This is a genomic window from Imperialibacter sp. EC-SDR9, from assembly GCF_902498805.1.
Taxonomy (GTDB): Bacteria; Bacteroidota; Bacteroidia; order Cytophagales; family Cyclobacteriaceae; genus Imperialibacter.
Genome location: NZ_LR701585.1, coordinates 1 through 57,025, shown reverse-complemented (window position 1 = coordinate 57,025; position 57,025 = coordinate 1). Strand labels below are relative to the sequence as shown.

Genomic DNA, 57,025 nt, shown 5'->3' with positions numbered 1-57,025 from the left:
TCCGGATGGGCTACCAACTGGAACACGGAGGCCTATTTCACTGATCATCCGTACCTGACCAAAGAGGCGGCAGAATACCTCAGGGAGTGCAGCGTAAAACTGGTGGGCATTGATAGCCACAACATCGACGACACCAGAGGAAAAACCCGGCCGGTGCATTACACATTGCTGGGTGCCGACATCCTGATTGTGGAGCACATGTGCAACCTTGATATGCTTCCCGCCGCTGGCTACACTTTCCACGCTGTGCCTCCGAAAATCAAAGGGATGGGGACGTTCCCGGTGCGGGCTTATGCCAAGGTGGGCAGATAAATGTCATGGGGCTGCACCGCCACTATTTTTTCTGAGCTGAGAACTTTCACTGACATACTGTTGTCAGCAGCTGTGGATACTTTTGGCAGCTAAAGACAACATTCAAATAATGGCCACTCCCCTCAAATACCTTTACTCAGAGAAGTTCTCCAACGACTTCACGGAGATCATAAGCCAGGTATTCCCTTCATTCCCAAAGGCTAAGTTCTTCGGTCTGATCCATGACGCAGCGTGGGACGGCAAAGAACTCAAACAAAGGATGAAACACATCACCTGGGCCTTGCACCAGGTTCTACACGGCGACTTCAAAGAGTCAGCTGCCACTATTGAAAGCGTGGTTCAAACTCTACTGCGCCGTCATCCAAACTCCATGTCGTTTGAATACATGTTCCTTGCTGACTACATCGAAACCTATGGCATCGACGACTTCGACACTTCAACACGGCTAATGGAGTTGGTAACTCAATTCGCCAGCTGCGAGTTTGCTGTGAGACCTTTTATCGTCAAATACGGTGATCCAATGATGGGGCAGATGCACGACTGGAGCCTGCATGAAGATCATCGGGTGAGGCGGCTGGCCAGCGAAGGCTGTCGACCACGACTGCCATGGGCCATGGGGCTGCCCGAACTGAAGAAAAATCCATCCGCCATCCTGCCTATCCTCGAAAATCTTAAAAATGACCCTTCTGAATTTGTGCGACGCAGTGTAGCCAACAACCTGAACGACATAGCAAAAGACAATCCTGAACTTGTGATTTCCATTGCTCATCGATGGAAAGGTAAAACCAGGGAGACCGACGCTATTGTGAAGCATGGGTGCCGGACACTACTAAAGGAGGGCAATGTGGCGGTGCTGGAGCTGTTCGGAATTTCAAGTCAGCCAGTTGTTGAGCTAAAGTCTTTTGAAGTCCATACATCAGCCGTTAATGTAGGCCAGCACCTCGAATTCTCATTTTCTCTCAGAAACATAACCGAGCAAGACCAGGCGCTGCGACTGGAATATGCCATCCATTATCTGCTGCAAAACGGCCAGCACTCTAAAAAAGTATTCAAAATAAGCGAACGGAAAATCGCTGGCAATGGTCAGCTTGATATAGAGAAAAAGCACAGCTTCCGACCCATTACAACCCGAACATTCTACCCCGGAAAACACAAAGTCTCGCTTATCGTGAACGGGCAGGAAAAAGGAGTTGGCGAGTTTGAGCTAATTGCTTGATAGGATGCGCTGTACCGGCATCCTCATTTTATTCCACTCCGTCCGGGGTCGGTCAACGCCTCGAGCGAACGAAGGTGCCGGTACGGCGAGCAGCCTTAAGTAAGAGCCGTCAGACACCGGTTAGCTATCCGGCGCAACATCTGGTATTTTGTTTTTCCCCTATTTTTTACTTCAAAAATGATCTTTTTTGAAATTCATACAAGTCATCAGTAGTGATTGTTATATCGTAGCCCTTCTTCGTCAGACTAGCCCTTAAGGCTTTGTCACCCCTCCATATTTTCACTCCCATAAAGTCTGCAAGGCTACGTATGGTGTGTCTTTGGGATCAATACCACTCACAATTTCTTCTGCCGTTATCCAATGCTGAAATGGAATCTCAGACTCCGAAATAAGTTGTACATTCTTTATAGTGCTGGCATAAATCCTTTCAATCTCATCAAAGGGCTTGTTAGTAATTTTCTCAATCTTTGAAAAATATTTTTTCACCTCGTATATCATATACTCCGGCGCCACGAACTCAATATGATTCACAGAATTTAGAAGGAGATAGCCAATTTTGCTGCTGGTATTCAAAATGGCGCTAAACACAATGTTAGCATCAACAATAACTTTCACTTGATAAACCTACCCCTGTTTTTTGCCCACCAGGTGGCATTCAATTCTTCAGCAAGCTTATCTGCGTCATCCTGTTTACCCTTTACATCGGATGTCATTTCCAAATACTCGATGTATTCGAGCAATCGTTCCATTGCGAACTTGTCGATATTGGGAGATATCTTCAGTAAGATTTCATTTGGAGTTCTTTCAATAATCATATTACCTCCCTTTTCCGTAAAGATACCATATTTTACGAACACACTTTAACACATTCTTCTCCGAAATTACTAGCGATATGTGAGAGGTCATACCGAGCCGTTGCATTTCTCTAAAAAGCCAGGATGGGGCTGCACCGCCATCCTGTTTTTATTACGCCCTTTCAGGGCTTGGATATAGGTATCGGTACGACCAATAGCCACCCAGCAAGAGCCGTCAGACACCGGTTGATTCGCCTTAATCCGCCGGCTGACCGCACCAGCGGTAATCCCACCAGCGATACCGACGCCTGGTCTTCTTCCTCCCGTCTTCCTCGCCCGCCGAAGCCTTAGCGCAGGCGGGCCACTACTTACTCCTCTACTGCTTACCAACTACTTCTTATTTTCCACTATCTTTATACCTACCTAATTACCAAAATTTACCATTCTTATGAAAAGACTTATCCTGCCAGCAATGGCATTTGGCCTGATTTTCGGCTGCGAACAGACTCCCGAGAAGGTGGCTGTGAAAACCTATTCCATCGAACAGTTCTACAAAAACATCAATGTGAGCGGCGGCAGCTTCTCGCCAGATGAATCGAAGATGCTTGTTTCCACCAATGAAACAGGTATTTATAATGCCTACGAAATCCCGGTCGATGGCAAAGGCGAGAAAAAGCAGCTGACCAACTCCACGGTCGATTCTTACTTCGCCGTTTCCTATTTCCCGAACGATGAGAGGCTGATATTTACCGCCGATCAGGGTGGCAATGAGAACAACCACATTTACCTGCAAACACCCGACGGCACGCAGAAAGACCTGACGCCCTACGACAGTGCCAAGAGCTCGTTTTACGGCTGGAGCCAGGACAAGCAAAGCATGTTCATTGCCTCCAACAAGCGGGACGCCAAATTCATGGACGTGTATGAGCGCACCATAGCGTCTCTGGATAGCGAGACCGGATTTGGTGAGGTGATCTACCAAAACAACGACGGCAGAGATGTAGCAGCCATTTCGCCTGACAAGAACTACTTCGCACTGACTGAGTCCATCACCAGCGCCGACTCCAAAATGTATCTCTACAACAAGGCAACAGGCGAAACCACCGACATCAGTGAGCACGAAGGCGATGTGCAATACAACCCACAGTTCTTCAGCCTCGATAACAAAGAGCTATATTACCTGACGGACGAAGGTGCTGAGTTTGTCTACCTGGTAAAAAGGGATCTCGCTACAGGGGCCACCGAAAAAGTATACGAAGACAAATGGGATGTATGGTACGCCTATGAGTCGCAGAGCGGCAAGTACAGGGTGATTGGCGTGAATGAAGACGCCTCTACCAAAGTGCATATTTTTGACATGACAACCGGCAAGGAAGTGACTCTTCCGGCCATTGAAGGAGGCAGCATTGCCTCAGTGAACATTTCGGACGGCGAAAAGCTGGCCCGCCTGACAGTGAGCACGTCGGCCTCACCCAGCAACATTTACGTGTACAACTTCGAAACCAATGCGCTCACCAAGCTCACCGACACGCTCAACCCAGAAATGGCGGCCAGCGACCTGGTAGAAGGCAAGGTGGTGCGTTTCAAGTCGTTTGACGGCACGGAGATTCCAGGCATTTATTACCAGCCTAAGAATGCTGCTCCAGGCGAGAAAGTCCCAGCGCTCGTGTGGGTGCACGGCGGCCCGGGCGGACAAACCAGACTGAGCTACTTCGCTCTCATCCAGTACCTGGTGAACCATGGCTATGCCATATTGGCGGTGAACAACCGGGGCAGCAGTGGCTATGGCAAAACATTCTACCACATGGACGACCAAAACCATGGCGACAAAGACCTGAAAGACTGCGTGGCAGGCAAATCCTACCTTGCATCTACCGGGGTGATCGATATGGACAAAGTGGGCATTATTGGCGGCTCCTACGGCGGCTATATGGTGATGGCAGCGCTGACCTTTGCGCCTGAGGAGTTCAATGTGGGTGTGAACCTGTTTGGTGTCACCAACTGGCTGCGCACACTGAAGTCGATCCCTCCATATTGGGAAAGCTTCCGCAAGTCGCTGTACGATGAAATGGGCGACCCTTACACCGCCGACTCAGTGAGGTTGTATGAAATCTCTCCTCTCTTCCACACCGAAAATGTAACCAAGCCTCTCATGGTGCTGCAAGGCGCCAACGATGTGCGGGTGCTGCCGGTAGAATCCGACGAAATAGTGGCGGGAGTGAAGGCCAATGGTGTGCCCGTGGAATACGTGGTATTCGACGACGAAGGCCATGGCTTCCGCAAAAAGGAAAACGAGATCAAAGGCTACGGCCAGGTGCTGGTGTTTTTGGATAAGTATTTGAAAGGGGAAGGCGAGCCTGTGGCGGAGAAGTGATAGGTTATTACAACCCTCAGAGTCTCCAGTGAGTCTCTGAGGGTAAATTTTACCAAAATGAAAAACCGGTTAAAAGCTTTTTGGACACTACTCGGGCTATCTATTCTTCAGTTGCAGTCCTTTGCTCAAACACCGAATTTTTCAGGAACCTGGGTGTTGAATTTAGCAAAAAGCCAACTTGAACATAAGCCCGATGGGCTTACTAGCAGCGTGTTTGTGATAAAGCAGGAAGGTGATAAATTCAGGCTAACCAGATACCACATATTTGGTGACAAGAAGAAAAAAATAAGTTTTAAAATGACTGCAGATGGCAAGACAAGGCCAGTCAAAATATTATTTAAGGGTAAATTAGAGAACAAGGAAAATAGCTTACTAGCGACGATTTGGGGAAAGAATTTTTCAAATATCGTGAACTACAAAAATGGAGCAAACCAACATGAATTCATTGCCGACGAGGTATTCACAGGATTGCCACAGAACCACCATAACATCTGGGTTTTTGATAGAGAATTGCAGGATTAACAATTCTCTGCTCTTCGACATGTTCCGAAGGGCACCGCTGAGCGGGAGGGCCGAAGGACAGATAAAAAACGATTTTAATCCCGACTCAACCTCCGCCAGCATTACAATATTCCTTTGCACATGTACATCAGACGATAATTAAAGGAATCGCCTTCTCTTTTTCCTATTAATTATTGAAACACTCTCATATGGAGAGGCTCTGAGGGAATTTCATATCAGAACGACCTGGGGGATAACGACTAATCTATTATCTTCTCTACGCCAACATAGTACAAGTCGAAACCTCCTCTGCCCCCCGGTCTATCCGAAGAAAATACGAGCAAGTTATTGTCGAATCCTCTGCTATAGGAAAGAATAACGGGTCGGTATTCATCAAACGCTGTATTTATATTTTCGCCAAAATTGACGGGTTCTGACCAGGAACTTCCATCATACAATGAATAATAAAGATCATACCCACCAAATCCTCCGGCCCTGTTGGAAGTGAAAACCATCGTGTTTCCGTTAACAAAAGGGCATTTATCGTCACCGTCAGAACTGACCGTTAGTTTCTCAGGAGTTGCTTCGTTTGTCCCCTGAAGTGTGTATACTAAGTCAGAGGTAAAATCTACGTCCATGGCGTAGATGTTGAACTTTCCGTCACGATCGGAACAGAAAAGGATTTGGCTTGATCGTGAGGGATCAACTCCACTCTCTGCTTCAATATTGAAGCTTTCGCCAAAGAATGTTGGATAAAGCTCGTTGAATTCAGTTTTTAACCAGGGAACACTTTGGGGTTTCGAGATGGAATGCGAATCAACGTTTTCTACATCCAGGGGGTCATAGTAGACGAAATTTATGTCAAAATTTCCAGTGCAATCATTGGCGTACATCAATAGATAGACATAACCGGCAGTCCCGGAGGTTTGTCTTTCAAACTGCATTGAATACGGCCCAAACTCATCACAGGAAGTATTGATGGCTTCCAGCAGATAGGGAGAGTGGTTATAGCCTTCAGTTGTAACCCCAATTCCCAACTCATGCTTCTCGTAATCCCATTCAACAAACATATTTTCTCCAACAATGTCAAAATCGAGGCCAGAGTTTCTTGTGGACGAAAAGTGTAAAAGGCGCTCATTGTATACCACTGGCAAGTCGGAGTTATAATCATCAGATGTGCTGTTAACTTCTTTAAAGTTAACTACCTCATCGGGGAAATGGCCCTCACTGTACCGGGGAGGTTTCTCACACGAGAATAGCAGGCTAATGACAACTGTAGCTGGCAAAAAAGATTTCATAATTAATCTATCAAATTGTTACTCCGATCAAAAAAGACTCCCATGCCGCAAGGGTCTCCCTTGTGGCTATCGACAGTCTGGCGTCCGCCAGCTCCGGGCTGATGGTCGAATTCGCTCTCTATTTTTTATTCAGTTTATATATCCTTACCGCCTCAAGATACTTCTCTCCGTTTTCTCCATCCAGGCCACCAACTGAATAGTCTCCCAGGCTTAAGAAAAGTGTTTCACAATCGTCGCAGTCATTAAGCGCTAATACTAGGGCTTTGTCGATGAACAGGTGCAGAATACCATTAGGAAGCCCTGACTTCAACTCCTTCAATTCTTCTTTCAACTCATTTGTCGTAAATTTTGGGAATGAATAAGCGCCAGCATTGATCTGCTTGATAAAACGATCATCAATGAAGAAATAAGAGTTCTTCGTTACCGGGACAAGATCATACTTCCAGCTTTTCGAAACAGGCAAATTTGCGAGCTCTGTCATTGAGATTCTTCCGTCTTTCAGTTCCACTTTTTGGGGCAATATCGACGGCTCATTTAGCTTCTCGTGATTCAAACAGTCTTGCACAAGCATTTCCGTTCCATAAATCACTTTATTTTCTACCGAGTCGATGGCGCCACATATAGATAATACTCTTCCGGCTTCAGTATATCTTAATATCGGCTTACTGCTTGCTCCCCCATACCCATTACAACCACATTCAAGCTTTACATCTTGGATTTTCGAGCTGTGCATGTATCCGGAAAGACCATAATTAGTCCAGACCTTGTACCAACTTGCTCCAGACGCATCAAATTCAAATATTTCTCCGTCATTAATCTGCCCAATAACTCCTGCCTGGCCACTTGGCTCACTTCGCACGTTCGTATAACCATCAGGATCGTTAATTTGACCTAGTCTTGCTTGAGCAAACAGATGGATTGGTAACAAAAGAAAAAGTATGGATGTGTATTTCATTTATTTTAAAAGTCACCCTGACTGCCCTCTTCTGGATGTTCTACAGGCCATGAAATAAGATAGGGAATTAGTTTGGAGAATTCCTTATGCCGGATTAGAAATCCGGTTCTATCCTGGCTTCGGGTTTTTCGCTCAGCGATGCCCTGCGGAACATCCCTAAGAGCATTCCGGTTTAAGCATTACTCCCTAGCGTCTTCATCAACTCCCTGGCAGCTGCGCCACCAGCACGATTGGCACCAATAGTTGAAGCGGAAGGCCCGTAGCCCACCAAATGAATCCTGGGCTCCTTCGCTACCATGGTGGCCAGGCTTCCCGCCATCACAATGCCATCACCCTCTTCCCTTGGCAGCACCGCCTCCAGGTGAGACAGGGCACCTTTGAAACCTGTATTCCAAAGGATGACTTCGGCTTTTTCTTCTCTTCCGTCGGTCCATTTCACACCGATTGGGGTGATCTCGCTAAACATGGGGAAACGTTTGAGCACACCCCGCTTTTTCATATCGATTACTGTCGGGGACATGGGTAGTCCGGTAACCGATACTACCGACAAAGGAGGTAGCCCATTCCGTACACGCTCTTCCACCATGGCAACAGCACGGTGGCCGGCCTCATCATCAAACGGCCCTTCTTTAAACTCAGGCGGACGCCTCGTTACCCAGGTGGTGGTGGTCACTTTCGAAATCTGATCCAGCAACTGAATGGCAGATATACCCCCGCCCACCACCACATGCTTTCCCTGGAAATACTCAGCCGTCTTAAAGTCTTTGGTATGCAGCTGCTCGCCTTTAAAAAGGTCTGCACCGGGATACTCCGGAAGGTAGGGGTTTTGCCAGGTACCTGTAGCATTCACAAGGCCCAGCGCCGAGAACAGCGCTGTAGAGGTATCGATATGAAGCCGATCGTTATGCCAGTATACCTTCTCTACCTTAATGGGGCGATATACCTGCAGACCAAATTTTTTTTCGTACAACTCATAGTAATGTGGCACCGCCACACTCGCCTTCACTTCGGTGGCGTTGGTTGCAATAGTGTCTTCAAAGGGCATTCCCGGCAGGTCGTGAATCCTGTTCACTGTGCTCAGGGTGAGTGAGGGCCAGCGAAACTGCCAGGCACCGCCGGGGCTGGGTGCTTCATCCAACACCACAAAATCACGGCCGACTTCCAGCCCACGCCTTTTCAAATGATAAGCCGTAGAAAGTCCCGCCTGCCCTGCTCCTATTACCGCAATGTTGGTTTTGTAGCGAATCCTGTTGGCCATCCAAAACCCCTCATTATCGCCAGCCCAGGCCTGGTGCTACGTGTTCCAGAATAGAAGAAAGCACATGCACATTGTAATCCACCCCAAGGGTATTCGGTATCGTCAGTAGCACAGTATCTGCCTCCTGAATGGCCTCGTCTTTCGCCAGCTCTTTGATCAACTGGTCGGGTTCGGCCGCATAGCTCCGCCCGAAGATGGCCTTCCTGTTACTTTCGATAAAGCCTATTTTATCTGTTCTGTTCGCCTCTTGCCCGAAATAATACTTGTCCTGCTGATTGACCAGGGCAAAGATGGACCGGCTCACCGAAATCCTTGGTTCTCGTTGGTGACCAGCTTCCTTCCATGCTTTCCTGTACAACCTGATCTGCTCAGCCTGCTGTATGTGAAATGGCTTGCCGCTTTCATCAAACTTCAAGGTGGAACTTTGGAGGTTCATGCCCATTTTCCCCGCCCACGCTGCCGTGGCGTCAGAACCAGATCCCCACCAAATGCGGTCACGCAATCCTGCCGAAAACGGTTCTAACCTCAGTAGGCCCGGAGGATTCGGAAACATAGGATAGGGATTAGGCTGCGCAAAGCCCACTCCTTTCAATTGTTCGAAAAATTGCAACCCTTTCTGGCGTCCCATGTCTGCGTCGGTTTCTCCTTCAGCAGGTTCATAACCAAAGTGTCGCCAGCCCTCAATCACTTGTTCCGGGGAACCCCTGCTGATGCCCAACTGCAGCCTGCCACCAGCAATCAAATCAGCCGCCCCGGCGTCTTCCACCATATACAGCGGGTTTTCGTAACGCATATCAATGACCCCGGTGCCAATCTCAATGCGGTCGGTTTTAGCACCAATTGCCGCCAGCAAAGGAAAAGGAGACGCCAACTGCTTCGCAAAATGGTGTACACGAAAATAAGCGCCATCTATTCCAATTTCCTCTGCCGCTACAGCCAGATCAATGGACTGAAGCAGGGTATCAGCGGCTGTTTTGGTGCTATAGGCAGGGTGATTATCCCAGTGTCCAAACGATAAGAACCCTATTTTTTTCATACTCCACAATGGGTTTGATGTAATGGTGATAAAGATAGTAAACGCCCTATTGCTATAAGCATGGTGTCACTACCCTTTCCTGTTAATTATCGGACAACGTTTTACGTTGACGATTGGTGCCATGGTTCAAGGTAATGGTGCCTACCTTTTTATTCCTTTCACATTTTGGCTTTATTTCCATCAGTGCGTAAGTTGCTTTCGGCATTAAACAACAGCATGGATGACTAAAAAACGGATATTTTTTACCGGGGGATCAGGGAAGGCCGGGAAGCACGTGATACCCTACCTCCTCAACCAGGGGCACAGAGTGATGAATGTAGACCCGGTGCCTTTGAACTACCCAGGGGTGGACAACCTGAAGGCTGACATTACCGATTCCGGACAAATGTTTAATGCCATGAGTTCATATGCCGGACTGGATGAGTTGGAGGCAGGCAACGGCGTACCAAAATTTGATGCCGTAGTGCATTTTGCAGCCGTTCCCAGGATCTTAATCAACCCCGACAATGAAACGTTTCGGGTCAACACCATAGGCACTTACAATGTGATTGAAGCGGCTGTGAAGCTTGGCATCAAGAAGATCATTATTGCTTCATCGGAAACCACCTATGGTGTATGTTTTTCAGATGGCAAAACCGACCCTCATGTGCTGCCTTTGGAGGAGGACTATGACGTCGACCCCATGGATAGCTATGGATTGTCGAAGGTGGTCAATGAAAAAACAGCCCGCAGCTTCCAGCGACGTTCAGGGTTTGATATTTATGCCCTTCGTATTGGCAATGTGATTGAGCCCCAGGAATACGCCGAACTGTTTCCGGGATATTTCAAAAATCCTGAAGTGCGCCGCCGGAATGCTTTCTGTTATATTGACGCCCGTGACCTGGGGCAGATCGTGGATTTATGTTTGAAAAAAGACGGCCTTGGTTATCAGGTTTTCAATGCCGGCAACGATCACAACGGCGCTATTATCCCCAGCAAGGAACTGGCTGAACAGTTTTTCCCGGGTGTGCCCCTTACCCGTGAATTGGGCGAGCATGAGGCATTGTTTTCCAACCGAAAAATCCGTGAGGTACTGGGCTTCAAAGAGCAGCACAACTGGCGGAAGTATGTGAAAGGGTAATGATGGGAAGTTCGGTAAGCCCGCTATAGTTCTGATACCCTGCCGCAAGTTTGACAAGGAGCATGGAGCGGGACTGCACACCGCCTCCCTTGATCCCACTCCGTTCGGAGATTTTCAACAAACGCAGGGCCGTTTATTCCCTTCTCATCAGTTTTCGCTTTCCCACCCCATATTGTTGGAGTCCAGATCGGCGTTGATTCTTCTTACCACAGCGTCAATTTCATTGGCTTGTTCGATCATTTTATCCACCAGTTCATCTGCCTGCATATCGGAGCCCATTTTGTAAACGGCAGCAAGACCCAGCAACCTTGCCACAGGCCCACGCAAATGATGGGCATTGATGTGGCCATACCTGATAAGCATTTCGTTTTGAGACTTAATTCTTGCCGTACGCTCAGTCACAATTTGCTCTAAATTTTGATTCAATGAACTAAGCTCTGACTGTGTCGCATGAAGCTCTTTGTTTTGCGCAGCGATCTCATCCGCCCTTCTCTGGAGTTCTAAATTAGTGTTTCGCAAGTGATAATGTATCCCATCGTAGCTGCCTTTTAATACAGCCGTAGCAAACGTAATAACGAAGTATAGAATAGAAAATGTGATACAGGCAGTAACCTTTTCCGACACATGATAGACAAACACAGTATTGAGGAGAATGAATGCTATCCCGTGCATAACCCACATGGTTCTTCCCTTCAGCATCACTGAGATAACAAAACCGACAATCATAACCACGGCCAGTGTGACAGAAGCATGGGGGGCAATAAGCCGTTGATAAGCCACTACAGTTAGCGTTATAGAGGTTAAAAGAAGCACAGCTTGCGTAGGGTATTTATCCCTCAACTTATAGGCAGCAATGCAGGCCAAAAGAATGACTAGTGAAACCACGGTGGGCAGCATCTTCTCCGGACGGAAAACAATACTGGACAAGAGAATAAAAGAGACCCCAAGAATACTTATCCTCAAAAGGGTGTTGAGAAAAAACTTCTCAATATTCCTTACTATCATTTAGCTGGTTGCTCAAAAAAAAATCGGTTCGATTTCAATTTAACAAAAGTTTGCTGAGGTAAAGTGGTCATTCAAACTAATTGGCCAGCAACTAATGAATTCCTTAACGAAATGCCTTTTTATCTATTCTCAGTCCAAATCATGCTGTCGTTCCGCAGGTGTCAAGACAATGAATTTTTGCTATTCGCTCTCTTTCCTTTATGCATCCAAAAAACCTTGTTTGCGGACACAGATACTCTCTCTACATAAAACATCGATAGACTTAGCTGGTAAACACCCGCCCATAGATGAATTACAAAGTCAAAAAAAGTACAAACAGTCTTACTTTTTCCCGTCGGCAGACGGGAACCTTGACGGTGGTTGGAGAGTCATTGAAACGAATAATTTCATCGCTAACTAATTGCCCCACAAGGGCAGCAAAGCAAGGGCACAACGGAGTGATAAAAAGCAATAGTTCCCTGCAAGTAACAGGCAGACTCCTGACACAGCCCAGCCTGGTCTTGCAGCTCTGGTTTTAACGCCGGCCGACCGACTGTCGATTTACATTTCCAGTTCTTTTGACTCCAGATCAGCATTGATCTTCTTAACAACTGCGTCAACCTCACTGGCCTGCTCTATCATTTTCTCCACAAGCGTATCAATCTTACCGCCAGACTCAAGCTTGTAAATGGCAGCAAGCCCCAGCAGTCGTGCCACAGGCCCCCTTAAATGATGTGCATTGGTATGGCTATAGGAAATCAGCATGTCGTTTTGCGCCTTAATTTTTGCCGTGCGCTCCCCCACCATCTGCTCCAGGTTTTTATTCAAAATACTGAGATCGTGCTGGGTCTTTTGAAGCTCTTCATTTTGTTGTGCTATCTCCGCTGCCTTTTTCTTCATCTCATCATTGGTATGTCGAAGGTGCTGGTGTATTCTATCGTAGTTGGCCTTTAACACACCGCTGGCATAGGCGATAATCAGGTATAAAATTGAGTAGGTGATGGCAGCCGTAACCGGATCTGATACGTGATAAAGAAATACGGTATTTAGCATCAATAGCGCAATTCCATGCATGGCCCACATGGTTCGCCCCTTTAGCATCACCGAAAAAATAAAGCCAATAATAATCACAGTAGCCAGGGTAATAGAAGGGCTTATTTGCATGAGCCGTTGGTAGCAAACCACTGCCAAAGTAATGGACGTTAGAATTACTACCGCAGATGTTGGGTGCTTCTCCCGAATCCGGTGCGCCACCAGGCAAGCGAGCAAAATAACCAGCGTAGTAATGACACCTACAGTGTCTTCCGGAAAAAAGAAAAAGTTAGCAGCGAGAATCAAAGCCACGCCTACAACGCATGCTTTTAAGAGCGTATTGAGAAAAAAAGGTTCTATGTTTCGGCCTTCCATTATCGTACCTATGCAGCTATTAGTTTCTTGCCAATTTTACAAAAGATTATTGGGCCAAGCTACCATTTTGTGTAGTTACGGGCACACAACCGTCGGCGGATTGACTCGTGATTTTAGCTGCTCCAACTTCTCAGAAAACACATACAAGAACGGGTTTATACGTCCTGCACCACAAAAATGGCATTGTGGTTTAGGTCATAGAAGCCAAATTCGTGTGTACCCCAGGGGGTGTTCATTCGCAATTTCTCTTTCGTGATGATTCCCCGCTTCTCAAACTCCTCGAAATAGGGCCTGATATCGGCAACAAAAATCTTCATAACAGAGCCGCCGGTAATAGGATCGTCCTCATTGCCATGATGGAACTGCAAATGGAACTCCAGGTTTTCTCTTCTCAACCCGGCGTATCCTTTATCACCAAAACAGTAACTAAACCCGGCGTACTTGTCATACCACTCTATGTCACGTTGTATGTCGAGCGAGGGAAGAACCGGGATGATACCTAAAGGTGAGGGTGTGGCAGCCATGGCTTTGTTTTGGATGTTCTACGATTTAATATACGCATTGCAACTGGTCATTTCAAGTGATTGTCTCACCGGATCACGGTGCACCAGCCTGCTCGAAGCCAGGGAATCAATTCCATGCACTGTTGAGATTACGAGGTAACTACAAAAAGTCCTATCTTCCCGTATGAAACACGGTCAATCACTATCGCTACTATTACTATGCCTTTTGTTTGTTGCTACCATGTGCAACCCGCCTGTAGCAGACGAGACAGCCAAAGAAAGCATACCCAATTCAGAAACCATAGCTCCGGAAGGGTTTAAGGCGCTGTTCAATGGTGTTGATTTAGAAGGCTGGTATACTGTGAGTGACGGAAATGGCCCCGACAGTCTGGAGATATTCCGTGCTGAAAATGGAACGATCCACGCTTACCCCAGCCAAAAGGATGGTTCACGTCAGTCATTTGCCGGGTTAGTAACCAAAGAAGAATACAGCAGCTATATTCTAACGTTTGACTTCAAATGGGGCGAGAAAAAGTTTGAGCCCAGGACTGGTAATGTAAAAGACGCTGGTGTTCTGTTTCATATTTTTGACGAAACTGACTTTTGGCCTTATGGCGTAGAATGTCAGATACAAGAAGGAGACCTTGGGGATTTATGGATCATTGGGGCGAGAGCCTCAGCCAGGGTGGATGCCTCTGAGCACTATGCCACCAACGGCGAACTCAAGACAAAGGGCGAAATTGAAAACAAATACCATCGCTTCTCCAGGTCCTTTTCATGGGAAGTGTCGGGCTGGAACAAGGTAGAAGTTGAGGTAAATGGCGACCATGCCACTTTCACCATTAATGGGAAAGTGGTCAATGAGGCCATTGATATGAAATATTGGGATGCTGAAAAAAATAGCTGGGAGCCGCTCACCAAAGGAAAAATCCTATTGCAGGCAGAAGGTGCCGAGATTTTTTACAGAAATGTGTTTATCAAGCAGCTTTAACTGAAAAATCACCACGAAGCAGGTAACCAAATTGATTCGAAGAACCGCATCTATCCTGCCACACAACAAAAAAGCGGGTGCATCGTGCAGCCGCTTTTCTTAAATACAATAACCAGCATATTCTATTCAATGATAAGCTTACCCTTCATAACCACGTGAATAGAGCAATAATAGTCAGCACCTTCACTCACCACCATACTCCAGCTCGCACCTGCAGGCAGCTTTGAAGACGACCACTTCTCTTCGTTTAGCTCGGTAATGTCGTGCTCCGTAATGTCCTGATTGATCCATGCTATTGTATCTCCTTTGTTTACCTTCAACTCTGCTGGTGAAAATTCCATTTGCCGTATAACGACGGTATGATAAGTGTCGGTATTCCTCAAGGCTGAATCTGTCTGGGTAGGATCAATGCTTTCGCCGATACTTTCATGACCTACCGCAGTTGGTGGCGGCTCCTTCTTTTCATCCGAACAACTATTCAGGACAGCGAGAGTCAACAAAAGAATCATCGTGCTTTTCATTTCACATTGGATCATTTACCAGCAACCATTTTTTGAACCATTTCTGCATGTGCCAGGTGGGTTTTCAGCGCAGGCACCACATTTTCCAAAAGCTTCTTCAATTCCGTGTTTTCTGTTTCAGGTATTAAGAGTCCCTCAACTGCCGCAATCACCGCCTTGTGATACGCCACTTCATTATTGATATAAGCCTTGTTAAAATCCTTGCCGGATTTTGACCGGAGCTCTTTCTTGGTACTCTCGGCATCCGACAATAGCTGCTTACTCACAGCGTTGTCCATCGGCGTTACTCCTAGTTTGGTGGCCAAAGCAACGGCTTGCTCTATCACAGCCCTATGATCATTCGCCATTGTCTCTGCAAACTTTAGAACATCCTTGTCTTTGGACTTTTCCTTTGCAATTTCGGCATATCCGATATCTATCTGATTAGCGGTAACTGCGGTATGCGCTACCTCAGGGTCTGACAGCTTCGGATTTTGTGCGCCCACCTGTCCTGTGCTGATAAATATGCATGCCAGGGCAATGCACCAATTTTGAACCTTTTTCATATTGTTTTAATGTTTTAGTTAACACTCTATTAGAGCATGGTATGGCAAAAGGGTTACAAACTTTATCGACCTCTCTATCTTAAGGCAGAGAGGAATTCTAGCTTCATACCCGCCTCCTGAAACCTCCCGGAATACATGACAGTCCTAGTGCTACTCTTGGTGTCTTCTACTCCCCTCGAGGCAACACACAAATGGGCGGCCTCAATGCAAACTGCCACGTCTTGCGTCTGCAAAGCCTCCCTCAAGCCCTCGCTAATCTCTCTGGTCAATCGCTCCTGCACCTGCGGCCGTCTGGAGTAATACTGCGTAAGCCGGTTGATTTTGGATAATCCAATCACTTTGGCAGCTGGGATATAAGCGACATGAACCTTCCCAATAATGGGGACAAAGTGGTGCTCACAATAAGAATACAGCGTAATGTCCTTCTCTACAAGCATTTCATTGTAGCCGTACGTATTCTCAAACAAACTAATAGATGGCTTGTTAATGGGGTTAAGCCCACTAAATACCTCCTTGACATACATTTTCGCTACCCGAACCGGAGTGGCTTTCAGGCTGTCATCGTTGACATCAAGTCCCAGTGTTTCCATTATTGATTTAAAGTGTCGGGCGATAATGACTACCTTTTCATCATCTCCCAGCCGCTTTTCATCGTTCAGACAAGGAGACAAATGCTTTATCTCCAGCAACTCAATTCTTTCCATCGCTCGTAGACTCCACCTAATTAGGCCTTCATGAATTCCCTTTGTTTGCAGAGAGAGGAAGATTGGAAAGCTGGGCAAAAGTGAAAGCCCCTACCGCCATGACCAAATCCCTAACAGCCACGTCGAGGTATGCCGCACTTGCCAGTAGGCTTATTGCAATTAACACGAGCCACGCACAAACGATATAGGCTCCTTTTTTGGGGCTAACAAAAACGAGAATTCCCGCTGCTATTTCAACTATCCCAACCAAAATCATAAAGGTGCTCTCACTAAATGGCAGCATCCCTGCCAATATCGGATTCAAATACTCGTTCCAGCTTGCTAAAAGATTAGTGAACTTGTCTGCACCGGCTACTATAGGTACTATACCATAAGTGAATTTCAAATAGGTTCGAATGTCTGACAGTTTCTTAATGATGATATCCATAACATTGTCTTTTTTGATGTTTGCCTGATTAGAGCATTTTAGGTGTGAAGGGTTACAACTATTTTTTCTAAAAAAAACTTTGTAACGTTTCCCGATCTTTATACTCTATACTGGTGTTTGATTATGTGAGGCAAAAACACCCGACATGTTTACTGATGAAGAAATTATCCATCGCATTCTCGATGGTGAAGACTACTTGTACGAAGCTTTAATCCGAAAATACAATCAACGACTGTATCGCATCAGTCGATCCATTGTGCACGATGAAGACGAAGTGGAGGATATTATGCAAACCGCCTACCTCAATGCATACCTTAATCTGGCGGGATTCAAAGGCAAATCCACTTTCGCCACATGGTTGACGAAAATTTTGATCAACGAAAGCCTGTTGCATAAAAAGCGGCAATCAAAACGTAGTCAGGTTTCACTGGAGAAGCTGGATAGTAACTACAATTACGAAACACCTTTAAGCAGTCTTATGAACAGTGAATTGAAAGCTGTACTGGAAGAATCGATTGCCAAACTCCCGGAAAAATATCGATTGGTTTTTGTGATGAGAGAACTAGAAGATATGAGCACCAACGAGACTATGGACGCCCTGGACTTGACAGAATCCAATGTGAAGGTCAGGCTCAACCGAGCCAAGGAAATGCTGAGGGATGTTTTAAGCGGTCACTACAAATCGTCAGACGTCTATGATTTTCATCTTAGCCGATGTGATAAAATAGTGAATCGTGTAATGGCGGAAATCTCGAGTGCCATTGATATTCGAGACCATAAACGAGACTAGCACAGAAAGGCAGTAGAACAAGCAGGGAGTACAAATTGGTTATTTAGGAGTTTAGAAGAAGACTTGTCGGGTGCACTTTGCGCACGACAGTTCAGAAAGAGCTCTCACCTGATCCCCACATACCCCTCCGCCGCCTGGAACAGCTTTTTGGAGTCATAGCCGATGCCATTTTTGAAAACAGTATTGAGCGATCTGATGGCAGAAATATCCTTGCTGATGTCGTTGTCCATAATCAACAGGTCGGCAATCTTTCCTGCTTCTAATGTACCAATAGAAGCTGCCTGCTCCAGGTAAGCGGCGCCATGAAGCGTACATATTTTAATGGCTTCTGGGATAGAAAAGCCCATTTCCACAAATAGCTCAAGTAGCCTCATGTTGGCGTAACCAGCCACAATTCTCCCGTCGTAAGTAGGGTCGGTGCCTGCTACTAATAAGCCACCTGCATCGTAAAAAGCCTTCTCCCACACCTTGGCCTTGTTGAACGCCAGGTAATCGAGCGAGTCCCTGCCCTGCTTGCTAGCCCAGCGTTTGTACACCTTTTCTTTAGCGTTAGGAAACAAAGCGTCGATGCCTCCTCCCGGCACTACTTCCCGGCCTGTGTAGGGCTCAAACACATTGATGGTCGAAGTCAAAGCTACTTTCTTGTTAACCAGGTGCGTTATCAGATCGGTCACTTCCTTTGAATCAGCCGGAATAGTCAATAAGGCCTTGCGCATTTCAAAAGGATCGCAAATATCAACTTGCTTGCCTTTCACAAAGTCGCTGCAGGAGAAAAATCCATGCTCAAGGTTATCGATCCCAATATCAGCGGCTTCCCTGTAGGTAATGGAACAGATATGACCAGTGACTTTCATATTTCTTGCATGAGCCGCTCTAACAATCGCTTTAAGGTCTTCCCGGGTTATGAAATTGTATACCTTAATGGAGGTGATCCCCATGTCGGCATAATAGTTAACCGCCCTGGCTGCACCTTCCGGAGACTCGATGGCACCGAGTTCAAATATCCCCACTCCTGCTCTGTCAATGTGTGGACTGGTCACATCCATTTTCGGGCCTGGTACTTCTCCACGCCCAATGGCCTTCTTGATATTGAGGTCGGCCTGCGGCATGATGCTTCCGGCCGTTCTCATGCTGGTAACACCACCGGCAAGGTAAAGCCTTGGGAAAGAGTAGCTCATTTGGTCCACCCCATAATTGGCATCTGGCGTTGTTTTCGGGTAAAACAGGTGCTCATGCAGCATGACCATTCCAGGCATGGCACTTTTGCCCTCCATATCGATGGCCGTCGCCCCTTTTGGCACGGGCAGGTCAACGCCTACTTTTTCAATTTTGTCGCCCACTATTAGGATATCCTGATTGGCCTTTGCGGCACTACCGGTGCCATCCACCAGGGTGAGGTTTTGCAGCATGTAGGTGCCTCTCTCGTGGGTTACAAAGGCTTTTGTTTGGTCTGTTAACCCTTCCTGCGCCAATGCACTGAAAAAGGCACAAATGGCAAGGATTGTAGGAAATAGTTTTCTCATGGTCGGAAATTAGCTTGGTAAGCCTGCCATACTCACCTGCGGGAAATAGGGCAAGTCCGAAACTACAAAAAAAGCGAGTAAGTCGTATTTCGATATTTCCTATCTTCGTCAATATGAGCCGACTTATCGCCTGCTTTCTTTTTGTTGCTTCCCTCCAATTGAAGGCCGATGGTCAGGGCTCCTACGCTGTCCCCGATTCTGTTCAACGCATTGTCTTTCTGGGCAACAGCATTACCTATACCGGGCAGTATGTGTCCTACATAGAAGCATGCCTCGCCATGACCTACCCCAACAAGAAGTTCGAAGTGATCAACGTGGGACTACCCAGCGAAACCGTGTCAGGCCTCTCTGAACCCAACCATGCAGACGGTAAATTTCCCCGACCAGACCTCCGGGAGAGGCTGGCTCGTGTTCTTGAGCAAACCCAACCCGATCTGGTATTTGCCTCCTACGGCATGAACGATGGCATCTACCTACCCTTCGATGACGCTCGCTTCCAGGCTTATAAAGAAGGAATCAACTGGCTGCATGAAGAAGTATCAAAATCTGGCGTTGCCATCGTTCACCTCACACCACCAGTGTTCGATGAGCGAAAGGGTGCTGCTTATGCCAATGTGCTCGATATTTATTCCGACTGGCTGATTAGTAATAGATACACAAAGGGTTGGAACGTGGCTGATGTGCATGGGCCTATGAAAAAGCATCTGGAGGACAGGCGCATGACAGATTCTGATTTCAAATACGCTACAGACGGTGTGCATCCTGACAAAGCTGGCCACTGGATCATGGCACGTGCGATCCTGGCTTACCTTGGGCTCAACGCCATGTCCAAAGCTGACAGCATCGGGGAAGCCGTTTCCACCACCAACAACGGTGAAAAAATCCTGCAACTAATTGAGAACCGTCAGTTAATAATGAAAGATGCCTGGCTAACGGCCACCGGGCACACCAGACCCGGAATGAGTAAAGGAAAGCCACTGACCGATGCGCAATTGGAATATGGCATCATAGCTACCGAGATCGACAAATTACTCCGCTGAAAACAGAGTACTGTATCTTTCACCAGCCATCCGTCACCACTTTGCCCACTGCATCAAATATCCTCTTTAGAGTGTCGAAAATCAAAGTGCCAGTGTGACTTAAATCACTGCGCCCCACTTGGTGAATCACTAGCTTCACCTATCAATAAAAACAACAATAGATATGGAAACTACAATGAATGAAGAAGTGGTGGCTATGCCACGCATTGGCGATAAAGCACCAGAGTTCAAAGCAAAAACTACCCAGGGTGATATCAACTTTCCCGTTGATTACCACGGCAAGTGGGTCATCCTTTTCAGCCATCCGGCCGACTTTACACCAGTATGTACATCAGAGTTCATGACCTTTGCAACGCTGGAAGAGAAGTTTGCTAAAGCAAATACACAGTTGGTTGGATTGTCGATTGATGGATTATACAGTCATATTGCCTGGCTGCGCACGATCAAAGACAAAATCGAATTCAAGGGAATGAAGAATGTGGATGTCAAATTCCCGCTCATTGAGGACATCACGATGAACGTAGCCAAGAAATACGGCATGATTATGCCCAATGAAAGCAGTACGCAGGCAGTTCGGGCGGTGTTCTTTATCGACCCCAAGGGCATGATTAGGGCTATCATCTACTATCCACTCAGCCTTGGCCGCAACTTCGACGAGCTTTACCGTGTGATCGTTGCACTGCAAACAGCCGATGAGTTTGCTGTGGCTACACCAGCCGACTGGAAGCCAGGCGACGATGTGATCATTTCGCCCGCAGGCTCCTGTGGCGTAGCTAAAGACAGAATGGATGGCAATATCGAGGGGCTTGATTGTAAAGACTGGTTCTTCTGTACCAAAAAACTCGATAAAGACATGGTGCTAGACAAAGTGCTGAAAAGAGAAAAGGAACCTGTATTAGCGTAAGTAGGGACAACAAGTTAGTACGGTGGCTGCATTTCCCGGACAAAGCGCCGGGCGGTGCAGCCTTTCTTTTTCGGCCAGCTCAACAACGCCACAGCCATACTCAAGATAGAGGCGGTAAATGAGGCATGGAAGAGGCCCAAATTCACTACCGATCACCAGCGCTTTCTAAAGCACTCCCTTCGTGCTAGGCAGCTGATTCAGTGCATTGGCGTCTCTGCCGATAGCCATCTTGATGGCCCTCGCTAGCGCCTTAAAGGTTGCCTCTATCTTGTGGTGCTCGTTACCGCCTTCCGCCTTGATGTTGATATTACTCAGCGAAGTATCAGAAAACGACTTAAAGAAGTGATAAAACATTTCCGTTGGCATGTCGCCCACCATTTCACGCTTGTATTCAGCCTCCCACACCAGCCAGGGCCTTCCACCAAAGTCGATAGCCGCCTGCGCCAGGCAGTCGTCCATAGGCAGCATAAAGCCATAGCGGCTAATGCCTTTTTTGTCGCCAATAGCCTTGCGGAAAGCTTCCCCTAAAGCCAGCGCTGTGTCTTCAATCGTGTGGTGCTCGTCGATATGTAGGTCGCCTTTCACAGTTACTTCCAAATCACAACCAGAGTGACGGCCCAGCTGATCGAGCATGTGATCATAGAACCCCAGGCCGGTATTCATCTTCGTTTGGCCCGTGCCATCGAGGTTGAGTTTTATCAATATATCGGTCTCTTTCGTGGTTCGTTTTACTTCCACTATCCTTGGCGGCAGCTTGAGGAAACGATAAATTTCATCCCAATCCGAAGTACTTAAAGCTGCATCTGGGTTTGACTCTCCTATAAAAATAGCTTTTGCACCGAGGTTCTTCGCTAGTTCCACGTCGGTTTTACGGTCTCCTATCACATAGGAATTGGGCAGGTCGTAATCTTCGGTCAGGTATTGTGTAAGAAGTCCTGTGCGGGGCTTTCTGGTTGGGGCATTGTCCTTTTCGAAGGTTTTATCGATGTGGATAGCAGCGAAATTGACCCCTTCGCCTTCCAGCGTTTCCAACATCTTGTTCTGTGCTGGCCAAAAAGTATCTTCAGGAAAGCTATCTGTGCCTAATCCATCTTGATTGGTCACCATCACAAGCTCGTAGTCGAGTTCTTCCGCTATCTTCCTAAGGTTGGAAATAGCACCCGGAATAAACTTCAACTTCTCCAGAGAGTCTACCTGAAAGTCTTCAGGTGGCTCCACGATAATCGTTCCGTCTCTGTCTATGAACAATACCTTCTTCATTTTTTCAAATTAATTGACAAATGAGTCCTCCTTTACCAAAGCCATGGCTTTTAGTAAAGCTTCGTTTTCTGTTCTCGTTCCTACCGTTATGCGCAGACAGCCGTGGCAGTGCATCACATTGCTTCGGTCTCTCACAATCACCTTTTGATCGATAAGAAACTGGTAGGTTTCCTTTGGTTTCGGCACCCTGACGAGCATAAAGTTAGCGTCGCTGGGGTAGATATGCTGCACAATTGGTAAGGCTGCGAGCTGATCTTCCAGCCAATTCTTTTGTTCCAGAATATCGGCTACCATTTTTTCCTTGGCCAGCACATTGCCCAAAGCCTTTCTTACGATACTTTGTGTTGGTGCAGCTATATTATAAGGTGGCTTGATCCTGTTCAGGATGGTGATAATTTCCGGACTGGCAAAAGCCATGCCCAGTCGCACACCCGCCAGCCCCCAGGCTTTGCTCAAGGTTTGCAGCACCACCAGGTTAGGAAAACGATGCAGGTGGGGCAAAAAACCGGCGTCAGGAGCGAAATCAATATATGCCTCGTCTATCACGACAAGGTTTGGAAATTCGTGAAGCAAAGTGAAAAGGTCTTCCTTTCGGATCAGATTGCCTGTAGGGTTGTTGGGGCTGCAGAGGAACAGGATTTTCGTGTCCGAACCAGTGGCGCTTATGACTCCTTTTACATCGAGCTGGAAATTCTCATTCAATGGCACTTTCACAATTGCCACGTCATTGATGCCGGCGCTCACCTCGTACATGCCATAAGTGGGGGGCACTGTGATCACCTTGTCCTTCCCCGGATCGCAAAACGCCCTTATAAGCAAGTCGATAGGCTCGTCGCTGCCGTTGCCAAGGAAAATAGACTCGGCACCAATATTCTTAATTTTGGCAACCGCTTGTTTCACCTCCTGTTGGTAGGGGTCAGGATAGCGGTTGTAAGCTTCCTTTACCCCAGCAGAACCGTAGGGATTTTCGTTGGCATCCAAAAAAACGCCCTCTTTACCAGTGTATTCATCCCTGGCGGAAGAATAGGACTTCAGGTTAACCAGGTGCTTACGAAGTAGCGAGTTCGGATCAAAGCTCATTGGTACCTTCTTTAATTTTCTGCAATCGAAGTGTTACCGCCATTTTGTGCGCATCGAGCTTTTCAGCTGAGGCCATCGCTTCAATGCTGGGGCCAAGCTGCTGCAATCCTTCTGGAGTAATTTTCTGGAATGTGACCTTTTTCACAAAGCTATCAACAGAAACACCCGCCATCGCCCTGGCCCAACCATTGGTGGGCAGCGTGTGATTTGTGCCCGACGCATAGTCTCCTGCCGACTCAGGTGTATAGTTGCCTATGAATACTGATCCGGCATTCTCAACCATTTCAGCATACTTGTCTGCATCTTTCAACGCAAGAATCAGGTGCTCAGGGCCATACATATTAATATAGTCCATGGCAGTAGCTTTGTCTTCAAAATAGATGGTTCTGCTATTCTCCAAAGCTTTTGCTGCCATTGCCTTCCGGGGCAAAGTAGCCAGCTGACGTTCCACCTCCTGTGCCACGCTGTCCACCATGCGCTTGCTGGATGTGACCAGTATCACCTGACTGTCGGCACCATGCTCAGCCTGCGACAGCAAATCGGCCGCCACAAACGACGGATCTGCATGCTTGTCGGCAAACACCAACACCTCCGAAGGGCCAGCTGGCATGTCGATTGCCACCGTGTCACGGCTCACCATTTGCTTAGCCGCCGTCACGTACTGGTTGCCGGGCCCAAATATTTTATCAACCTTCGGCACCGACTCCGTGCCGAACGCCATAGCGGCAATGGCCTGAGCTCCGCCAATCTTCAGTATCTTCTTTATACCTAGTAAGTGAGCCACGTACAACACTGTGGCATTCACCTGCCCCATGCTGTCAGTGGGCGAAGCAATAATGATCTCTTTACAGCCAGCAATTTTTGCCGGAATACCAAGCATCAGGGCAGTAGAAAAGAGGGGTGCTGTGCCTCCGGGCACATACAGTCCAACCCTGTTTACGGGTATGCTCTTGCGCCGACATACCACACCCGGCATAGTCTCCACTGTTATGGGAGATTCCTTTTGCGCCAGATGGAATTTCTCAATATTTTCCCTGGCAACATGAATGGCTGCCTTCAGTTCATCCCCTACCTGATCAGCCGAGGCCAATAGCTCCTCCTCTGTTACAAAGAGGTCGTCCAGTTCAACATGATCATACTCAAGTGCAAACTTTCTCAAGGCCATGTCGCCGTTGCGCTTCACCTTTTCCAATATGGGCTTCACCACCTTCTCCAGCCTTGCCGGATCCTGAGCTGGCCTGCTTGTCAGCTCAAGCCATTGCTTCCGGGGTGGTTCGTATATTAGTTGCATGGTCCTCGATTTGTCTACAATATCATTTTTTCTATCGGCACCACAAGAATGCCTTCAGCTCCTGCTTCTTTCAATTTCTCAATTATTTCCCAAAACCTGTCTTCATTGATCACAGAATGAATAGAACTCCACCCTTCCGTAGCCAGGGGCAGTACCGTTGGGCTCCTCATCCCAGGCAGAAGGTTTGCGATTTCCTCAATTTTATGATTGGGAGCATTGAGCAAAATGTACTTATTATTAGATCCATTCTGCACTGATCGAATCCTGAAAAGGAGCTGATCAAGGAGCTTTTTCTTTTCAGCACCGAGTCCTTTGTGGCCGACAAGCACTGCCTCGGATGTGAAGATGGTCTCTACTTCTTTCAGTCCGTTACTTAAGAGTGTGCTACCGGAGCTTACAATATCACACACAGCATCGGCCAGCCCAATGCTTGGCGCAATTTCCACCGAACCGCTAATTTCGTGAATGTCTGAACTGATACCGTTTTTCTTCAAATAGCTCCCCAAAATCTTTGGGTAGGAAGTGGCAATACTTTTGCCTTCCAGCATTTTTATGCCTCCATATTCCTCATTTCTGGGAATAGCCAAAGAAAGTCTGCACTTGGAAAAACCGAGCTTTACTACTATATCAAGGTCTTTTTCCTTTTCTTCTACCACATTCAGCCCAACAATACCGATGTCTGCTACGCCGTCGGCTACATAGCCTGGAATATCATCATCTCTGAGCAGCAGAAACTCCATCGGGAAATTATGGGAAGAGGCCTTAAGCTTACCTACACCATTATTAAAGTGTATTCCACACTCTTTGATCAAACGGAACGAATCTTCGCTTAAGCGACCTGATTTTTGAACTGCAATACGTAGCATGAAAAGCTTAATTAGAGAAATGAGTAAGTAAAATGAATACGGGCCAATGTTGAAGTAAAATGCTCTTCCTTAATGGGAATGACGAGACACATGATCGTGGTTCACGTGCAGATGATCGAATATATGGGAGTGTCTCAGGTACTTCATTTTACAAGGCCAAATTTAGGTTCCACTAACATCAATTAAAACCCAAAAAGACAAAATTGTTCAAGTTTTTTTCTCCTCTTCCTTTTACATCAAAGAATGGCTAAATATTGATACTATATAATAAGGTGTAGGCAACACCTGAAGAAGGCTTCATCCGGGCATTTCAGAAAAGGATTCGCCTCAAAACGAGGAAAAAATAATTTCAACCTTCTATCTTTAGCCCCTCACTTTACTCACAACCAAAATGGATTCACAACGTCGCTCATTTTTAAAAAAGGGAACAGGTCTGCTTGGCCTGCTCGGCTTAGGTACATATTCATTTGCAAAAACAAAAACTATGAAAGATTCATCTGTTAACTTCTATCACGTTGTTTATTTCTGGCTCAAGGATCCCAGCGAAGCCAATAAGAAAACTTTTCTTTCCCACGTGAAGGAATACACAGGCAGCATTGATGTGATTAAGGAAAGGTTTATCGGAACGCCTGCCGACACCAACAGACCCGTCATCGACAATACCTATACCTTCTCTATCGTTTTAGCTTTCGATAGCAAGAAAGATCAGGATGCCTACCAGGAGCACCCTGTCCATCTGGCCTTCGTTGAAAAAGCGCAACATATGTGGAGCAAGGTGCAGGTCTATGATTCAGTGAAAGTTTAAACTACTGTCCAAAAAATAGCAACCGGCCAGAGAGACATTGTCTATCCGGCTGGTTGTTCCTCGGATTTAAACGTCTTCGTATTTGTTGAATTTGCCATCAATTCCTTCTTTTTGCTGGAAAAAATGCAATAAGATTCTCTCAAGTTTCAAATTCCTACATAGTTTTTCTACTACCTACGCCCTCATTCCTGCGACTTTTCTAGTCACTATATCATTAAATATCAACTAGTTAAGCACATACCTAAAGAAACAGGCCGTCTTTGTTTTGTTCGTTAACGGCTGAAGAGTTCTCTTAATCTTACATCCGCTAGTAATCCCCGGCACTTACCTCATTTGATCCTCGAAGATGCCGTTACTTTGTAATGTGCTAAGAGTACATTGCTCGAGAGTACTAAATTTTAACTACTTCTTAATATCACCTTTATGGAAAGAATACACATACAAGCAACAGAATTTACACCCCACATTACTTTTGACCCCAGCAATGGCCTCATTGAATTGAAGGGGAATTCTACACCTCACAACTCGTTGAAGTTCTACCACAAAATGATTGTTAACCTCGAAGAATATGCAATAAGAGGAACCAAAGATCTCACTGCCAATGTCGCCTTTCGGTATTTCAACACCAGCTCTTCCAAATGTCTATACGACATGTTCAAACAACTTGACAAAATAAAGAAAAAAGGTCGTCAGGTAACTATCAACTGGTACTATAGCCCAAGCGATGAAGACATGTATGAAGTAGGCAAGGACTTCTCGGAATTAATGAACCTAAATTTCAACTTTATAGAACTGGCTGCTTAACGGTAACTCAATAATATTTCAACCTAACAGACTCTCACCCCCAATGACTGAAGCATTAAGTCTTTTTCACACCGAAGAAAAATCTCTCAACGAATTCAAAGAGATGGTGAAAAGCGATGCTATCTCTAAAAGGAGTCTGGTAAGGTTCATCGATAACTATGACGATTTAATCACACAAAGCAAAGTAATCACAAGGGTTAGCGACAGGCTTCAGTCGAAGCTTAACAAGGCAAACGAGCAAATCGCTGCACAAAACGCAACCATCAGTGACAATAATAAGTTGCTCCATAATACTATAGAGCAACTGGTGAAAGCCAAAGTCAGTAAAAAAGCCTCTACCATCATACTTACAGCCGCCGTTGTGCTTTTCGTGGCTGAAGAAGTGCTTCTCGAAGAGGCAATCAATAGCTACGTTGATATTCCATACATCGGCTTGATTGTAAAACTTTGCATTGCACTTACCCTAAAGGCCTTCGAATCAACTATCGAGAAATTTTTTATGCGGAGAGAGCATTCAAAAATTGTTGAAGAAGGTTTGTGGGAAGAGTTGGAGGTTAGCAGCCCACACTCTCCCGGGCTCATCACATCAGAAGCCGTTCCCCGATAGTTTTCTAAAATCACCCGGGCCGTTTCTTGGCCAGAATTAAACCTTGTACAATAACATCGAAAAAAAACAAGGCAGAAACGTGGGTGTAATCGACATAAATCATTGATTATAAGTACATTAATAAAAAAAAGGTTAATGAAATCACTCGCAAAAGATTATCCACCTCTCCATTTCATTCACTAACATGGAAATTTTATCAAAAAAATAACATTCACTCTGCTCACCCCTATAACCGTATGTTTTTTCAACTATCTGATGTTTATATCAACCTTAAGCCAATAAATATTACATCAGTTTCCAGCATCTTCGAAAAAAACTCTCTTAAGTGAAATAAATATATTACACTGATTAACAGTCATTTAAGTTACTTTTATTAATTAAACACTTCCATTTAAACAGGATTTTACTTCTCATACAATAGATATCTTACATAAGAAAGTATTGGCCAGAAATCGAAGGCAATCAAGCTTCTAAAAGAAATAACTTAATTAAAGATTATTAGGAGTAAGGGATGAGATGTAGAACCACCCTTCTTTTTATATACTTTAGTTGAGATTATAACAGTAACAAACCTGAGAGATTATGGAAAAAGTTTACATTCAAGCTACGGACTATACGCCGTTCGTCTATTTCGACCCTTCGACGGGGCTGATAGAATTAAAGGGGAATTCAAATCCCGCCAACTCAAATAGTTTCTATCAAAAATTTATTGTTGAGCTGGACGAGTACGTTACCCACGAAAGCGGGGGACTCACCGCAAATCTGTCTTTTCATTACTTTAACACGAGTTCTTCCAAGTGCATTTTTAATATGCTAAAAAAGCTCCACAAAATGCAGGAAGCAGGGCGATGTGTTACCATCAACTGGTACTATCTGGAAGAGGATGAAGAAATGAGAGAAGTAGGTGAGGACTTTTCAGACATACTTCACATGAATTTCAACTTTATTACTATCGCAGCCTAACGGTTTAGTTGCTGTGGTTTTCCTGACCACACAAATCACTAACCGTTATATATAACAAAGGCAGCTAGTTGTTATTCGAAACTTTCAAAGACAGGTTACATACTTTGTTGACTACACTGTATACCTAATACCCATCTCCTAACTAATTTTAAAAGGTATGAATGACTTGTGGGGACTATACGACGAAGAAGACAAAGCGCTTCATGCGTTTAAGACCAAAGCGCAGCAGAACAATATTTCAAGAAAGGATCTTGCCCAATTTATAGATAGCTATCAGGATCTACTTATTCAGAGCAAGGTTATTACAAAGGTTAGTGACAAGCTTCAGTCTAAGCTGAACAAAGCTAACGAGCGAATCATAGAACAGAATGAGGAAATAGTTGAGAAAAACTCGCTTCTTGAAAGCACTATTGGTCAGCTAGTGAAGGCTCAGGTTGGAAAAAAAGCTTCCACTATCATATTTACTGCGGCCGTGATAATGTTCCTTTCTGAAGAGGTGTTCCTGGGTGAAGCAATCGCCGTGATCGTGCATATCCAGTACTTAGACCTTGTAGTTAAGGGCTGTATCGCTTTTGGTCTTAAGTTTTTAGAGGGTGGCCTGGAAACATTCTTCCTGAAGAAAGAGCAAATAAAGATCGTGAAGGGAAACAATGGGAATGTTCCGGAACTTGAAAACAAATTCAAGCTACCCACTATTAAACTATCACCATCTATTGGAAAGCTTTTGTTTTCGAAATAGAGGCCGTTTGATGATATGGAAGAAGGTTAATAGATAATGTTTTCATAAACTCCTTCGACGCAGGTTTTGCAGGCCATAGACTCCAGCAAAACAGTGGGCTTGAGCATGGACTTGCCCAGAAGCATTCTGGCGCATTCTTGTATCCCTTCGATAATAGATGGGTGTGGGTGGATAAGTTCTGCGAGCTCCTCCACTCCTTTGTCCATAGAAATGAGGAGAGCCACAGCCTGAATGGCACTTGAGGCATGCTCTCCTACCACACGCATGCCCAGGATTTTCATTTTATCGTCGTTTGTTACCATCAGTTTGATGAAACCCTGGGTGTTACGCATAGCCGTCGCTCGTGAAATATTGCTATAACGTAAGCTGGTGACTTTGTAGTTGATTCCCTTTTGTTTGGCCTGAATCTCGTTGAATCCAACTCCAGCAACTTCGGGTGCCAAAAACATAATTGTCGAGATGTTTTCGTAGATGAGTTTATGCAAAGGCTTCCCGTAGATTCTCTCGATGGCATACCTGCCCTCCAATTCCCCAACATTAACCAGGGCAATATCCGCTGTTATGTCCCCCACTGCATAGATATTATCAACGCTAGTCTGGGTAAGGTTGTCAATTATACCCCTGCCATCAATTTCAACCCCGATTTCTTGCAGCCCAAGGCTTTCATAGTTTGGCACTCTACCTACGGACACCAGGGCCTTTTCCACCTGATACTTCTTTTTTTCGCCATCATCGTACTCTAGCTCATACTCGACCTCCCCGTTTACGATTTTCATATCAATGAGTTTGGAATTGCGATGCACCAACACGTGTTTTTCCTCAAGGTTGTTTTCAATCACATCGACCACGTCGCCGTCCTCAAACGGCAATATTCTTTCTCCCTTGTCAATTAAGTTAACCTGCGTTTTTCCAAAATTGGAAAAGATGGTTGCAAACTCGCAACCAATAACACCCGCACCTACTATCACCATACTTTTTGGCCACTCTGTCCAGTTATGAATGCCGTCACTGGTGACAACAATTTTTTCGTCTATCGGCAGGTTGGGGAGTTTTCTTGGCCGACTTCCCGTAGCCAAAATGATATTGTCAGCTTCTACAACATCTACGCCGTTCTCACCTGAAATCTGCACTTTGTGTTTACTCAGCAGCTTCGCCTCACCTCTTCTGAATGTCAGTAAATCCTGCCCATTACTATTCATCGAAGCCATGTGAAACTCCAGAAGATCTTTTCTTTCACTGGTGGCCTTCAGTACTTCTGTTTTAACTTTCTGAAATGCAAGATCAGGCACCTTAAAATTAAAGGCCTTGCCATGTTTTCGCAGCGTATAATAGTCTCTGGATATCTCCCACCAGGTTTTACTGGAGAGAGCGCCATCGTGCACTCCTGCACCACCTACCTGATTTCTTTCAATGAGAATTACCTTCTTTTTAAAATCCAGGGCACGCATGGCAGCGGCATAACCAGAAGGCCCCGCTCCAATAACGCAAACATCAAACTTGTTCATTACCAGGTCATTAAGGTTGAAAAAATGTTGTCTACACAGCTGGCAAATGTATTCCTGCCATCATACATCGGGCACTTCCCCCTCCGTATTTTTCGATGGTTGGAATGTCTATGGCAATTAAGTTAGCATAATTTTCCAGAATAATCTTTTGCGATTGTGTGAGAGCGGCAAATGCGGTGATGGACATGACAAGCGCAGGCTTACTTCTCCCGGTAGTTACTTCCAGCATATTGCCAGCAAAATGCTCCATTTGATCAAAAGAAACGTCAACAATCTCGTGGTTCGTTGCAGACAGACTTGCAAGAAATGCTTTCTTTTCCTCACCCTCAGGAATGCTCTCAAGACAAGCCACGCAATAGGATGTGCCGAGACACATCATCACATTGGTGTGATAGATAGGCATACCGCTTCTGTCGACGGCATCGAAAACCACAGCGCTGAAACCAAGCCTGACGGCATGGGCTCTCACCAGGGCTTCGTCAGTTCTAATGGATCTGGAGGCGTACATAATCCGATGAGGGTAGTCGATGATCAAACTCCCGGTACCCTCCAGGTATAGCTCTCTTTCTTCAGTTCCTGAGAGGTCAGTGATTTTGTGGATGGCAAACATGGATTTCACAGTTTCAATCACTTCGGGTCTTCTCTCGGTTCTCCTGGCTTTGGACTGCATGGGATAAAGAAACACGTCGCCTGACTCATGAAAAGACACCCAGTTGTTGGGGAAAACCGCATCACGTCGCTCTTCCAAAAATTCATCCTGAGCCACAATTACTTCGACGCCAGCGTTTCTGAGAGTATCCACGGCAACGTCAAACTCTGCAATGGCCTGGGAGCGAATCCTGTCCAATTCTCCTATTTGAGCTCCGCTTTGGAAGGAATTACTTCCGGCTGTTTCGGGATTGGGACCGAAGTTGGCCGGTCTCACCATGAGGACTGCTGGTGCAGCGTTGCTTTGCAATTTCATTTCTTTGGGCATTTGCCCAATTTCGCACTTACAAAGCTAATTTTCCAGCAGGAGGGCCTATTTGTTATGCCTTTGTTTCAGAATGTCAACCACGTCATCCAGCCTGTTTCCCTTGGCTTCGAGCAGGATCATCAGGTGAAAAAGTAAGTCTGCCGATTCATTAAGAAAAAGCTCCTCGTTGTCATCCTTGGCCTCAATCACTACTTCAACAGCCTCCTCACCCACCTTTTGAGCTACTTTATTAATTCCTTTCTCAAAAAGAGACGAAGTATATGACTTATCAGAGGGGTTATTGTGCCTGTCTTGAATGATGGATGTGAGGCTATTAAGAAAAGCTATACCGTCTGCATTCACCTCATTGAAGCAGGTATCGGCACCAGTATGGCAGGCGGGGCCAACAGGGTTCACCTTGACGAGCAGGGTATCTTTGTCACAATCGGCAATAATGTCTTTTACAAAAAAGAAGTTGCCCGACGTTTCCCCCTTGGTCCACAGTCTGTTCTTTGTCCTGCTAAAAAATGTGACTTTTCCTTCCGACTTGGTCTTGGAGAGCGCCTCCTCATTCATAAAGCCCAGCATCAGTACTTTGCTTGTTGCTTCATCTTGTATAATTGCCGGAATCAATCCGTCACCCTTACTAAAATCCAATCCTTCCATTATCCTCTCACTTTATAATCGCATGGGTATATTCTGGTCACGAAGGTACTCCTTTAATTCCTTAATAGGCACCTCCTGAAAGTGGAAAATGCTGGCCGCCAATGCAGCATCGGCTTTTCCTTTGGTAAATACGTCCAGGAAATGCTCCTGTGTCCCCCCACCGCCAGACGCAATGACAGGCACACCCACTGTTTCCGAAACCTTTGCTGTAAGCTCATCGGCAAAGCCAGCTTTAGTACCATCATGATCCATAGAAGTAAGCAAAATTTCGCCGGCGCCTCTATTCTCGGCTTCTTTTGCCCAGCTAATTGTTTCCAAAGCCGTAGGAGTGCGGCCGCCATGTGTGTGTACCACATGCACACCGTCGACAAACCGGGAATCTATCGCCACCACGATGCATTGATTGCCAAATTCCCGACTCAACTCGTCAATCAGCCCGGGCCGCTTCACAGCCGAGGAATTGATCGACACCTTGTCTGCTCCGGCGTTCAGCAGTGCAGAAACGTCAGCGATAGAGCTGATGCCACCGCCCACGGTAAATGGAATATTGATCTCCCTGGCCACATGCCGAACCAGTTCCACCAGGGTTTTACGCCTTTCTACTGTGGCCGTAATATCAAGAAATACCAGCTCATCGGCCATTTCGGCTGCATAGCGGGCACCCAGCTCTACCGGGTCACCGGCATCTCGCAGGTCTACAAAATTGACGCCTTTAACGGTGCGACCGTCTTTGATATCGAGGCAAGGGATGATACGTTTTGTTAACACAGAGATTGCTGATTTGAGATTGCTAATTTGAGATTACCGGCGGTCTTTGAACTTCTGGCCTTCGATCTCGGAACGGTTTAAATAACTAATAAAGCCAGCGATGCTGGCACTAAGCTTTTCATACTCTTCTATTTTCGCCTGATAAGTAGCTTCGTTTATATATGTCTGATCGAACGCCCGATGCAACTGTGACCGTACTTCTCCGGCAGAGCCCTTAGCAAAATCCAGAAAGTTCACAACCTCTAACCGGCCCGACCGTTCGAAACCTTCTGCAATATTATCCATCACAGAGCCCGCCGCAGCCCTAATTTGATCACGAAACCTGAAGTCAGTAGCGAATGGTGGCTCACAGGTTAGCTTGTAGACTTCAAAAGAAAACCGTCTGGCTTCTTTCCAAATTTCCAAATCCTCAAACCTTTTGATCGTCGCCATAATTTCAATTTTTAAATAATCTTTGCGGCCTTTCCGCCAAGCAAATCAAAATCTCAAATCAAAAACCTTAAATCAGCAATATTGACCCTTCCTTCATAAATCGCCTTCCCTACAATCGCTCCTTTGCAGCCAATTTCTTTGAGCTTTTCAAGATCTTCCATAGAGCTTACGCCACCACTGGCCACAAAATAAATGTCAGGAAACTGTTCCACCAGGGTTTTGTACAGGTCAACCGACGGCCCTTCCAATAGACCATCCTTGCTCACATCGGTGCAGAATATATTGGTAACGCCCTTTTGAACATACTTCTCCATGAAATCATACACCCAGATGTCTGTCGTTTCTAACCAGCCCCCTATGGCAATCTTTTCGTCTTTCACATCGGCCCCAAGAAAGAATCGGTCAGCTCCGTACTGCTCCAGCCAGTCGGAGAATATCTCCTCGTTCTTCACCGCCATACTGCCAACGGTAGCCAGCTTTGCGCCGCATTCAAAAACAATATCAACGTCCTCAGCACTTTTAATCCCACCGCCAAAGTCGATCACCATGGAGGTCTTGCTGGCCAACGCCTCCAGTACTTTCCAGTTTTTTACCGACCCTGCTTTAGCTCCGTCGAGATCCACCAAATGAAGCCGGGTCAGGCCCGCATCTTCGAACTGCATAGCCACTTCCAGCGGGCGTTCATTGTATATTTTCTTTTGGTCATAGTCGCCCTGGGTCAGGCGCACACACTTTCCATCAATGATGTCGATTGCTGGTATAATATCCATTCCTACAGTTCAATAAAGTTCTTTAGTATTCTTGCCCCATCCACACCACTCTTTTCTGGGTGAGCTTGCACGGCGTAAAAATTCCCCTTTTGCAGTGCTGCACTAAAAGGTACCATATAGTCCGACCGGGCAATGGTGCTGCTTCCCATTTCAGCATAGTAGCTATGCACAAAGTACAGATACGCATCATTGGTGAGCCCGTTCATTAGCGGGCCTTTGAGCGAGTGAATCTTATTCCACCCCATATGAGGCACCTTTTCATTGGGTGGAAACTTCTTTACCTCCAGGTCAAACACACCCAGGCAAGCCGTGTTATTCTCTTCGGAATGCCTGCACATCAGCTGAAGTCCCAGACAGATACCCAAAAAAGGCTGCTTGAGCCCGGGGATGATTTTATCCAACCCGTTTTCTTTCACCGAAGCCATGGCTGTACTGGCCTCTCCCACACCGGGGAAGATGACCTTGTCAGCACTTTTGAGCACTTCAGGGTCATTGCTCAGCACTGGTTCAATGCCCAACCTATTGAGCGCAAAAGTCACCGACTGCACGTTTCCTGCGTTGTATTTTATAATCGCTACTTTCATTCTCTCCAATCGATAATGCTATTCTCGTTTCTGCCGCTTTTTGGACAGGCAATAGAAAACCCCGGCAAATTTATGTGAATTACCTAAAGTTCCGGGGTTAAAGTGAAATCAATGGACGTGCTGCGCCTTATCAACCTCCTCAGCAATCACCTGTTTGATCTCAGGAATCGCTTTGTAGAGCTGCTCATAGGAGTTGATAATGAAGTACTTGTCTTGAAATTTATCCTTCCAGTAAGGCGTTGCCATAATTTGCCTGACATTGAATTCATAGTGAGCAGGTTTATCGCTTAGCGAAAATTTGGTTTCTCCAGCTGAGCTTAAAATACCTGCACCATAAATCCTCAATTCGCCATTCTCTCTGATCAGTCCAAATTCAACCGTAAACCAGTAGATCCGGGAAAGCAATTCTATGGCGTAGTCGTTGCCGCAGTATTTCAGCCCAATTTTGCTCAACTCTTCCAGAAAGTTGACAAAGTTCTGGTTGGTGAGCATGGGTACGTGGGCAAATACGTCGTGAAACATGTCGGGTTCCTCCAGATAGTCGAGTTCTTTCATTTTCCGCAGCCAGGTAGTAGCTGGAAAATACTTGTTCGACATCAGCTCAAAAAAGGTATAGTCTGGCACAAGCCCCGGCACCACCGCCAGCTTCCAGCCAGTAATCCTGTGCAGGATCTCATTAGTGTCTTCAAAATGTGGAATGTTGCTGGCTACAAAATTTGTTTGCTCAAGTCCTTTCAGGTGTGCCTTCGACGCTGCATTAGGAAGATTAACGATCTGACGGTCGTACAACAATTGCCAGACCTTGAAGTCCTCATCGTCGTAATTCTCATAAATCTGTCTCATAAACGTATAATTTTCACTTGTTGGGTTAATGCAATTACTCTAATAACGAAAAAAGACCTGAATCATGCGATTGAGGCCTTTTTTCTAATAGCTATATAAATATCGTCTATTACTGCCTAAATCGCTCAGGAGCCACATGATAGTAATAGATATGATAAGTATTTCCGTTCATTTTCTGCTATAAAGTTACAAAAATCAACAGTTAGTAAATAGTGTTTCGTTTGAATTCTCAATGAATATTCAAATGCTTCTTTATTGTTTCAATATCCGACGAATGCTTTTCAATCTCCTCCCTCAGCACCTGACATCAGTAATCTTGCTATCAATAGCATCAAGCTTGTCAATCACCTTTCCTGCAAAAACATTAAAACTCTTCTTCACATCAGAAACGTCATTTTTCATGCCAGAAAGGTCATTTTTCATGTAGTCTAAAGTAACATGAATATCTCCAAGCGCATTAACAATAGCGTTTTCAGTGTTCTTGTCCATTCGTTATTGGTTTCAATTCGTAACAGTATTACCAATATAATGATTCATAGCGAATACACCGTAGTTACTCTTAATAACATATAGCGCCAGCCCCTAGTTCAGCTTCACCCACTTAGCGCCAGCGTCGCCTGATTCAATCACGGCATCGATAAACTTCATGCCACGAACACCATCTTCAACGGTCGGGAAATCAAGATTTATAGGATCTGGCTTTTTGCCATCGATTCTTGCCTGCACAGTTTTGGCAAAGTTCTTATAGATATTACCAAACGCTTCCAGGTACCCTTCGGGGTGGCCTGCCGGTGTACGTGTGTTCGCCTGGGCAACAGCGCCCATATATGCACGGTCACCACCTACCCGGTACACTTGAGTGGGTTTGTCGAGCCATTTTACCAGCATGGTGTTAGGCTCCATCTGGTGCCACTCCAAGCCCCCTTTTTCACCATACACACGAATATTGAGAGCATTTTCTTCTCCAGCAGCAATTTGGCTACAGTGAAGAACACCTTTGGCCCCATTGTCGAAACGCAGCAATACATTGGCGTCGTCGTCTAGCAAACGACCCGACACCATGCGGCTTACATCGGCGCAAAGCTCTGTGATTTTAAGTCCGGTGATGGTTTCTGCGAGGTTCTCAGCATGGGTACCTATGTCGCCCACAGCCCCAGCCTTACCCGAGCGCTTAGGGTCTGTTCTCCAGCTGGCTTGCTGGTTACCTGACTGCTCCAGCGGAGTTGACAGCCAGCCCTGTGGGTATTCTACCACTACTTTCCTGATCTTTCCGAAAACACCCTCCTTAATCATCTCACGGGCTTGCTTCACCATCGGATAGCCCGTGTAGGTATGTGTAACGGCAAATGTGAGACCGGTCTTTTTCACCAAAGCCTCTAATTGCAGTGCTTCGTCCAGGCTGAACGACAGCGGCTTCTCACAAACTACATGGTAACCGTTTTCAAGTGCCAGCTTGGCAGGCTCAAAGTGAACAAAGTTGGGCGTAACGATTGTAACAAAATCCATGCGCTTGTCAGCCGGAAGTTTAGCTTCCTTCTCGAACATCTCATGGTAAGTTCTGTAGCAACGGTCTTCAGGCAGGTAAAAGTCTTTACCTGAAGCGACAGATATTTCAGGATCAATATGGAAAGCTCCGCATACTAATTCAACCTGTCCATCGAGGCCAGCTGCGTGACGGTGAATAGCGCCAATAAACGCACCACGACCACCACCTACCATGCCCATTCTTATTTTTCTGCTCATTATCTATGATAGTTTTAGGGTGAAACAATCGAATGGCCACCACCAGTGTCCGGCTTCTCCCGGTAGGTGGCCCGCCAATTTCACCTCAATAAATTCATTTTTCGGCTAAAAATGAAGTTTTATTCAACTCCCTGAACGAATTTAATTTGAATGGCCCTGAGAGCGAAAAGCGTCAACAGGTCTTCAAGCTGTCTTAAGCGCTATCTGTTTTGCAATTATTACCCTTATAAATTATCAACTTTCTAAAAATTAAGGAATACTTCATAAGAGGCGATAATATTTTTGACTATTACCTGCGCTTTTGTTTATCTTTCCTATGCTTATCTGAGCATCTACATTATTCGACACCCCTTTTATTTTGAGTTCCCATCAGAGGAACATTTCAGGATTACCAGAGGCATGCTCAGGCTTCTTTTGATAATTAAACCAATATTCAAACCTGTAATAATAAGAGGATGGAAAAGACAACCAATCTTAATCGTAGATCGTGGCTGAAGTATAGCGCTTTGGCTGCCGGTGGCGTGGTAACCAGCGCTGCATTTCCCGCATTTGCCAACAGCAACCCAGCGCTTGGCATGAAACCTTATCAAGGCAAGTACAGCCTCATGGAAAATTACCATGTGATGATGGCTGACAGAGCTGATATGAAAGCCAGGCTGCTTGCTAATGAGAACCCATGGGGGCCTTCAAAGAAAGCTGTTGCCGCTATTGCAGCAAGTGCTTCAATGGGCAACCGCTATGTTTACAACAGTTCAGCCAAGATGGTCGACTTCCTTGCTGAGAAGGAAGGGGTATCTAAAGAGTCCATCCTTTTGTCGCCTGGCTCTACCGATATCCTCGAGAAAGTAGCTTTTTCATTGTTCCTGGACGGGGGCAACATTGTTTCTGCCGACCCCAGTTACATGTCAATGATCAGAACCACTCAATCGATTGGTGGTACGTGGAAGAACATTCCATTAAAGGCAGACTATTCGCACGACCTGGACGCCATGGCAGCTGCGATTGACGATGAAACAAAGCTTGTATACATCTGCAATCCGAACAACCCAACCGGCACCATGACGCCGGTAAGCGAGATCAAGGCGTTCTGTAAAAAGGTCTCTTCAAAGGTGCCTGTGTTTATCGATGAGGCTTATATGGAGCTACTTGATAACCCTGAGGCCAACACCGCAGTGAGTCTTGTTCAGGAAGGCTACGACGTGATCATTTGCCGTACGTTCTCCAAAATACATGGCATGGCCGGCCTGAGACTTGGCTATATGGCCGCCAATGAAGCGAGGGTGAAAGCCATCAAGAGCATGGTTCGCACCGAAATGGGCATCAGCGTGACCTCACTTGAAGGTGGCATGGCGAGCCTGAAGGACGTTGAGTTCCAGGAATTCACCAGAAAGCACAATAAGGAGAACAGGGAATATGTATTCGCTGAGCTAAAAAAGGCCGGTATGAATCCAATTCCCTCGTTCACTAGCTTTATCCTATTCCCTATTCAGGTACCTACCAAGGAGTTCCTCACCCAGTTTATGGACAGAGGCGTGGGCATCAGAGGGTTTGAGATCGACGGGAAGCCTTATGCCAGGGTAAGCATGGGCACCATGGACGAAGTGAAACTGTTCACTAAAAGTCTTTACGAGATTGTCAGTTAACTGACTATGTGTTAGCTGCCCGGGCTGAGTTTCCCGCATTCAACCAGGTACCCACAGCGATGGCCCGGGGCAGCGCCCACACATCGACAATACCCCCTTTTCAATCGACCACCGTTCGTTTTTTATAAGCACAAAGTATTTCTGTTTTAGTTCATGAATTCAGCCATTACTAAAACCATTTCATTCCTTCTCCTTATTGCCATCGGGTATTTTCTTCAGAAAAAAATCCAGGGCAGGGAGCGGAAGGATGGCATCAAGACGCTCATACTCAGCCTGGCGCTACCTGCCACCATTTTCATTGCTTTACTGAAAATTGAGTTTTCGTGGGGAATGATCATTGTTCCTGTGCTGGCACTTGGCTTCAACCTGCTCATGTATTTGTTGGTAAGCAAGCTCCCCCTGCCGTCGCTGTTTAACTTAAAAGAAGAGCAGTATCGCACACTCATCATGCTACTTCCCTCACTGGCACCGGGCCTTTCACTATTTCCATTCATTATGGAGTACCACGGCGAGGAGCCACTGGCACTGGCTGCGCTGGCCGACGTGGGCAATAAAGTGTTTGTGCTGATAATTTTATACAGCATTGCCATGAAATGGTATTTCGACCGCAATGAGATTGGCAACCGAAACACTTCTGAAAAACTCAAAAGTCTTTTCAAATCGATGTTGGAAGAGCCTGTAAATATGGTGATGCTGGCTGCAATTGTGATGCTGGCTTTTGGGCTACATTTCGACTCCCTGCCTGGCTTTCTGAGAGACTCAGTTGACAAAATGAGCTTGATGATGACACCTCTTATACTTCTTTTCATCGGCATCTCTATCAAGTTTACCTGGCAACAAGTAAAAGCTATTTTCTCATTTTTATTCTTCCGGTCTGCCATCGCTTTTGTCATCAGCGGCTTGCTGCTGGTGTTACTGCCGGTAACCGACGTGCCTACCATGATTCTGATCGTGGTGTTTCCTCAGAGTGCCTGCAGCTTCTGGCCATTTGCCCACATGTCGGCAGTTAATACATTGGAAAGTGCACAGGAAAACCCGATTCGCCCCCGCACATTTGACCTCGACTTTGGCATGAACGCCTTGGCCTGTTCTTTGCCCTTTTCCGTGGCGCTCATTCTTGGCGTCTATGTGTTTGAAGACTTCTTTGTGCAACCAGCCAATGTCTTTCTTTCATCCGGTATTTTTATTGCCTTAGCCGCTTTGCCGCTTTTGTTTTCCGCTCGCTGGTTCAAAACCTATGCAAGCCGACTGGCAGAAGAACGAAGCTAGCATTTCATTTGGTCACTGAATAAAAAGGTGTTAGAGGCCTAGGGCCTTTGCCTGCTACCCGGCGGCTCGTCGTCAAGTACACTTACTGCCAACAATTTGTAACTTTGGCTATGGACGGGACTACTTCTAAAGTAACTCCATCCCGAAAGAGAACACCTCCATGCCAGATAAGAAAAAGAAACTTTCCAATGCAGCGGATCAGGTTGGCCAAAGGGTAGAAAAACCCAAATTACACCCACGCAACAAGCATCGGCAGCGCTATGACTTCAAGCAGCTTAGTCAGAGCACGCCACACCTGGCCCCATTTGTAAGGTTGAATGACTACGGCGACGAATCAATTGACTTCTTCAACCCAGAAGCAGTCAAAGCACTGAACAAAGCGCTTTTAAAACACTACTATAGTATAAAGGACTGGGACATCCCAAAAGGTTATTTGTGTCCACCCATTCCAGGGAGAGCCGATTACATCCATCACATGGCAGACTTATTGACCAGCTCTCATCCACCATCGAAACAGGAAAAGCCTCCAACCGGCAGCGAAATTAAATGTCTGGATATCGGTGTGGGGGCCAATTGCGTTTACCCCATCATAGGGCATGCGGAGTATGGCTGGTCGTTTGTAGGTGCCGATATCGACCCTGTGGCTATTACATCTGCCAGCAAAATAATTGAAGCCAATCCCCAATTAAAAGGGAAGGTTGAGTTGAGGTTACAATCAAATGCCAAAAACATTTTTGTCGGCATCATCCAAAAGGATGAACACTTCGATCTGACGATTTGCAACCCACCCTTTCATGCTTCTTTTGCTGAAGCCCAATCTGGAACCATGCGAAAGTTGAGAAATCTAAAGCAAAAGAAAATTACCAAACCCATTTTGAACTTTGGGGGGCAAAATACTGAATTGTGGTACGATGGAGGCGAAGAGAGTTTTGTCCGGCAGATGATTCTTCAAAGCAAACAGTTTGGCACTTCCTGTTTTTGGTTTTCAACATTGATTTCAAAACAGGCCAACCTTAAAAGCACCTACCAGGCACTTAAAGAGGTGAGTGCGTTGGATACTAAAACAATTCCAATGGGCCAGGGAAATAAAACCAGTCGCATTGTTTCATGGACATTTCTAACTCCGGAAAGCCGAAGGAAATGGGCAAAAATGGGATAGTGAATACACTCGCATTTCCACCATTGCATTCCCTCCAGTGCTTTTTCCTTCTCACACACAGTGCTACCCGCCGCCAAACTTTTCACACACGAGCGCCAGTGCCTTCTCATCGCCCACATTGCCGGGGAACACAACGTAAATCAGCCCGGGAAACTTGCTTTCCCCTTGCAGCTTCCACACCGGCACTCCTGGAATAACCGGGCCCAATACTGTTGCCTTTTTAACTGAAAGCCCTTTGGACGCCAGGTCGCTGGAAGTAATGCCACCTTTGGCAACCATAAACTTCGGACGGACAGAAATCCCTTGCACAATGGCGACAAGGAAGCCGGACACCAGGGAGTTGATTTTGAGACTGCTTTCGGCATCAGAGCCCTTTTCCAATGTGCGGCTCGTGTGAATCACCGCATCGTCGCCAGCTGCGAGCCAGGCATCCACCTGGGCACTGGTAGCTTTTGCCTTGCCTCTTACATCTTGTGATTGAAGGAGAGCGCTTACATCTACTTCCAGGGTTTGGCGTTGCCCTTTGCTAAGTAGCCAGGCCAGTTGGGCAGTAGTTTTGGGCACATGTGAGCCTACCACCACAAGCGACCCATGGGAAGAAGCAGTGTCCTCTTTTTGCGGGACATAAAGCTTACCTGATACCATACCCGCCCTGATGGGCACAAAGGTGGCGGATGTACGGTACAAAAACTTCTTACCTGACTTTTCGGCCATTACCAACCCCAGCACCCCTACTTCCAGGTCACGGTAGCTGGCGGCGTTCATGACGCATACTGATCCATCAGCGCAAGCCTCCAGTTTCTCTGCTACTAATTTCGGGCCGCCTGCCCGCAAGTCTTCGATGGACACTGAGTTGACATCCGACGCTTTGATCCGTCCCCTGGTCTTTTCCTCCACCCATAGCTTCAGGTTGGCGTGCTGGTAGCCAAACGACGCATCTTTCGCAAAGGGCGTATCAGACACAGGCACCAGCTCCTCATTTTCAACGATGTAATGCACATCGTCCATCGTGTACCTTTCCCCCTCTATAAAAGCCGGCACCAGCACGGTGACAGCCCCCGCAAGGCCGAGCACACCGGCCACGGCGTCTACCTCTGCTGGAAAATGCCCCCTCAAGGTGGAGTCACTCCTGCTCACCACCACCACTTGTCGTTGGCTTTCTTTTGCCGCCTCCTTGAGGTTTCGCCCAATTTCCAGCGCAAGGTCAACAGCCTCTGGCTCGGACAGGCTCCGGGAATTGGTGAGGATATAGAGAATAGACGGTTTTAGTCTGAGCTCAGCAGCTATCAGGGCTATCTCCCACGAGGTAAGCACGGTTACGTCGTAGCACGTCTGTGTGCCAGTCGGGTCATCATCAAGCACCACAATGGTTTTTTCACTTTCCAAAAACTCCTTTTGAATGGCTGGCAGCAGATCTTCGGGATAATCAGGTGGCAACTGATTTAGTTTTTGATTCACGTTTTCGTACATCGCAAGCATCTCATCAACCACTCAAATAAGCTTCGTAGGTGGTGGGGTAATAAATTTATTATTTATCTTTTTAAGTCGAACCGATCGACTCGTTTATCAAGCCCTTAATCTATGCAAATAATCATTACCGGAGGAGCGGGTTTCCTTGGCCAGCGTCTGGCAAATGCTCTACTCAGCAGCCACCTTGTTTTTGATGAGTTATTGCTGGTGGACATAGTAATGCCTCCTCACTCTGAAAATGACAGCCGGGTCCGGTGCCTGCAAATTGATCTTTCTGAAGAGGGAGCTGCCAAATCACTTGTCTCCGCCGAAACAGGTATTGTTTTTCACCTGGCGGCAGTTGTTAGCAGCCATGCCGAAAAAGACTTTGACCTGGGCTGGAAAATCAATATGGACATTACCCGCCAGTTGCTGGAAGTCTGTCGTCATCAAAAACCAGGCATCAGGTTTATTTTTTCGAGCTCCATTGCTGTGTTCGGTGGCGACCTGCCCGCTACCGTGTTGGATACCACAGCGCTTACTCCCCGCTCTTCCTACGGTGCTCAGAAAGCCATTGGGGAGCTGCTGGTTAACGACTACTCCCGGAAAGGATTGGTTGATGGCCGGGTATTGCGGTTGCCCACCATTTGTGTGCGACCGGGGAAACCCAACCTGGCAGCCTCTTCTTTTGTCAGTAGCATTATTCGTGAGCCGATTAATGGAGAAGACGCCATTTGCCCGGTGTCGACCGACCTGGCGCTTTGGCTCTCAAGCCCCGAAACTGTTATCCAAAATCTTATCCATGCCACCACGCTAAAAGCGGAAGCTTTCGGTGGCTGGCGTACAGTGAACCTGCCGGGTGTCAGTGTAACGGTGCAACAAATGCTCGACTCCCTGGAGCGCATGTCAGGAAAAGCCACACTAGCCAGGGTGCAGTTCAAACCTGACCCAGCCATCAACGCCATTGTAAGTAGCTGGCCTGCCGCCATCGACAATACCAGAGGACTGGCACTTGGCTTCACGGTCGACGGGCAGTTCGATGCCTTCATCACGCAGTTCATTGCCTCCAGCAAACCGTCAGCGGGATGAGCGACTTCTCCATTCCCATCATTGGTCTGGCGGTAGCCGTCTTCGTCTTGATTTTGCTGGTGCTTCGCACCAAAGTGCACCCACTCATTGCTATGATTACAGCCGCTTGTGTGGCAGGCATAACAGGAGGCTTGTCGGTGAATGAAACCCTCAACGCTATTACCAAAGGTTTTGGAGCTACACTGGGCACTATTGGCATCGTAATCGGGCTGGGGGTGATGATGGGGCGCATCCTGGAAGTATCAGGTGCTGCCGAACAAATCGCTTATTCCTTTATCAAATGGCTGGGCCACCGCAGGGAAGAATGGGCATTGGCTCTCACCGGCTATCTGGTGAGCATTCCCATCTTCGTCGATTCCGCTTTTGTCATTCTCTACCCTATCGCCAAGGCGCTGGCACGAAAAGGCAGCCGATCACTCCTTACCCTCGGAGTCTCACTCGCAGGCGGCCTTATCGTGACCCATACCATGGTGCCTCCCACGCCGGGACCTCTGGGCGTTGCCGGACTTTTTGGTGTCGACATCGGCGCCATGATGCTGCTCGGCATTGTGCTGGCCCTGCCATGCACCCTGGCGATTGTGTGGTATGCGCAGTGGCTGGGGGGAAAATACCCCGACTTTGTAGCCCCAGCAGTACAAGAAGACCTGAAGGCCATCCATGCTGACTACTTAAAAGAAAAAGAGGCCAAGGCTCTTCCAAGCCTGACCAAGTCGCTGCTTCCCATTCTTGTGCCCATCGGATTGATCTTTGTCAAAGCCGTGGTCAACCTGTTCCCGTCTCTCGCAGCCACCGACAGCCTCACTCTATCTTGGGTTTTGCAGGTCGTTGCTTTTGCTGGTTCACCTGTCATTGCTTTGTGCATTAGCACGCTGATCGCCGTTTACACCCTGGTGCCCCACCTCAACCGGCACGAGACATCCGAACGACTGGAGGAAGGTCTCAAGTCGGCGGGCATTATCCTGATGGTCACTGGTGCGGGTGGAGCACTTGGCTTCGTAGTGCGAGAAAGTGGTTCCGGTGCCAAGCTGGCCGCACTGATGGCCAACCTCCCGTTCTCTCCCATCATGATTCCCTTCTTTGTGGCCACCACTGTGAGGCTGATACAAGGATCGGGTACCGTGGCTATGATTACGGCGGCTTCCATCACAGCGCCTATCCTGATCAATATCGCCGATGTTAATATGCTGTTCGCAGCACAGGCTGCCGTCATGGGCTCGCTATTCTTCAGCTATTTCAACGACAGCTTTTTTTGGGTGGTGAACCGCATGATGGGCATTGCCGACGTGAAGCTGCAGCTCATGACCTGGTCGGTGCCCACTACCATTGCCTGGGCCATTGGTGGGGTATTAATTGCGCTGACTAATTTAATCTTTGGTTCCAATGGCTCCCTGCTCGATCCGCTGATTCCGCTAGCGGGGTTGGGCGTGATGTGGATGGTGATAAGGAGAAAGGGAGACTTCAAAAAATAGCGGAATCACCTGGCTAAAACAGCTTCATTGAAGGTGTGGGAAGATACGGAGTACAGTCGTTCCACACAATCGCTGGCAATGGACAAAACGTTGCTTAGCATGCCTCAGCGGCGATGCAACCGATCCACTTAAAGACAGGCATTGCAAGTAGATTTTTGTATCTTTAACACGTGGAAAAACAGACGAAATATCATCTGGACATTGAGATTGACAAGCTAACAAATAGCATTGTTAACACTATTTCTGGAGATAGTTTCCCGACTGATGTTCATCCCATAACCAAGGCTGACTTGAAAAATGCCACCAAGAAAAATGGGTGGCTTTTCAAGTGGACAAGTGAATTCAAGCTTGCTGATAGACAAGTTTTCAAATTGACGATTCGCAATAATCCTGGCATCATTCAGGGACTCATAAGCATCAGCGACTACGGCGACCATTATTATCTCCATCTCATTGAAAGTGCTCCCTTCAACTTAGGAAAACGTAAACTATACGAAGGCGTTCCCGGCAACCTATTTGCATTCACTTGTAAAACCTCCTGGGACAAGGGCTATCAGGGTTTCATTTCTTTTACTTCCAAAACAAAATTGGTCACCCACTATGAGAAAATTTTAGGAGCGACTCATATCGGTGGGCAAAAAATGGTAATCTTCCCGCAGGAAGCAATTAGATTAATTAGAAAATATTATCCACATTGACAGATAAATAATATGGGACATATTAAAGAACCAGAAGGAGTTGACTTTATAGTTGATCCAACACCGTTGACAACTGAGGAGAGAAAAAGAATAAGTGAGATAATCGCTCATTATAAGGCGACTGGGAAGAAACCGTCATTTCAAAAGTCCAAAACAAATTCACGCAGACAGAAAAAAAATCTACCTCTAATCAAGTAGCCGACTCCACCACCTGCCTGATTAGGTTCTAATACTCCTCGGCCCGCCTAATCCGCTCGTTCAGTATCTCTGCCAATCATAACCTAAAGGATGTTTTTGTGAAAAATTCCTCCTATTTTCAAACATGGAGGAAAATGCGTGGTCTTGGATATTTCAGTTATTGGGTCGCCTGCACCCGGTAGCAGTGCACTTTCCTATTGGATTATTGATTGTAGCCCTTTTTCTGGAGGCACTCACCCTGAACGGCAAACGACCTGGCCTGAGGGAGGGCATCAACTGGATGGTGTACCTGGGGACCTTCTCAGCAGTATTGGCCGCTGGCCTCGGGTGGTTCCTTCGCACTTTCGATGACTACTCGGGCGACCTGGTGCAGCTACACCAGAATCTGGGCATCGCCACAGCCATACTATCTGTCATCACCGCCCTACTCCTGCAGAAAACAATAACAGGAAAGCTGTCCAATTACATGGCCTACAGAGCACTGCTGGTGTTATCGGTTATCACGCTTACGATTGCAGGTCACCTGGGTGCGAGCCTTACGCACGGCGAAGATTTTCTGTCGAGTGCGCTGCCAGGAAACTCAGACCCTTATGATGATAGCAGAGGCGTGGCATTATTGGCTCAATTGAATCAACTGGACTCCTTGTCGGAAACAGAGCTGGACGATCTCAATTTGGAAGTAAGGGCCATTTTTGCGCATAACTGCTACCAATGCCACAGCGAAAACAAGCAAAAAGGGGAGCTGGTATTAGAAAACAAAAGAGGCGTTTTCCAGGGTGGGAAATCCGGAAAAGTGATTGTGGCGGGCCGCCCTAAAGACAGCGAGCTATACAGAAGAATTACGCTGTCGTCCAACGACGATGATGTAATGCCCAAAAAGGGGAAGGTGCTGCAAAAAAATGAAATTGCCCTGATCAAATTATGGATTGAAAAGGGAGCCCATTGGTCGGACCGGGCGCTGAAAGTGTTTCCAGAAGCGGCCCTCGCCTTGTCAAAGCCGGTGCTTCCTGCTTCCTCAGAACAAGTCCACCCCGTTGACAAGCTGTTGGATGTCTACTTTGAAAGAAACGGCATCGCCTGGCCACAGTTGGTAGACGACAAAACCTTCATCCGACGAGCTTATCTGGATATTGTAGGGCTGCTGCCAGAACCTGATGCCATCATTCAGTTCGTCGACAATCAGGATACGAACAAACGTACGCAACTGGTCGACCGCCTGCTGGCAGATAATAGCAACTACACACAGCACTGGTTGAGTTTTTGGAACGATTTGTTGAGGAATGATTACTCGGGCACCGGATTTATTACTGGTGGCAGAAAGCAGGTTACTGACTGGCTGTACAAATCGCTGCTGGAAAACAAGCCTTACAATGCCATGGTGAAGGAATTGATCAACCCCACCCCCGCCTCCGAAGGGTTTATCAAAGGTATAGAATGGCGGGGCGTGGTAAACGCCAGTCAGCGCACCGAAATGCAGGCCGCCCAGAATATTGGCCAGTCACTGCTGGGGGTGAATGTGAAGTGTGCCTCTTGCCACAATAGCTTTGTAAGCAACCTCACGCTGGACCAGGCTTATGGCTTTGCGTCCATATTCGCTGATTCGGTGATGGAACTCAACAGGTGTGACATACCCACGGGAAAAATGGCCCAGGTCAGTTTCCTGTATCCGGAATTGGGGTCGGTGGAGGCCGACAGCCTAAAAGAGCGCCTACTGAAACTTTCGGAGGTCATTGTGAAGCCGGAGAATGGCAGGCTTTACCGAACCATTACCAACAGAATATGGCAGAGGCTGATGGGGCGGGGTTTCATCGAACCCCTGGATGAGATGGACAAAACCCCATGGGATGCTGACTTGCTCGACTGGCTGGCAGCGGACTTTATTGATTCGGGGTATGACCTAAAGCAATTGATGCGCACCATCATGACATCTAAAGCCTACCAGCTACCCACGGTGAGCTATGAAAAGCTAGAACAGGTGAAATCAGCTCGCTACGTATTCAACGGTCCAATTGTCAGGCGAATGAGTGCCGAGCAATTTTCTGACGCAGTAAGCCAGGTCATCGCCCCGGTTTATTATGCAGCCGCTTACAACCCTTCCGGCGATCAGCTATCTTCGAACAGGGTTTGGCACAGGGAAAGGAAATTTGACAGGGACGTACTGCCTGAACCCGGCACGAGATATTTCCGCCACAAGTTTACACTGACTGACCAGGAAGTCATCAACGCTCAGGCCCTGATTTCAGTTGATCATTCTTATTCGTTTTACCTGAATGAGAGCAAGGTGGCTGAAGGTACCGACTGGAGAAAAGTAAATAAGCTGGACGTAGCGAAGCTCCTGAAAAGCGGAGAAAACATCATCGCCATTGAGGGCTCAAATGAAGGGCCAATTGCCAACCCTGCCGGGATACTATTTGCCATGAAGGTTCGTCAAAAAGACAGTCTCGAAACCACCATACAATCAGCCGGGAGCGGGGGTTGGAAAAGCACCGACGTAAGCCCTGGCAAAGAATGGCTGAGTATTGCGTTTGATGACTCGGGATGGGACAATGTCAGAAACTACGGCTCTGTGCAATGGGACCAGCTATTGGCTTTCACATTCGAAGACAATGTATCGGCTTATGCCCGTGCCAGTCTGGTCAGGCAGCATCCTTTCTTGAAAGCGCTTGGGCGGCCAAGCAGGGAAAATGTAGCCACCTCCAGAGATGATCAGGCTACTTTGCTGCAATCGCTGGAACTCACCAATGGTGCCTATTTTAACCAGGTACTGGAAGAAGGTGCCAGCAGCTGGTTGCGGGAATATGGCAGCAATGGGCCAAAAATTGTTGACGCTTTTTATTTAAAATCGCTTGGCCGGAAACCCTCGAACAAGGAAAAAGACATTATGCTGAGTGCTTTGGGAGACACACCGGACAAAGAAGGTTTGCAGGACGTGTTTTGGGCCACCTTACTTTTGCCTGAATTTCAGTTTATCTATTAGACCAAAAACTAATGAACGATCAAATAGCCAATTCACGCAGGGAGTTTATGAAAAAAATGGGGGCTGCCAGCCTGGCCGCTGCGGCTGTCAGTATTCCCACTGCTAGCTTTTTAAGTGCATGCAGCACTACCCCGGCAATTCGTTCTTCGGCAGACACCGTCATATTGCTTTGGATGGCCGGAGGCATGGCGCATACCGAAACCTTCGACCCCAAGGCTTACACACCCTACACAAAGGGCGTCGAGAGCAAAAGAATTTTAAGTTCGTTTCCAAAGGTTCCGACTGCTGTGGACGGCTTGTATTTTTCAGAAGGACTTGTGTCCATTGGCAGTGTGATGGACAAAGGCGCTATTATTCGGTCTTACAAATCGGCTGACCTGGGGCACATCCTTCATACCCGGCATCAGTACCACTGGCATACTTGCTATGAGCCTCCACAGTCGGTGCAAGCGCCGCATATTGGTGCCTGGATCGCCAAAGAGCTGGGGCCGGTCAACCCGGTCATCCCTCCTTTTATTGCCATGGGCCAGCGTTTTACTGTGGGAGAAGGTGAAGAATTAAAAGCTTTTCACACGGCAGGATTCCTGGGCAGTGAATATGGCCCGTTTTTAATTCCTGACCCATCAAGTGGGCTGGAGAGCGTTCGTCCTCCGCAGGGCATGTCTGTTAAAAGGTTTGAAGCAAGAAATCAGCTTTACAAAGAATTGGCTAACAAAAGCGAAGTGATGGAACGAGGCAGCGATTACCAGCGGGAGTCGTTGATGAGGTCGATGGAGCAATCGTACAGGCTGTTGAATTCGCCGGAGTCGCAGGTATTTGACTTGACACAGGAGCCAAAGGAGAAGTACGACATCTACAACACCGGCCGGTTTGGCCTTGGCTGCCTGACCGCCAAAAGGCTGGCCATGAACGGTGCCCGGTTTGTGAGCGTATCCACAGAATATGAGCCCTTCCTTGGGTGGGACACGCATGAGAACGGGCATACCCGTGTGGTGAAAATGAAGGAACTGATCGATGGCCCTGTTGCGCAGCTTGTTAAAGATTTGGATGAATCGGGGCATTTGGACAGGACGCTGATTGTGCTGGCTAGCGAATTCAGCAGAGATGCTTTGCTGGAAGGGCGGCCCGGCGAAAAAGTACAAGATCAGGTCGATCAACCAGACGTGATTGAAGACGAGAAATTCTATGGCATGCACCGGCATTTCACCGATGGCAGCTCCATACTCATGTGGGGAGGGGGCATCAAAAAAGGATTGGTTTACGGCAAAACTGCCGATGAAAGACCCTGCTCGTCGATTGAAAATACGGTCGTGATTGACCAAATACACCAAACCATCTACCATGCTTTGGGCATTCACCCGGAAACGAACTACACGATTGAAGGTCGGCCTTTCTACACCACCCCCGACGGGCAGGGAAAACCTTTGTTGGAGTTGCTTGCGTAGGGTGACTTTGGCTGGTTTGGATGCAGCAAACCTTTTGGTTAATTGCCCGGGACGGCTTATAGCTTCGATTGCTTGTGCACTCCTAAATACAAAATTTCTATCTTGGTTCCACTGAAATCTCTCTTATGAAATCGTTGACATTATCCCTTTGCTTCTTCATTGGCTTTGTGACTGCGGCTCTCGCTCAAGCACCCAAGTTCACCCGTCAGGACACCCTCCGTGGCTCCATCACCCTGGAAAGAGCATGGTGGGATTTGGTGCATTATGATCTCGGGGTAAAGGCCGATCCTGAAGCGAAGACTTTCTCGGGTCAGAACACGGTAACCTACAAAGTGCTTACGGAGGCCAAAACCATGCAGATCGACTTGCAACATCCAATGAAGATCACTGAGGTGATGCAAGACGGCAAGGCATTAAAATTCCTCCAAAATGGCAATGCCTGGTTCATTACGCTAAAGAAAAAGCAGGTGCCGGGGGCTGTGAATAGCCTGACAATCAGTTATGGTGGAAGGCCTCAAGTGAGCAAGCTCCCGCCCTGGGAAGGCGGTGTTACCTGGGCGAAGGACAGCAACGGCAACGACTTCATCGTCACTACCTGCCAGGGCGATGGTGCCAGCCTGTGGTGGCCATGCAAAGACCACATGTACGACGAAACCGACAGCATGACCATCAGCGTAACCGTGCCTGAGCACCTCATGGACGTCTCCAACGGCCGACTGCGAAAAACTACTGACAACAATGATGGCACCAAAACCTTCGAGTGGTTTGTGTCCAACCCGATCAACAACTACGGCGTGAATGTGAACGTGGGTGACTACGTGCATTTTGGAGAGGTGTACCAGGGAGAAAAAGGCCCGCTGGACTGCGACTACTACGTGCTGCGTGACAACCTGAAGAAAGCAAAAACCCATTTCGAAGAAGTGCCGAAAATGCTGGCCGCTTTCGAATACTGGTTTGGGCCCTACCCTTTTTACCAAGACAGCTACAAGCTGGTGGAAGTGCCCTACTACGGCATGGAACACCAGAGCAGCGTAACCTATGGCAACTTCTACAAAAACGGCTACCACACCACCGACGTAAGCGGCACTGGCTGGGGCTTTAACTTCGATTTCATCATTGTGCATGAGTCGGGACACGAGTGGTTTGCCAATAACATCACGTACAAAGACATCGCTGACATGTGGGTGCACGAAGGCTTTACTGCCTACTCAGAGAACCTTTTTGTAGACTACTATTATGGCAAAGATGCCAGCGCAGAATACGTGATTGGCACACGCAAGAACATCCGCAACGACAGACCTATCATTGGCTACTATGAGGTGAATAAATCAGGCTCAGGCGACATGTACTCGAAAGGAGCGAACATGCTACACACTTTGCGCCAGCTGGTGAACGACGACGAAAAATGGCGCATGATGTTGCGGGGGTTGAATGAAGAATTCTACCACCAAACTGTTACCACCGGGCAAATTGAAGCCTTCCTGGCTGAAAAGTCAGGGATGGATCTGAAGCCTTTCTTTGACCAATACCTGAGAGATACCAGAATCCCTGTGTTGGAGTACAAAGCCGACGGCAAAACGCTCCACTATCGTTGGACTAACTGTGTGGAAGGTTTTGACATGCCAGTGGAGGTGAGCATCGACGGCAAAACACAAAGGTTGATTCCTGAGAGCACTTGGAAGACCGTAGAGTTAGGTCAGCCCATGCATAAACTCATGGTAGACAGTGACTATTACGTGGATGCCAGCAAGATTGAATAGGCTTAGCTTGCTCAGGAAAATGACGCAATCGCCCTCTTGAATTGTCGTTTTACTACAGCGAGAAGTTTGTTGGCAGTAGCGATCTTTGATAGGTAAAATACACTTCAATAAATCCGTTATGAAACATCTTCAATTTCTCCAGAACATCAAGGCGCCTGCTGCAAAAGTTTACAGACTGATGCTGGGCCTTGATAATATCAAAACCTACCAGGACTGGACCAGCGCTTTCAACCCCGACCCAGATGGGGCACCAGGCTCTTACGAGGGAAGCTGGGACAAAGGCAGTAAAATACTTTTCGTAGGGCTTGATCAGGACGGCAAGCGGGGCGGCATGGTGTCCAAAATACTGGAAAACAAACCCGCTGAGTTCGTATCTGTCAGTCATTACGGCATGGTGGATGGCGACCAGGAAATCACCTCCGGCGCCCTGGTTGAAATGTGGGCTGGCGCTATGGAAAACTACACCTTCAAAGAACATAATGGGGTGACTATCGTAACGGTGGACCTGGACACGGCGGATGCGTTTGCCGAAATGTTCAGCGAAATGTGGCCAAAGGCTTTAAGCAGGTTGAAGGAGATTTGCGAGAGCTGAGAACTTGTGAAACAAGGCAACAAAAACATTTAGCTGCGGCACCACATCATCAGTCTAAATCGTAAATTACCAATGTCGCCACATGCCTGGAAGCGGCCTTCGTTTCGGGTAATGTGTGGCTGTTTTTTACTCACGACATTGGATGGAGAAAATTCCAGTTAGACAAATTCGCACCACCGACCCTCAGGCCCTTGGCCTGTGCAGCATCCGGAGGCTGGAGGATATTCTCCAGGGAAAAGAATTACTCCATGCGCTACACCGGCATACGTTCTTTTTTGTACTAGCGGTGTCAGAGGGAAAAGGAGTTCACGAGATTGACTTTGTTCCTTTCGACGTTTTGCCGGGGTCTGTTTTCTTTTTGCGTCCCGGGCAGGTGCACAGGTTGCAGTTGGCGGCAGGCTCCAGAGGCTACCTCATGGAATTCGATCAGGAGTTTTACGCTTCCAAAAACCAACCGGCAGCCCAGCGCCTGAGAAAGGCCAGCAGCAAAAATTATTGTCTGCCCGAGCAAGACCGGTTCGAAAAGCTGAAGGGTATCTTGTCGCAGATATTTGAAGAAAATAAAACGAGGTACGACGGGTACCACGACGTGATGAAGGCCAGCCTGGAAATTTTCTGTATTGAGTATGGCCGACAAAGTGTACATCCGGGCATTGTCACAAACAACAACGGTCTGTATACCCAGGAAAGGTTCGAGGAGCTGCTGGCGTTGCTTGAAGCCCATATCAGTCAGGTCAAGCAAGCATCGCAGTATGCCGACCTGCTCAATCTCTCACCCTACCAGTTGAACGCTATCACCAAAGCATCGGTGGGCAAAACTGTCGCTCAAATGATCGATGAACAGATTATACTCGAAGCAAAACGTTACCTGCTCGCCACGCCCAATCAGGTGAAAGACATCGCCTGGGACCTGGGATACGAGGACGTTTCCTATTTCATTCGGTTCTTTAAAAAACATACAGGCCACTCTCCAGACGCTTTTCGCAAGAACTTCCGATAAGTCCCATCCAACTTCATTTCCGTCCTATCCCTACCCCTTTTGTTCATTCTACTTTTGTGAAGTAATATTCAAACAGTAACAAATGAACAAAAAAACACGCCTGATGGCCTCGCTGAAAATATGGCTGGTCATCTATCCTTCTATCACCCTCTTTCTGGCCCTGTTTGGTGAAAACCTTGCCGTACTGCCCCTCTATCAAAGAACCTTCATCCTGACCATTTCTCTGGTTCCCTGGATGATGTTCGTAGGCGTTCCTTTACTCGACCGGCTGATCGCTCAATTTTCAGGCAAGGCAAATGCAAAATAAAGCAAACGGCAACAACATGGAGACTGCAATAAAGTACGATGTGATCATCGTTGGTGGGAGCTATGCCGGTCTGGCTGCTGGCCTCGCTCTGGGCAGAGCGCTGAGAAAGGTGCTGATCATCGACAGCGGAAAGCCTTGCAACCGGCAAACGCCACACTCGCACAATTTCCTTACGCAAGACGGCACAGCTCCGGCAGAAATTGCTTCAATAGCCAAACAGCAGGTGTCGGCTTACGCCACGGTAAGCTTTCTGAACGACCGGGTGGTAAGCGCCAAAAAACTGGACAGTGGATTTGAGGTTTTTGTGCAATCCGGCGAGTCCTTTACAGCCAGGAAATTAGTTTTTGCGACAGGCATAAAAGACGTTATGCCTGAGATTCCGGGTTTCAAGGAGAGCTGGGGCAAAAGCGTGCTCCACTGCCCCTATTGCCACGGATACGAAGTGCGAGGCCAGAAAACCGGGATACTCGCCAACGGCGATAGTGGCTATGAATTCTGCATGCTCATTGCCAATTGGACAAGCGACCTGACGCTCTATACCAACGGCAACAGCACGCTAACACATGAGCAAACTACCAGTCTGCGCAATCATAAGATCAACATCGTAGAAGATCAAATCCTCAAGCTAGACCAAACAAACGGCTACCTCAGTAGCATCCAGTTCAAGACCGGCAAGGCAGAGCTGGTCACTGCCCTCTATGCCAGGCTCCCTTTTCAGCAGCACTGCTACATTCCACAACAACTGGGCTGTGAGATCACCGAAGAAGGCTACATCAGGGTAGACGCTGCACAAAAAACCTCGGTGTCAGGTGTATATGCTTGCGGCGACAACGTCACCCGCATGCGCACTGTTGCCAATGCGGTTTCGATGGGCACAACAACGGGGCTGATGATGAACAAGGAGCTGATAGAAGAAGAATTTTAATCAAACAAAAAAAAACGAATCATGAAGATTATCATTGTAGGTGCGTCAGGCACCATGGGAAGCTTTTTGTCAAAAGCTTTTGAAAAAGAACACGAAATCGTTCGGGCCGATCGCCACGGAATGGATGTGAAGGTAGACATTACCTCGCCCGAGTCCATCGAAAACATGTACAAAACAACCGGCGCATTTGACGCACTGATTTGCACCGCCGGGCCTACCTATGTGGGGCCGTGGAAGAACCTCACCGACAAGGAGTTTCGCCAGGGAGTAGAGGGTAAAATGATGGGGCAGATCAACCTGGTGTTGATTGGGCAGCGCTACATCAAGCCCAAAGGTTCTTTTACTTTGATCACCGGGGCATTGACGCATGAGCCCCAGCGGAACTTTGCCAATGCATCGGCGGCCAATGGGGCAGTCGAGGGATTTGTTCGGGCGGCAGCCATTGAACTGGAAAATGGCATCAGGATCAATGCCGTAAGCCCAACGGTGATTGAAAACTCACCACAGTACTTCCCTTTTTTTCCAGGAGAAATACCAACAACGATGAGGCAGTTGGAATACGGCTTCCGCAGGAGTGTGTTCGGTGCTGGTACCGGTCAGGTGATCAAAACCCATTAGTCAACAAAGCTGTGACAACGAGACCATCCTGTCGGGTGGTCTTTTTTTTATGCTATTAAGTACATAGCTACGGCCTCCAACCCGGGCAAGCTGAGCTATAGCGTCGATGGACAGCACTTTGACTCGGCGGCGACATCTTGCTTCCCTACCTGCTCAAGACGGTCCAATGGCAGGAAGCGACGGATGGCACAGTGATGCTTATGTCGTTGTACAACCACCGCTACCTGTTTGTAGACCCAAAGGCAGGCAGCCTCTGCTCAGCCGATGCGCCCGGTGCCATACCTACTCACCAGGGCGGGGCCTGCTTTTGGTGGGAATGGGTGGAGTAATATTTGCGAAAAACACACTTTCAGTAGGAACATTTTGGCGTATATTCACAGATTACATAAGGGGTATAACACGCATAGTGCGTGTTACTCGACTTTGGCCTTTTACTAGATAAGCAATAAATAAGCTCAATATTTTGATTTTGAGTTTATTTTTTGTGATTTTTATATCTAGTTATATGACTAGATATTTAGATATGGGGTTTCCAACAAAGAT

Annotated in this window: 59 protein-coding genes (1 of these 59 cut by a window edge); 29 read left to right on the top strand and 30 right to left on the bottom strand. The window is 47.1% G+C overall.

The window, feature by feature from the left end:
- Together GC130_RS13895 and GC130_RS13890 are read left to right on the top strand one after the other, a co-directional pair.
- Positions 1-312: the 3' portion of a cyclase family protein gene (locus tag GC130_RS13895; protein ID WP_151998933.1), read on the top strand. It extends 570 nt beyond the left edge of the window; only the last 312 of its 882 coding nucleotides appear in the window; the start codon falls outside the window, past its left edge; the stop codon is at positions 310-312.
- A gap of 109 nt (positions 313-421) precedes the next feature.
- A complete protein-coding gene (locus GC130_RS13890) occupies positions 422-1,528 on the top strand; it encodes a DNA alkylation repair protein (RefSeq protein ID WP_151998932.1) in 1,107 nt (368 codons plus the stop codon).
- Positions 1,529-1,807: 279 nt separating this feature from the next.
- Here GC130_RS13890 and GC130_RS13885 read toward each other — a convergent pair whose 3' ends face one another.
- The 3 genes from GC130_RS13885 to GC130_RS13875 all read right to left on the bottom strand — a co-directional run bounded on the left by GC130_RS13885 (position 1,808) and on the right by GC130_RS13875 (position 2,712).
- Positions 1,808-2,143 carry a PIN domain-containing protein gene (locus GC130_RS13885; protein WP_151998931.1) on the bottom strand — a complete coding sequence of 112 codons (336 nt, stop codon included), beginning with the start codon at positions 2,141-2,143 and terminating at the stop codon, positions 1,808-1,810.
- Positions 2,140-2,343, bottom strand: a complete 204-nt coding sequence (locus GC130_RS13880) for a hypothetical protein (protein WP_151998930.1) — start codon at positions 2,341-2,343, stop codon at positions 2,140-2,142. Before GC130_RS13880 ends, GC130_RS13885 begins: the two co-directional genes overlap by 4 nt.
- A gap of 87 nt (positions 2,344-2,430) precedes the next feature.
- Positions 2,431-2,712 carry a hypothetical protein gene (locus GC130_RS13875; RefSeq protein ID WP_151998929.1) on the bottom strand — a complete coding sequence of 94 codons (282 nt, stop codon included), beginning with the start codon at positions 2,710-2,712 and terminating at the stop codon, positions 2,431-2,433.
- 58 nt (positions 2,713-2,770) lie between these two features.
- Between GC130_RS13875 and GC130_RS13870 the strand changes: the two genes are divergently transcribed.
- Complete coding sequence (locus GC130_RS13870; RefSeq protein ID WP_151998928.1) at positions 2,771-4,696, top strand: prolyl oligopeptidase family serine peptidase; 1,926 nt, start codon at positions 2,771-2,773, stop codon at positions 4,694-4,696.
- 57 nt (positions 4,697-4,753) lie between these two features.
- Positions 4,754-5,218, top strand: a complete 465-nt coding sequence (locus GC130_RS13865; protein ID WP_226940481.1) for a hypothetical protein — start codon at positions 4,754-4,756, stop codon at positions 5,216-5,218.
- A gap of 239 nt (positions 5,219-5,457) precedes the next feature.
- On the opposite strand, the gene GC130_RS13860 is transcribed toward GC130_RS13865, so the two are convergent.
- The 4 genes from GC130_RS13860 to GC130_RS13845 form a co-directional block, all read right to left on the bottom strand.
- On the bottom strand, positions 5,458-6,495 hold the full coding sequence (locus GC130_RS13860; RefSeq protein ID WP_151998926.1) for a PD40 domain-containing protein: 1,038 nt from the start codon (positions 6,493-6,495) through the stop codon (positions 5,458-5,460).
- Between the two features lie 118 nt (positions 6,496-6,613).
- A complete protein-coding gene (locus GC130_RS13855) occupies positions 6,614-7,450 on the bottom strand; it encodes an SH3 domain-containing protein (protein ID WP_151998925.1) in 837 nt (278 codons plus the stop codon).
- A 172-nt stretch (positions 7,451-7,622) separates the two neighbouring features.
- On the bottom strand, positions 7,623-8,708 hold the full coding sequence (locus GC130_RS13850) for an FAD-dependent oxidoreductase (protein ID WP_151998924.1): 1,086 nt from the start codon (positions 8,706-8,708) through the stop codon (positions 7,623-7,625).
- 13 nt (positions 8,709-8,721) lie between these two features.
- Positions 8,722-9,744, bottom strand: coding sequence for an LLM class flavin-dependent oxidoreductase (locus GC130_RS13845; protein ID WP_151998923.1), 1,023 nt, complete (start codon positions 9,742-9,744; stop codon positions 8,722-8,724).
- A 220-nt stretch (positions 9,745-9,964) separates the two neighbouring features.
- Between GC130_RS13845 and GC130_RS13840 the strand changes: the two genes are divergently transcribed.
- On the top strand, positions 9,965-10,864 hold the full coding sequence (locus tag GC130_RS13840) for an NAD(P)-dependent oxidoreductase (protein ID WP_151998922.1): 900 nt from the start codon (positions 9,965-9,967) through the stop codon (positions 10,862-10,864).
- A gap of 147 nt (positions 10,865-11,011) precedes the next feature.
- On the opposite strand, the gene GC130_RS13835 is transcribed toward GC130_RS13840, so the two are convergent.
- The 3 genes from GC130_RS13835 to GC130_RS13825 all read right to left on the bottom strand — a co-directional run bounded on the left by GC130_RS13835 (position 11,012) and on the right by GC130_RS13825 (position 13,779).
- Positions 11,012-11,869 carry a hypothetical protein gene (locus GC130_RS13835; protein WP_151998921.1) on the bottom strand — a complete coding sequence of 286 codons (858 nt, stop codon included), beginning with the start codon at positions 11,867-11,869 and terminating at the stop codon, positions 11,012-11,014.
- Between the two features lie 540 nt (positions 11,870-12,409).
- On the bottom strand, positions 12,410-13,192 hold the full coding sequence (locus GC130_RS13830) for a hypothetical protein (RefSeq protein WP_151998920.1): 783 nt from the start codon (positions 13,190-13,192) through the stop codon (positions 12,410-12,412).
- Between the two features lie 218 nt (positions 13,193-13,410).
- Positions 13,411-13,779 (bottom strand): glyoxalase/bleomycin resistance/extradiol dioxygenase family protein, encoded by a 369-nt coding sequence (locus GC130_RS13825; protein ID WP_151998919.1) that lies wholly within the window; start codon positions 13,777-13,779, stop codon positions 13,411-13,413.
- 163 nt (positions 13,780-13,942) lie between these two features.
- Here GC130_RS13825 and GC130_RS13820 point away from each other — a divergent pair, with 163 nt between their 5' ends.
- Positions 13,943-14,749: a DUF1080 domain-containing protein gene (locus GC130_RS13820; RefSeq protein ID WP_151998918.1), complete on the top strand. Its 807-nt coding sequence runs from the start codon at positions 13,943-13,945 to the stop codon at positions 14,747-14,749.
- Positions 14,750-14,871: 122 nt separating this feature from the next.
- On the opposite strand, the gene GC130_RS13815 is transcribed toward GC130_RS13820, so the two are convergent.
- The 4 genes from GC130_RS13815 to GC130_RS13800 form a co-directional block, all read right to left on the bottom strand.
- Complete coding sequence (locus GC130_RS13815; protein ID WP_193217859.1) at positions 14,872-15,270, bottom strand: plastocyanin/azurin family copper-binding protein; 399 nt, start codon at positions 15,268-15,270, stop codon at positions 14,872-14,874.
- An 11-nt stretch (positions 15,271-15,281) separates the two neighbouring features.
- Positions 15,282-15,815, bottom strand: coding sequence for a DUF4142 domain-containing protein (locus GC130_RS13810; protein WP_151998916.1), 534 nt, complete (start codon positions 15,813-15,815; stop codon positions 15,282-15,284).
- 74 nt (positions 15,816-15,889) lie between these two features.
- Positions 15,890-16,519 carry a GTP cyclohydrolase I FolE gene (gene folE, locus GC130_RS13805; protein WP_151998915.1) on the bottom strand — a complete coding sequence of 210 codons (630 nt, stop codon included), beginning with the start codon at positions 16,517-16,519 and terminating at the stop codon, positions 15,890-15,892.
- 28 nt (positions 16,520-16,547) lie between these two features.
- Positions 16,548-16,946: a hypothetical protein gene (locus GC130_RS13800; protein ID WP_151998914.1), complete on the bottom strand. Its 399-nt coding sequence runs from the start codon at positions 16,944-16,946 to the stop codon at positions 16,548-16,550.
- Positions 16,947-17,091: 145 nt separating this feature from the next.
- On the opposite strand from GC130_RS13800, the gene GC130_RS13795 reads away from it, so the two are divergent.
- Positions 17,092-17,736, top strand: coding sequence for an RNA polymerase sigma factor (locus tag GC130_RS13795; RefSeq protein ID WP_151998913.1), 645 nt, complete (start codon positions 17,092-17,094; stop codon positions 17,734-17,736).
- Positions 17,737-17,840: 104 nt separating this feature from the next.
- Here the strand turns inward: GC130_RS13795 and GC130_RS13790 are convergent, their stop codons facing one another.
- Positions 17,841-19,259, bottom strand: a complete 1,419-nt coding sequence (locus GC130_RS13790; protein ID WP_151998912.1) for an amidohydrolase family protein — start codon at positions 19,257-19,259, stop codon at positions 17,841-17,843.
- A gap of 113 nt (positions 19,260-19,372) precedes the next feature.
- Here GC130_RS13790 and GC130_RS13785 point away from each other — a divergent pair, with 113 nt between their 5' ends.
- Entirely contained in the window at positions 19,373-20,299 is a 927-nt protein-coding gene (locus GC130_RS13785) for an SGNH/GDSL hydrolase family protein (protein ID WP_151998911.1), read from the top strand.
- Positions 20,300-20,462: 163 nt separating this feature from the next.
- Positions 20,463-21,203, top strand: coding sequence for a peroxiredoxin (locus GC130_RS13780; protein ID WP_151998910.1), 741 nt, complete (start codon positions 20,463-20,465; stop codon positions 21,201-21,203).
- A 165-nt stretch (positions 21,204-21,368) separates the two neighbouring features.
- Here the strand turns inward: GC130_RS13780 and hisB are convergent, their stop codons facing one another.
- From hisB to hisG, 4 genes are read right to left on the bottom strand one after another with little or no spacing between them, the layout of a single operon-like run.
- Positions 21,369-22,463, bottom strand: a complete 1,095-nt coding sequence (gene hisB, locus GC130_RS13775) for a bifunctional histidinol-phosphatase/imidazoleglycerol-phosphate dehydratase HisB (RefSeq protein WP_151998909.1) — start codon at positions 22,461-22,463, stop codon at positions 21,369-21,371.
- A gap of 9 nt (positions 22,464-22,472) precedes the next feature.
- Positions 22,473-23,543: a histidinol-phosphate transaminase gene (gene hisC, locus GC130_RS13770; protein WP_151998908.1), complete on the bottom strand. Its 1,071-nt coding sequence runs from the start codon at positions 23,541-23,543 to the stop codon at positions 22,473-22,475.
- Entirely contained in the window at positions 23,533-24,834 is a 1,302-nt protein-coding gene (hisD, locus tag GC130_RS13765) for a histidinol dehydrogenase (RefSeq protein ID WP_151998907.1), read from the bottom strand. Before hisD ends, hisC begins: the two co-directional genes overlap by 11 nt.
- A gap of 14 nt (positions 24,835-24,848) precedes the next feature.
- Positions 24,849-25,700: an ATP phosphoribosyltransferase gene (hisG, locus tag GC130_RS13760; RefSeq protein WP_151998906.1), complete on the bottom strand. Its 852-nt coding sequence runs from the start codon at positions 25,698-25,700 to the stop codon at positions 24,849-24,851.
- 484 nt (positions 25,701-26,184) lie between these two features.
- On the opposite strand from hisG, the gene GC130_RS13755 reads away from it, so the two are divergent.
- The 5 genes from GC130_RS13755 to GC130_RS13735 all read left to right on the top strand — a co-directional run bounded on the left by GC130_RS13755 (position 26,185) and on the right by GC130_RS13735 (position 29,618).
- Positions 26,185-26,505 (top strand): Dabb family protein, encoded by a 321-nt coding sequence (locus GC130_RS13755; protein ID WP_193217858.1) that lies wholly within the window; start codon positions 26,185-26,187, stop codon positions 26,503-26,505.
- A 423-nt stretch (positions 26,506-26,928) separates the two neighbouring features.
- Positions 26,929-27,309: a DUF1987 domain-containing protein gene (locus GC130_RS13750; protein ID WP_151998904.1), complete on the top strand. Its 381-nt coding sequence runs from the start codon at positions 26,929-26,931 to the stop codon at positions 27,307-27,309.
- Between the two features lie 43 nt (positions 27,310-27,352).
- On the top strand, positions 27,353-27,916 hold the full coding sequence (locus tag GC130_RS13745; protein WP_151998903.1) for a hypothetical protein: 564 nt from the start codon (positions 27,353-27,355) through the stop codon (positions 27,914-27,916).
- 582 nt (positions 27,917-28,498) lie between these two features.
- Positions 28,499-28,879, top strand: a complete 381-nt coding sequence (locus tag GC130_RS13740) for a DUF1987 domain-containing protein (RefSeq protein ID WP_151998902.1) — start codon at positions 28,499-28,501, stop codon at positions 28,877-28,879.
- 157 nt (positions 28,880-29,036) lie between these two features.
- On the top strand, positions 29,037-29,618 hold the full coding sequence (locus tag GC130_RS13735; RefSeq protein ID WP_151998901.1) for a hypothetical protein: 582 nt from the start codon (positions 29,037-29,039) through the stop codon (positions 29,616-29,618).
- Between the two features lie 26 nt (positions 29,619-29,644).
- On the opposite strand, the gene GC130_RS13730 is transcribed toward GC130_RS13735, so the two are convergent.
- From GC130_RS13730 to GC130_RS13685, 10 genes are all read right to left on the bottom strand, one after another.
- Positions 29,645-31,123: an NAD(P)/FAD-dependent oxidoreductase gene (locus tag GC130_RS13730; RefSeq protein ID WP_151998900.1), complete on the bottom strand. Its 1,479-nt coding sequence runs from the start codon at positions 31,121-31,123 to the stop codon at positions 29,645-29,647.
- A 31-nt stretch (positions 31,124-31,154) separates the two neighbouring features.
- Entirely contained in the window at positions 31,155-32,087 is a 933-nt protein-coding gene (gene ctlX / locus GC130_RS13725) for a citrulline utilization hydrolase CtlX (protein WP_193217857.1), read from the bottom strand.
- Positions 32,088-32,144: 57 nt separating this feature from the next.
- The gene (hisIE, locus tag GC130_RS13720; RefSeq protein WP_151998898.1) at positions 32,145-32,744 is read right to left on the bottom strand and encodes a bifunctional phosphoribosyl-AMP cyclohydrolase/phosphoribosyl-ATP diphosphatase HisIE; all 600 of its coding nucleotides are present in this window, start codon (positions 32,742-32,744) and stop codon (positions 32,145-32,147) included.
- 12 nt (positions 32,745-32,756) lie between these two features.
- A complete protein-coding gene (gene hisF / locus GC130_RS13715; protein WP_151998897.1) occupies positions 32,757-33,512 on the bottom strand; it encodes an imidazole glycerol phosphate synthase subunit HisF in 756 nt (251 codons plus the stop codon).
- A 33-nt stretch (positions 33,513-33,545) separates the two neighbouring features.
- Positions 33,546-33,944 (bottom strand): four helix bundle protein, encoded by a 399-nt coding sequence (locus GC130_RS13710; protein WP_151998896.1) that lies wholly within the window; start codon positions 33,942-33,944, stop codon positions 33,546-33,548.
- Between the two features lie 53 nt (positions 33,945-33,997).
- The gene (gene hisA / locus GC130_RS13705) at positions 33,998-34,714 is read right to left on the bottom strand and encodes a 1-(5-phosphoribosyl)-5-[(5-phosphoribosylamino)methylideneamino]imidazole-4-carboxamide isomerase (protein ID WP_151998895.1); all 717 of its coding nucleotides are present in this window, start codon (positions 34,712-34,714) and stop codon (positions 33,998-34,000) included.
- 2 nt (positions 34,715-34,716) lie between these two features.
- The gene (hisH, locus tag GC130_RS13700) at positions 34,717-35,298 is read right to left on the bottom strand and encodes an imidazole glycerol phosphate synthase subunit HisH (protein ID WP_151998894.1); all 582 of its coding nucleotides are present in this window, start codon (positions 35,296-35,298) and stop codon (positions 34,717-34,719) included.
- A 108-nt stretch (positions 35,299-35,406) separates the two neighbouring features.
- The gene (gene phhA / locus GC130_RS13695; RefSeq protein ID WP_151998893.1) at positions 35,407-36,141 is read right to left on the bottom strand and encodes a phenylalanine 4-monooxygenase; all 735 of its coding nucleotides are present in this window, start codon (positions 36,139-36,141) and stop codon (positions 35,407-35,409) included.
- Between the two features lie 294 nt (positions 36,142-36,435).
- The gene (locus GC130_RS13690; RefSeq protein WP_151998892.1) at positions 36,436-36,630 is read right to left on the bottom strand and encodes a hypothetical protein; all 195 of its coding nucleotides are present in this window, start codon (positions 36,628-36,630) and stop codon (positions 36,436-36,438) included.
- A 93-nt stretch (positions 36,631-36,723) separates the two neighbouring features.
- Positions 36,724-37,884, bottom strand: coding sequence for a Gfo/Idh/MocA family protein (locus GC130_RS13685; RefSeq protein WP_151998891.1), 1,161 nt, complete (start codon positions 37,882-37,884; stop codon positions 36,724-36,726).
- Positions 37,885-38,339: 455 nt separating this feature from the next.
- Between GC130_RS13685 and GC130_RS13680 the strand changes: the two genes are divergently transcribed.
- The 3 genes from GC130_RS13680 to rlmF all read left to right on the top strand — a co-directional run bounded on the left by GC130_RS13680 (position 38,340) and on the right by rlmF (position 41,955).
- Positions 38,340-39,527 (top strand): histidinol-phosphate transaminase, encoded by a 1,188-nt coding sequence (locus tag GC130_RS13680; protein WP_151998890.1) that lies wholly within the window; start codon positions 38,340-38,342, stop codon positions 39,525-39,527.
- A gap of 153 nt (positions 39,528-39,680) precedes the next feature.
- Entirely contained in the window at positions 39,681-40,796 is a 1,116-nt protein-coding gene (locus tag GC130_RS13675) for an AEC family transporter (protein ID WP_151998889.1), read from the top strand.
- A 160-nt stretch (positions 40,797-40,956) separates the two neighbouring features.
- Positions 40,957-41,955, top strand: coding sequence for a 23S rRNA (adenine(1618)-N(6))-methyltransferase RlmF (gene rlmF / locus GC130_RS13670; RefSeq protein WP_151998888.1), 999 nt, complete (start codon positions 40,957-40,959; stop codon positions 41,953-41,955).
- A gap of 63 nt (positions 41,956-42,018) precedes the next feature.
- Here rlmF and GC130_RS13665 read toward each other — a convergent pair whose 3' ends face one another.
- Positions 42,019-43,413, bottom strand: coding sequence for a four-carbon acid sugar kinase family protein (locus GC130_RS13665; protein WP_226940479.1), 1,395 nt, complete (start codon positions 43,411-43,413; stop codon positions 42,019-42,021).
- A 123-nt stretch (positions 43,414-43,536) separates the two neighbouring features.
- Here GC130_RS13665 and denD point away from each other — a divergent pair, with 123 nt between their 5' ends.
- From denD to GC130_RS13600, 12 genes are all read left to right on the top strand, one after another.
- On the top strand, positions 43,537-44,493 hold the full coding sequence (denD, locus tag GC130_RS13660) for a D-erythronate dehydrogenase (protein WP_151998887.1): 957 nt from the start codon (positions 43,537-43,539) through the stop codon (positions 44,491-44,493).
- Complete coding sequence (locus GC130_RS13655; RefSeq protein WP_151998886.1) at positions 44,490-45,962, top strand: GntP family permease; 1,473 nt, start codon at positions 44,490-44,492, stop codon at positions 45,960-45,962. Before denD ends, GC130_RS13655 begins: the two co-directional genes overlap by 4 nt.
- 170 nt (positions 45,963-46,132) lie before the next feature.
- Positions 46,133-46,660, top strand: coding sequence for a hypothetical protein (locus GC130_RS13650; protein WP_151998885.1), 528 nt, complete (start codon positions 46,133-46,135; stop codon positions 46,658-46,660).
- A 322-nt stretch (positions 46,661-46,982) separates the two neighbouring features.
- The gene (locus tag GC130_RS13640; protein WP_151998883.1) at positions 46,983-49,835 is read left to right on the top strand and encodes a DUF1549 domain-containing protein; all 2,853 of its coding nucleotides are present in this window, start codon (positions 46,983-46,985) and stop codon (positions 49,833-49,835) included.
- Positions 49,836-49,846: 11 nt separating this feature from the next.
- Positions 49,847-51,280: a DUF1501 domain-containing protein gene (locus GC130_RS13635; protein ID WP_151998882.1), complete on the top strand. Its 1,434-nt coding sequence runs from the start codon at positions 49,847-49,849 to the stop codon at positions 51,278-51,280.
- Between the two features lie 125 nt (positions 51,281-51,405).
- Positions 51,406-53,040, top strand: coding sequence for a M1 family metallopeptidase (locus tag GC130_RS13630; RefSeq protein WP_151998881.1), 1,635 nt, complete (start codon positions 51,406-51,408; stop codon positions 53,038-53,040).
- A gap of 118 nt (positions 53,041-53,158) precedes the next feature.
- Positions 53,159-53,632 carry an SRPBCC domain-containing protein gene (locus GC130_RS13625; protein ID WP_151998880.1) on the top strand — a complete coding sequence of 158 codons (474 nt, stop codon included), beginning with the start codon at positions 53,159-53,161 and terminating at the stop codon, positions 53,630-53,632.
- Between the two features lie 142 nt (positions 53,633-53,774).
- The gene (locus GC130_RS13620) at positions 53,775-54,632 is read left to right on the top strand and encodes a helix-turn-helix domain-containing protein (RefSeq protein ID WP_151998879.1); all 858 of its coding nucleotides are present in this window, start codon (positions 53,775-53,777) and stop codon (positions 54,630-54,632) included.
- Positions 54,633-54,714: 82 nt separating this feature from the next.
- Positions 54,715-54,939, top strand: a complete 225-nt coding sequence (locus tag GC130_RS13615; protein ID WP_151998878.1) for a hypothetical protein — start codon at positions 54,715-54,717, stop codon at positions 54,937-54,939.
- A gap of 16 nt (positions 54,940-54,955) precedes the next feature.
- On the top strand, positions 54,956-55,864 hold the full coding sequence (locus tag GC130_RS13610) for an NAD(P)/FAD-dependent oxidoreductase (RefSeq protein WP_151998877.1): 909 nt from the start codon (positions 54,956-54,958) through the stop codon (positions 55,862-55,864).
- 21 nt (positions 55,865-55,885) lie between these two features.
- The gene (locus GC130_RS13605) at positions 55,886-56,482 is read left to right on the top strand and encodes a short chain dehydrogenase (RefSeq protein WP_151998876.1); all 597 of its coding nucleotides are present in this window, start codon (positions 55,886-55,888) and stop codon (positions 56,480-56,482) included.
- Between the two features lie 137 nt (positions 56,483-56,619).
- Positions 56,620-56,811 carry a hypothetical protein gene (locus GC130_RS13600; RefSeq protein ID WP_151998875.1) on the top strand — a complete coding sequence of 64 codons (192 nt, stop codon included), beginning with the start codon at positions 56,620-56,622 and terminating at the stop codon, positions 56,809-56,811.
- Positions 56,812-57,025 lie beyond the last annotated feature (214 nt).

What these genes read in the sequence shown, in the direction of transcription:
- GC130_RS13890 (WP_151998932.1), top strand. Translation starts at nt 422, where the DNA reads ATGGCCACTCCCCTCAAATACCTTTACTCAGAGAAGTTCTCCAACGAC.
- GC130_RS13880 (WP_151998930.1), bottom strand. Translation starts at nt 2,343, where the DNA reads ATGATTATTGAAAGAACTCCAAATGAAATCTTACTGAAGATATCTCCC.
- GC130_RS13870 (WP_151998928.1), top strand. Translation starts at nt 2,771, where the DNA reads ATGAAAAGACTTATCCTGCCAGCAATGGCATTTGGCCTGATTTTCGGC.
- GC130_RS13865 (WP_226940481.1), top strand. Translation starts at nt 4,754, where the DNA reads ATGAAAAACCGGTTAAAAGCTTTTTGGACACTACTCGGGCTATCTATT.
- GC130_RS13860 (WP_151998926.1), bottom strand. Translation starts at nt 6,495, where the DNA reads ATGAAATCTTTTTTGCCAGCTACAGTTGTCATTAGCCTGCTATTCTCG.
- GC130_RS13855 (WP_151998925.1), bottom strand. Translation starts at nt 7,450, where the DNA reads ATGAAATACACATCCATACTTTTTCTTTTGTTACCAATCCATCTGTTT.
- GC130_RS13850 (WP_151998924.1), bottom strand. Translation starts at nt 8,708, where the DNA reads ATGGCCAACAGGATTCGCTACAAAACCAACATTGCGGTAATAGGAGCA.
- GC130_RS13845 (WP_151998923.1), bottom strand. Translation starts at nt 9,744, where the DNA reads ATGAAAAAAATAGGGTTCTTATCGTTTGGACACTGGGATAATCACCCT.
- GC130_RS13840 (WP_151998922.1), top strand. Translation starts at nt 9,965, where the DNA reads ATGACTAAAAAACGGATATTTTTTACCGGGGGATCAGGGAAGGCCGGG.
- GC130_RS13835 (WP_151998921.1), bottom strand. Translation starts at nt 11,869, where the DNA reads ATGATAGTAAGGAATATTGAGAAGTTTTTTCTCAACACCCTTTTGAGG.
- GC130_RS13825 (WP_151998919.1), bottom strand. Translation starts at nt 13,779, where the DNA reads ATGGCTGCCACACCCTCACCTTTAGGTATCATCCCGGTTCTTCCCTCG.
- GC130_RS13820 (WP_151998918.1), top strand. Translation starts at nt 13,943, where the DNA reads ATGAAACACGGTCAATCACTATCGCTACTATTACTATGCCTTTTGTTT.
- GC130_RS13815 (WP_193217859.1), bottom strand. Translation starts at nt 15,270, where the DNA reads ATGAAAAGCACGATGATTCTTTTGTTGACTCTCGCTGTCCTGAATAGT.
- GC130_RS13810 (WP_151998916.1), bottom strand. Translation starts at nt 15,815, where the DNA reads ATGAAAAAGGTTCAAAATTGGTGCATTGCCCTGGCATGCATATTTATC.
- folE (WP_151998915.1), bottom strand. Translation starts at nt 16,519, where the DNA reads ATGGAAAGAATTGAGTTGCTGGAGATAAAGCATTTGTCTCCTTGTCTG.
- GC130_RS13800 (WP_151998914.1), bottom strand. Translation starts at nt 16,946, where the DNA reads ATGGATATCATCATTAAGAAACTGTCAGACATTCGAACCTATTTGAAA.
- GC130_RS13795 (WP_151998913.1), top strand. Translation starts at nt 17,092, where the DNA reads ATGTTTACTGATGAAGAAATTATCCATCGCATTCTCGATGGTGAAGAC.
- GC130_RS13790 (WP_151998912.1), bottom strand. Translation starts at nt 19,259, where the DNA reads ATGAGAAAACTATTTCCTACAATCCTTGCCATTTGTGCCTTTTTCAGT.
- GC130_RS13785 (WP_151998911.1), top strand. Translation starts at nt 19,373, where the DNA reads ATGAGCCGACTTATCGCCTGCTTTCTTTTTGTTGCTTCCCTCCAATTG.
- GC130_RS13780 (WP_151998910.1), top strand. Translation starts at nt 20,463, where the DNA reads ATGGAAACTACAATGAATGAAGAAGTGGTGGCTATGCCACGCATTGGC.
- hisB (WP_151998909.1), bottom strand. Translation starts at nt 22,463, where the DNA reads ATGAAGAAGGTATTGTTCATAGACAGAGACGGAACGATTATCGTGGAG.
- hisC (WP_151998908.1), bottom strand. Translation starts at nt 23,543, where the DNA reads ATGAGCTTTGATCCGAACTCGCTACTTCGTAAGCACCTGGTTAACCTG.
- hisD (WP_151998907.1), bottom strand. Translation starts at nt 24,834, where the DNA reads ATGCAACTAATATACGAACCACCCCGGAAGCAATGGCTTGAGCTGACA.
- hisG (WP_151998906.1), bottom strand. Translation starts at nt 25,700, where the DNA reads ATGCTACGTATTGCAGTTCAAAAATCAGGTCGCTTAAGCGAAGATTCG.
- GC130_RS13755 (WP_193217858.1), top strand. Translation starts at nt 26,185, where the DNA reads ATGAAAGATTCATCTGTTAACTTCTATCACGTTGTTTATTTCTGGCTC.
- GC130_RS13750 (WP_151998904.1), top strand. Translation starts at nt 26,929, where the DNA reads ATGGAAAGAATACACATACAAGCAACAGAATTTACACCCCACATTACT.
- GC130_RS13745 (WP_151998903.1), top strand. Translation starts at nt 27,353, where the DNA reads ATGACTGAAGCATTAAGTCTTTTTCACACCGAAGAAAAATCTCTCAAC.
- GC130_RS13740 (WP_151998902.1), top strand. Translation starts at nt 28,499, where the DNA reads ATGGAAAAAGTTTACATTCAAGCTACGGACTATACGCCGTTCGTCTAT.
- GC130_RS13735 (WP_151998901.1), top strand. Translation starts at nt 29,037, where the DNA reads ATGAATGACTTGTGGGGACTATACGACGAAGAAGACAAAGCGCTTCAT.
- GC130_RS13730 (WP_151998900.1), bottom strand. Translation starts at nt 31,123, where the DNA reads ATGAACAAGTTTGATGTTTGCGTTATTGGAGCGGGGCCTTCTGGTTAT.
- ctlX (WP_193217857.1), bottom strand. Translation starts at nt 32,087, where the DNA reads ATGAAATTGCAAAGCAACGCTGCACCAGCAGTCCTCATGGTGAGACCG.
- hisIE (WP_151998898.1), bottom strand. Translation starts at nt 32,744, where the DNA reads ATGGAAGGATTGGATTTTAGTAAGGGTGACGGATTGATTCCGGCAATT.
- GC130_RS13710 (WP_151998896.1), bottom strand. Translation starts at nt 33,944, where the DNA reads ATGGCGACGATCAAAAGGTTTGAGGATTTGGAAATTTGGAAAGAAGCC.
- hisA (WP_151998895.1), bottom strand. Translation starts at nt 34,714, where the DNA reads ATGGATATTATACCAGCAATCGACATCATTGATGGAAAGTGTGTGCGC.
- hisH (WP_151998894.1), bottom strand. Translation starts at nt 35,298, where the DNA reads ATGAAAGTAGCGATTATAAAATACAACGCAGGAAACGTGCAGTCGGTG.
- phhA (WP_151998893.1), bottom strand. Translation starts at nt 36,141, where the DNA reads ATGAGACAGATTTATGAGAATTACGACGATGAGGACTTCAAGGTCTGG.
- GC130_RS13690 (WP_151998892.1), bottom strand. Translation starts at nt 36,630, where the DNA reads ATGGACAAGAACACTGAAAACGCTATTGTTAATGCGCTTGGAGATATT.
- GC130_RS13685 (WP_151998891.1), bottom strand. Translation starts at nt 37,884, where the DNA reads ATGAGCAGAAAAATAAGAATGGGCATGGTAGGTGGTGGTCGTGGTGCG.
- GC130_RS13680 (WP_151998890.1), top strand. Translation starts at nt 38,340, where the DNA reads ATGGAAAAGACAACCAATCTTAATCGTAGATCGTGGCTGAAGTATAGC.
- GC130_RS13675 (WP_151998889.1), top strand. Translation starts at nt 39,681, where the DNA reads ATGAATTCAGCCATTACTAAAACCATTTCATTCCTTCTCCTTATTGCC.
- rlmF (WP_151998888.1), top strand. Translation starts at nt 40,957, where the DNA reads ATGCCAGATAAGAAAAAGAAACTTTCCAATGCAGCGGATCAGGTTGGC.
- denD (WP_151998887.1), top strand. Translation starts at nt 43,537, where the DNA reads ATGCAAATAATCATTACCGGAGGAGCGGGTTTCCTTGGCCAGCGTCTG.
- GC130_RS13655 (WP_151998886.1), top strand. Translation starts at nt 44,490, where the DNA reads ATGAGCGACTTCTCCATTCCCATCATTGGTCTGGCGGTAGCCGTCTTC.
- GC130_RS13640 (WP_151998883.1), top strand. Translation starts at nt 46,983, where the DNA reads ATGGAGGAAAATGCGTGGTCTTGGATATTTCAGTTATTGGGTCGCCTG.
- GC130_RS13635 (WP_151998882.1), top strand. Translation starts at nt 49,847, where the DNA reads ATGAACGATCAAATAGCCAATTCACGCAGGGAGTTTATGAAAAAAATG.
- GC130_RS13630 (WP_151998881.1), top strand. Translation starts at nt 51,406, where the DNA reads ATGAAATCGTTGACATTATCCCTTTGCTTCTTCATTGGCTTTGTGACT.
- GC130_RS13625 (WP_151998880.1), top strand. Translation starts at nt 53,159, where the DNA reads ATGAAACATCTTCAATTTCTCCAGAACATCAAGGCGCCTGCTGCAAAA.
- GC130_RS13620 (WP_151998879.1), top strand. Translation starts at nt 53,775, where the DNA reads ATGGAGAAAATTCCAGTTAGACAAATTCGCACCACCGACCCTCAGGCC.
- GC130_RS13615 (WP_151998878.1), top strand. Translation starts at nt 54,715, where the DNA reads ATGAACAAAAAAACACGCCTGATGGCCTCGCTGAAAATATGGCTGGTC.
- GC130_RS13610 (WP_151998877.1), top strand. Translation starts at nt 54,956, where the DNA reads ATGGAGACTGCAATAAAGTACGATGTGATCATCGTTGGTGGGAGCTAT.
- GC130_RS13605 (WP_151998876.1), top strand. Translation starts at nt 55,886, where the DNA reads ATGAAGATTATCATTGTAGGTGCGTCAGGCACCATGGGAAGCTTTTTG.